The sequence below is a fragment of the Paenibacillus qinlingensis genome (assembly GCF_013204845.1).
Lineage (GTDB): Bacteria > Bacillota > Bacilli > Paenibacillales > NBRC-103111 > Paenibacillus_E > Paenibacillus_E qinlingensis.
Window position 1 is genome coordinate 173,014 of the sequence record NZ_JABMKY010000002.1, and the last position, 57,671, is coordinate 230,684.

Below are 57,671 nucleotides of genomic sequence, written 5' to 3' on the forward strand. Positions count from 1 at the left end.
CGCGAGAGTCCCCTCTCTTGTAATATAGGTATTACTAGTTCGACGAATTCCTCCAACGCTCTCGGCGTAACCGATTGAATAAAGAAACCGTCCGCCGCCTCTTCCTCTATCCAAAGTTGGATCAGATCTGCAATATGCTCTGGAGTACCTACGAACTCTCCAGGCGGCATGACGGTACGAAGGGCAACCTGGCGAAGCGTTAAATTTTCTTTTAAAGCGATACGTTTGATTCGTTCAGTGCTGCTTTTGTAGCTGTTGCTACCCAGATCGCCAAGATCTGGAAACGGTTCATCCAGCGGATACTGCGAGAAGTCATGGTGCTCATAAAATCTTCCGAGATGGGCAATGGCACTTTCGATGGTAACCAAATTGGCAATCTCATCATACTTAGCCTTGGCTTCCTCCTCGGTTCGGCCAATAATTACCCCGATGCCATGCATAATCACAAGCTCATCCTCCGAACGTCCATGCGCTTTGACACGGTTTTTGACATCTCGATAGAACGCTTTCGCTTGCTCGATGTTCTCATGCTCCGTCAAGACTGCATCTGCCGATTTGGCTGCCAAATCCCTGCCCGATTCAGACGAACCAGCCTGGAAGATGACGGGCTGGCCTTGCTTCGAGCGTGCGATATTGAGCGGCCCTTGGACGTCGAAGAACTCGCCTTTGTGATGAAGGGTGTGCATCTTCGATTTGTCAAAGAATACACCGGTTTTCTTGTTACGAATAAACGCATCATCTTCCCATGAATCCCACAATCCTCTTACGACTTCAATGTACTCCTCCGCCATGCGGTATCGCTCGGAATGGGAAGGGTGTGCATCCTTACTGAAGTTACGGGCCGAACCTTCAAGTGGAGAAGTAACCACATTCCATCCAGCTCTCCCAGAGCTGATATGATCCAACGAAGCAAACTGCCTAGCTGCATTGAAAGGCTCACTGTAAGAGGTAGAAAGTGTGCCGACCAATCCGATGTTACTTGTCACAGCAGCCAAGGCAGAGAGAATAGTGATTGGCTCAAATCGATTCAAAAAGTGCGGAAGCGACTGTTCGGTTATATATAATCCATCAGCGATGAAGACGAGATCAAATTTCCCTGCTTCAGCAACTTGAGCCTGACGCTTATAGAAATCGAGGTTGACGCTAGCATCAACGGGAAGGTCGGGATGCCTCCATAAACCGGTATGGGCACCGACACCTTGAATAATCGCACCGAATTTGATTTCTTTTTTCTTGGACATTGGTAAACACGCTCCTAGTGGATATTCCAGTATGATGAAGTTCAAAGCGGGTAATGACATGCTGCCAAATGATGGGTGCCGACCACTTTCAATTTGGGCACCTCTTCCCGTTCATCGCCCACGGCCTCAATATAGTCAAGCACATATCCTCGCGGATTGGGGTCATGTATTTGGGGAGCCTGGTGGAGGTTGCGCCTGCACCGACACGTCCAGCGCAGATACGGCTTTATCCGCCAGCACGAAGCGCGGGTTTAGAGCAATTGCCGAGCTATGCCGATCCGCTGGCGCTGCCCGCCAGAAAATTCGTGCGGATACCTGTTGTACCATGTCGGATTCAATCCGACCATTTGCAGCAGCTCTTCCACTCGTTCACTACTTCCAACTTTGCATCGGTTGTTGGGGGATTCTTTCAGTAGAGCATCCGACCAGCATCGTCGTAAGAGCGACAGACAGGAGCATGCACCGTCCCCAGGATAGAATGATTATTTTGTTCAAATTACTCCTCTCCTTTTTACCCTTGATACTATAATTTGCACTTATCCCATTGAATTAATAGGAAATTACTTTGCTATCTTATCACCGCTACTTTACAGGAATCTATACGATTCTAAAGGAAAATATCGTGTTTAAAATTTAAAATTACGGATTAATAATGCTTTTCCCTTAAATAAAGTATGTTCATTGGATTTGTAATTTGGTAAATTAAAGGATTAACTTTTTTTAAGAGCAATAGGAAATGTTAGCACGGCTCAAATGAATAACGGCATAAAAAAAAGAGATGGCATCCCATCTCTTAGCTTCAAGTAACGATATATCTCACCATTATGTTTAACCCCTAATTGAATCGAAGGCGGTTGACATGTTAGTTCACCCTCAGCACTTCAGACTTCTTTATGTAACGATTCAATGGAACGTTTAAACCAAGATTGCCACGTAGTGTATCACTTTCATACTCTTTGCGGAAAACTCCTCGTTCCTGCAGCACTGGTACAACCAGGTCGACAAAATCGGAAAGTCCGTTCGGTACGACTGTCCTAATGTTGAAGCCGTCCGCTGCACCGCCCTCGAACCATTGCTGGATGAGATCAGCCACCTTCTCCGGCGTCCCGATGAAATTACTTCTCGGTGTGGATGCTCGCAGCGCAACCTGACGAAGTGTGAGTCCTTGCTCCCTCGCCTCTTGTTTAATGCTGTCTGTCGTACTCCGGAAGCTGTTGCTGCCAAAGTTGCCGAGATCAGGAAACGGGTCATCCAGAGCATGCTGCGAGAAGTCATAATGCTCAAAATAACGACCCAAATAATTCAGTGCGTGTTCAATTGTAACAAGTTCCACAATTTCCTGATATTTGCGCTCTGCTTCGGCTTCTGTTCTGCCAACAATCGGGCCGATTCCTGGGAAAATCAGAATTTCATCCGGTTGACGACCGTAAGCTGCAGCTCTACTTTTCACATCTTGATAAAAAGCACGCGCTTGCTCGAATGTCTCATGTCCTGTATATATCGCATCCGCCGACTTAGCAGCAAGATCTTTGCCAGAATCCGATGACCCTGCCTGGAACACAACGGGGTACCCTTGTTTGGAACGAGCAACATTCAGAGGCCCTTGAACTGCAAAATGTTTGCCCTTATGGTGAAGAGTGTGAAGCTTGGCGGGATCAAAGAATACACCGGTAGTTTTATCTCGGACAAAAGCATCATCCTCCCATGAGTCCCAAAGCCCTTTTACAACCTCAAGGTGTTCCTCGGCTATTTCGTAACGCAGCGAGTGATGTGGATGCTCGCCTTTATCAAAGTTAAGAGCAGAGCCCTCCAAGGGAGAGGTGACGACATTCCAGCCCGCTCTTCCACCGCTGAGAAGATCAATGGAAGCAAACTGTCTAGCCACTGTGAACGGCTCGCTGTAGGAAGTTGATAAGGTTGCAACCAGGCCAATATGAGTTGTTGCTTCACTTAAGGCTGATAACAATGTCAGCGGCTCAAATCGATTTAGAAAATGTGGATTGGACTTTTCATTAATATACAAGCCATCAGCGATAAACAAGAGATCGAATTTGCCTTGCTCGGCCTTACGAGCCTGCTCTTTATAGAACGCTAAACTAACACTTGCATTAGTTGGCACTTCGGGATGTCTCCAAAAGGAGATACTATTTCCGACCCCGTTTAAATTAGCTCCCAGCTTTAGTTGTCTTTTGGACATGGTAGTCACTCCTTATTAACCACTTATACCAATAGGCATAATCGGATTTTATAAGTTAACTATATATCAACAGTTAGGCACTATGCAGTTTATATCGAATTCTTCTATTCAACTATTAAAAAGTTCTATCGTAGAATCGACTACTTATTTAGCCACCTTTGTGTTATTGGTCTATTTGATGACGCAAAGTTGTTCAGATAAATAAAAAATCCGCATTTCTGCGGATTCTTAACGGACTATATGTTGCTATGCTTCAGTATTATTAAGCTAAACCATAATCTTTCGCTAAACCACCAAGTCCGTCTCTATATCCACTGCCAACGGCTGAGAACTTCCACTCACCTGAATTCCTATATAATTCCCCTACGACAACAGCAGTTTCAATAGAGAAATCTTCACCCAGGTCATAACGAATTAGTTCTTGGCCATCCGTTTCATTAACAATACGAACATAAGCATTTGAAACTTGTCCGAAGTTTTGATTACGTTCAGCAGCTTCGTGAATGGTAATTGCAAAAGCAATTTTCTCGATACTTGCAGGAACCGTCGATAAATCAACTTTAATTTGCTCGTCATCGCCATCGCCAGCACCTGTACGGTTGTCACCGGTATGTATCACAGATCCATTTTCATTTTCCTTGTTGTTATAAAAGACAAAGTTTTTTTCGTTATCTACTTTACCTGCAGCGTTTGTACAAAATACAGAAGAATCCAGATCGAAAGAGCCGCCGCCATCGTATTTATTCGTGTCCCAACCAAGACCTACAAAGATTTTTGCAAGTCCTGGATTTGTTTTAGTAAGATCTACTTTCTGACCTTTAGATAGATTGATTGGCATAGGATAATTACCTCGCTTTATTTTATTTTTTATTGGTAACGTGCTGCTAAGTAATCGATATGAGCTGCATGTGCTCCTTCTCCAATTGCGTTAAATTTCCACTCGCCATTATGTCGATATAATTCTCCTGTAAGCAGCGCCGTCATCGTAGAATAATTATCTGTTAAATTAAACCGAATCAACTCTTGATTATTAGCTGCGTTCACAACTCGGATATAAGCAGAATTAATCATGCCAAAATGTTGGTTTCTGTCATCCGCTTCATAAATGTTGACTACAACAAGAATCTTATGTACATCTGATGGAACTTTGGCAAGATCAATTGTGATTTGTTCATCATCGCCATGCCCATCGCCTGTCAAATTATCTCCAGAATGCAGGACAGATTCGCAGTCACTTGCTAGGTTATGAAAACATACAACATTCTCATCTTTCACTAGCTTGTTAAATTCATTAAGAAGAAGTGCAGAAGAATCACAATCAATTTCTGGCGTAGTTTGCTTTTTTTGACCAAAGAATCCTTTGGATTCAGTAGTGGCTGGATCCCATCCAAGCCCAACTACCAGTTTAGAAAGGCCAGTATTGCCTTTAGTTAAGTCAATTTTTTGACCTTTTACGAGATTAATACTCATTGTCTAGGTCACCTCCTTTCAAAGCAATTCATCACTTCATGTAAACAGTAGATCTGCTTGGTAAGTTAACCCTGCATAATTTCGACAGTGAATTTCTCTCTGCATGATACATACGACGTCAATTCACAAATAGTTCCAAAAAAGAAAGAATGATCAATACTAATTTTATAAGGCTGTTTAAGCTCTCAAATATCGGACCTTCGAATTGTGCTTATTTTGTACTTGCATATCCGACTTCAATTTCAAAGCTGACACATATAAATTTTACGGATTCATACATTAGACTAGTGTCCTTTATTAGAAAGGAGCTCTTTCATGTATATGTATCCGCCATTTTACAGGTCCGCTTCTCTTCCTCAATTGAACCAATCATCCACCGTCGAAGTTGTGGGCGAGGGAACAGTGTCTGCTGCTCCCGATCGTGCCGAAATTGTGCTTGGGGCTGTAACAGAGGGGCCCGATTTAACTAAAATTCAAACCGAGAATTCTAGAATCATATCGAATGTCATCCACTCCCTTATTCAATTATCCATTCCGCGTGAGAAAATACAAACGACTGATTATCGCATTGATATTCAGTACGACTATAAGGATGGAAAACAAATCTTTCGCGGCTACAAAGTAACTCATTTGTTGCAGATCCTTAATGACCAAATAGCGCAAACAAGAACAATCGTTGACACTTCGGTTGCTAATGGTGCCAATGAGGTTACCAGCATCCAATTTTCAATGATTCAACCGGAAACCTATGAACTTCAGGCATTATCGCAGGCCATTCATAACGCACGGCAGAAAGCTTTGACGATAACGCATACACTGGGGACAACGCTTGCTTCTACCCCATACCAAGTCAAGGAGCTTTATCGAACTTCGGAGCCCGTCCCCTATATGGCTTCCAAACTTGTTGCCAACGCAGCCACCCCAATCCAACCTGGTCAGATTGTGTTCCAAGCCAAAGTTCAAACGTGGTTTCACTTCGCTTAAATAAACGCCAGAAAACACAAAAGACTGCTTGCGGCAGCCTTCATAAAGTGGATTATTCAACTATGCGTTTCCATTCTCATCTATCCTTGAGTCCCCTCGACGGCGACCAATAGCACCGCAGCCGCTATGCCCAAACGCCGATCAAGCTTATTGTTGTTGTCAGCGGAGAAATCAAGGTTTAGTTTTTGAACGAAAGGGTTGAAATTTTGTTTGAACTCTGCGACCTTGGTCCCGTTCATCTCTATGTTGTAGTGCTGAGGAATCAAATTCGTCAGGAACCTTCGCAATAGAGCAAGCAGCGCGTTATCTTCCTTAATTAATCCGATCTCCGATTCATCTGGGCTCAAAATGGCCCATTCATCTTTGAAGATCGACTTCATCCCTTTACGTCGCAAAGAACCCACCTTGTGCCCTGTTTCTACATCAACTACGTCGAAAATGGAGGAGAAATCAATGACACTTCGCGCTTGAATGCTGATCAACTCTGTTTGCATAGTTTCATCCCCGTATATTCGGATGTCTTCCTTCAACTTGAAGGCTTTCATCTTGGAGAACAAAATTGCCCTTTCATCCTTGTCGAAAATATCGATTTTAGCTCCAACTAATGAAAGGATCTGTTTTCTAACAATGAATCTTTGTTGATTGAATTTCGAATTCAAATCTTTACCCCCTGCATTACGTATTGATAAATATATACTTGTATAACTTCAACGTCTCCTTCAACATTCCTGCCCGTTTCGCACAACGCGGCTGCCGTTTAAATGCCGGCAGCCGCGTTGTTAGTAGGATTGATTAAAAAGTAACAGGGACTTCAACCAAATCTTGAATGCTGCCATCGCGGGCACTGCGTGTGTACACCATCAACGAACCGTTTGGTGTAGCGGGAGATTGATCAAACTGGAGTTGTACGTCGAACACGCCAAATGCTGGTGCGCCCTGTGAAGCCGTTGCAGCCCGCTCTGTCGTAATAGAACGCCCCATCGCGTCACGAATCTGATAATTTATCGTCGCTTCGAACGCTCTGGCGCTCCCTCTTAAATACTGTCCAGGAGCAATCCTCGTACTGGGCAAAGGTTCAAATACTACGATATTCGTCGAGGACGGAAGCGGGACAACCAAACGAAAACCGGGATAAATGATATCAGGTGATAAACCCTGGCGATTACGGTTGGCTCGAATCAGTTCACTCATCGGAGTTCCGAATCTGCGGGAAATCCTATACAGAGAGTCTCCCTGCTCTACTTCGTATACGAAGGCAGCAACAAACAGCATTTGAGCGACTCGAATAACGTCTGGTTGCTGTATTTGGTTGAGTCCTGCCAACATATCAACGCTTACAGAGAAACGTTCGGCGATCCTAAATAATGTATCTCCCTGCTGAACTTGATATAAAACAGCGCTTTGCTCCGCCATACCTGGCAATCTCGCTATAAGTACTTGACCAGGATAGATTCGGTCGGGGTCTGCAACAGATGGATATAACGCATTAATTTGCACAAGTGACGGTACGTTAGTGCCCAATTGTTCTGCAATCGTATACAGGGTGTCACCGGGGCGAACAGTATACAGCAAGTGGGTCCCTGATGAAATCGGCATCGAAATACAACTCCTCTTTAAGTAGGTTAATACCCATCATATGCCGTATTCCTCCGCTAACGTGATTATCGTTGTATCAAGTACATATTAATAAAAAAAATCCCCGATTGACGGGGATTAAATCACACAACGATATGTACTGCCTTATGACAGCCTTCGTAAATTAAAAATATACCAAGTCCGTGCTAGATTTTAGCACCAACCTCTTTCAGGCCAATCCGCCCCATAAATCGTTGGAAAAAGAGCCAGCATGATAACACCACTATAAAATAATTTCAAACCAGCAGCGACTGCCTTTTTTCTTAGATTAGTTTCGACATCCTTCATACGTATCCCATCCTTTTGGTTATTATAGTGGAGATATGACATTCTTGTAAATTTTACCAAATGAATGGATGCAAAGGTATAGTACAAAAGATGCAATTATTCATTCATAGTAGTCATGAAATCGTATGTTACATAGGTCTATTGACGGCATCTGATGCATATTGCCTGTGCCTAACCCTCATCTAGTAAGGAAGTTCCAATCGCTTCAAGATGAGCATCTAGCGTAATCGGATTATAATTGGCCAACGACAAATCGATAAAACGAACCCGCCCAGCTTGAACAGCGGGAAGTGCCAACCAGGCTTCGTCTTCCAATAACTGCCGAACCCGCGCAGCATCGGGGCCAAATGCGGGTACAGCCATAAAGATGCGATCAGCGGAATACGCATGGATGGATTCAAGCGAAATGCGTTTCCATTTCATTTGTGAATCGTTAGCTATTAATTCACGAACTCGATCTGGCGGTTCGAACCCTAAGCCGCTATAAAGCGTATGACCAAAATGATGCCCTGTATAAACAAACAGCCCATGGTGATAGACGAACGCGACTGCCGTCTCCTTGTGCCCAATACGATTTTTAAGGATTCGCTGCCAATACTCAGATCGGTTCGCATACCCGGTAATCCATTCAACTGCTGCATGCTCTTTTCCAAATAAAGCACCCATTTTGCGCATTCGGACAATGATATTGTCCTTCCAATTGATATCCAGCGATGTGGCGATCCGCCGAAACTCGCTTACTAGCGCTGGAGGCGTATAACTCGGGTAGAGAATTAAATCAGGCTTAAGAGCCATTACTTCCTCGATATTAATAGGTTCATTTAAGGAATGAATGCCCTCTGAATGAGTTTCAAGCAATTGATGTATGCTGCTATTTGCGGCAACAGGACGTATACCAAGTGATAACAATTCGCCCAGATACTGAATGCATACGATTCGCGGCGGCTTGGCCCCCTGCTCTTTGAATTGATTTGGCGAAATTCCCGTCAATTTTTTAAACCGTCGACTATAATAAAACTCATCATGAAATCCAACTCTTCCCGCGATATCACGAAGACGTGCAGCTGGATTCACAGCTAGCAGTTGTTTGGAAAGCACAATGCGCAGGGTAGTCAAGTAGTCCATTGGGGTTTGTCCGGTAAGGGTTTTAAATACTTGGCCATAGTGCCATCGGGTCATATGCGCATCGAGAGCCAATGAGCCGATTAAAATAGGTTCGTTATAATGCTCATGAATGTAGGAGATGGAATGTTCAACGGAGGCTTCATCCTCATACCGCTCCTCGCGGCTCCACTGGTTCTGAATATCCTCGATCTTCCAGCGTTCTTCTGTTTCCATAGAAGAATGTTCTTTCCATAATTGCAGCATCAATTGCTGAAATAAAATATGACTTTGCAGCGCTTGCATGCCATCCTCCGCATTATGTTCCATCAATCGCTTCAGTTTTCTTTGCAAGGAATCCAGTCCATCGAAGCTGAATTCTATCGTTTCTTGGGGACAACCCCAGGAATCATTTTTGGACTGATAATGCAGAAGGAATAATTCAAAACTAGGCCCCCCTTGAATGTCTACTTGCACGTTATAACCTGGTGGCAGCATCAGACAACTTCCTGCGAAACCGTCATAGATCCGACCTTGGATTTGAAAGCTGGCTTTGCCTTGTGTAACCACTATAAGTACACAGAATTCCAGCTCAAATGAAAAGCTTGCTAGGCTATCAGGCAGCGTGTCATCCTCATCCACTTTCCACTTTCGAATTTCCTGCAATATATACATAGGCGGCGGAGTAAAGTTCTTGGAATGTTTAGAATGCAGCTTCAACGCCTCCGTAATTGAGAATGAATATCATTTATATGCTAGTATAAAAGATTTCAGCCAAAAAAAGAAGCCATCTTTGCGTCTATAACGCTAAAGTTGACTTCTTTTTCACGATTATTCTTTTAACGCTTTAGGCATTTCATCCAACAGCCAATTTAATGTTAGCGGATCGTTCAGTGCCCATCGCGTACCGACGATATGGGCTTTTCCGTTTTTTACCGCGGGAACGTTCTTCCAAATTGGGCTGCTGAGGAGTTCATCCATTTCTGGGACTGTTTTTCCATCCATCTTCGCAGATACAATAAAAATATGATCAGCAGCATATTCAGGCAGTACTTCCAGCGAGATTTCCTTCCATAAGACATTCGGATCATTAGCAAATAATTGCTTAACCTTGTCAGGCTGTTTAAATCCTAGTGCATCGTACATCGTTGGCCCCAATCGCTGAGTTCCATAGACATACAGTTTCTTATCAGAGTGAAGGACGAATGCAGTCGCTGTCACACCATCTTTCACGAATGCTCCAACCTCTTCCTTCTTCTGTTTTACCTTCGCATCATAGGCACTTACCCATTTGCTCGCTGCATCTTGCACCCCTGCTACATCCCCTAATTTCTTTAAACGAGTGAAGGCATCTTCGCTATAATTCATGACTACCGTAGGTGCGATTTTGGAAACAGCATCGACGACTTTTTGATCCAGAAAATTCGGTAAAATAATAAGATCAGGATCCAAGGATACGAGCTTTTCCGCATTCGGATTGACGCCATCTCCACCGATATCGGAGATCCCCGACAGCTGCTCCAGAGATAATGAAAGCTTGGCATTTTGGAAGTTCGTGCCAATAAGTGGTACGTTGAGAGCAACCATTTCCGCAGCAAAATAATGTGCTACGATCCGAGTAGGATGTGCAGGGATTTCAACCTCTCTGGAAACTGCATCTTTATAAACCCTGATGGAACTCTTTGAAGCTTTATCCGCTGGAGCTGCAGATGTTGTTGACGCGGGTGTTGCCGATACGGTTTCATTCGATAGCGTAGTCCCTGCATTTCCACAACCTGAAAGGATTGACAACATAAGGACTAGCAATAATGAAGAACAGGCAGATTTGTAAAAAATTCGTTTTAACATAAAGACCTCCGTTTGATAATCATTCTCAATCACGTTTTCATTCTAATCCCTCCTCAAAAGTAAATCCATGGACATTTGTTGTTAATTTTCAGACAGATTTTGCGCATGACAGTCGTCTCGTTTGATCATTTAATAATTGGTACAAAGTGACTGCTTATATTGCTCCATATATGCGTACACTATTTTTGTTTGCAACTTCTTCAGATAGGTGGCTTAGATGATGACAACAACTGACCAACAACAAGAAAACCACGCCAAAGACCAACGAGATAACAAACCTAATCATGGTAAAAGCAGGAAAAAGAAGAAATAGTGAGTGTATATGTTGAAACTAACAGGCCCGGGGGATCCTCGGGCTTTCGCTTTTGTCCAATCCATTATTCTTTAAATGCCAACTGGATTAATGGGATTAATTCGATCACAATTGCGTAAATTAATGCAAGAGGTGATATCGTGCGTTTCATATGGCAAGGTCTAGGTACAAGATTTTGAAAACAAATAAGTGGAGTCTGCTTTCAATTGCGTCTATTCCATTGATTATGACGTTAGGAAATTCTATGCTTATTCCCGTTTTACCATCTATTCGTAACAAATTACAAATAACTTCTTTCCAAGTGAGCTTATTAATTACCGTTTACTCTGCCGTGGCTATCATTCTTATACCGATTGCGGGATACTTGTCGGATCGCTTCGGCAGGAAGATCATTATTATCCCCAGTTTACTCATAACTGGCATTGGTGGTTTGATTTCTGGATTAGCCGCTTGGTGGCTGGAACACCCCTATATAGTTATTATACTTGGTCGAGCTTTACAAGGTGTAGGAGCGGCGGGAGCTTTCCCTATTGTGTTGCCACTGGTTGGTGACATTTATAACAATGAAAGCGAAGTTAGTAAAAGCTTGGGGATTGTAGAAACGGCGAACACGCTAGGCAAGGTTCTGAGTCCTATTCTAGGGTCCGTTTTGGCTTTCGTGGTGTGGTTTCTCCCCTTTCTCACCATTCCCGTGTTGTGTGTGGCGTCTACCCTATTAGTTGCCTTTCTGGTTAAATCACCCACGAAGAAAGATATGAAAGAAGAGAAGATTACGTTCAAGGGGTTTCTTCAAAATTTAAAGCAAATATTTGCGAACAATGGCCGCTGGTTAACAGCTATTTTTGCTATTGGTTGCATCTGTATGTTTGTTATTTTTGGAACGCTGTTTTATTTATCAGACACACTCGAAGACAAATATCAGATTAAAGGCATATGGAAAGGTTGTGTGATTGCCATCCCTTCGGCAGCGCTATGCCTTGCATCCTTTCTAACAGGTAAAAAAATTGGTGAAAACAAAAAATTAATGAAGTGGATCACGCTTAGTGGAGTTGCCATGGTAACAGCAGCGCTTGTTGTTTCTGGCATGGTTCAATCCTTATATGGGTTGATTACTTTAGTTAGTGTTGCCGGTATAGGTATTGGTGTCACACTCCCGTGCTTAGATGCCATGATAACGGAAGGAATTGATAAAGCAGAACGAGGCACAATAACTTCCATCTATAGCTCAATGAGATTCATAGGCGTTGCAGTGGGCCCTCCACTGGCTTCCGTTCTAATGAAAATATCACCACAAAGTATGTTCTATACCATCTCAAGTACTTGTGTAGTTGCTGCGCTTCTTGCTTTATTCGCTATTAAGCCTAGTAAAGAAGATAAACCAACAAAGTAAAAAAAAGCGATCCTAATAAATAAAGCCCAGTAAATGGGCTTTATTTTGAGTTCAACTTGTCAATCAATTGCGCTTAAGTCGTTGTACCTCCTCTTCGATTCGGCTAACATCAATCCGTTGGAATAAGACTTCAACAGGGGTTAACTCTCTTCCAGCGGGACACTCAACATATGCCCAAGTAGGAGCAGACAGGCCTAGAAAGCCCCTAATCTTTTTACAGGAAAAAGGTACAAATGGTTCTAAAAGATTAGCCAGATTTGCAATAATTTGAACACATGTATGAAGCGTAACGTGACAGGAGTCCGCATTTTCTTTAATTTGATTCCAAGGTTTTTGTTCATCCACATATTTATTACAGCTACGAACGAACGCAAATATGTTCTCCAACGCTTCTTTTAGCTTCCCTACTTCAATAAGTTCCCCACAACGAATATACAGTTCTTCAATTTGTTGTTTAATGTTACTATCAATCACACCATGGGGGATTTTACCTTCATAAAATTTTCCAATAAATACTAAACTCCGATTGACAAAATTCCCAAATGCCCCAAGTAATTCGCCATTATGACTATAAATAAATTCCCTCCAAGAGAAATCCGTATCCCGGTTTTCTGGTCCATTAGCAATAAGGAAATATCGTATTGAATCCGCCTCATACCTTTGTAAAAGATAGGGAACCCATACTGCCCAGTCTCGACTTGTTGAGAACTTTCTACCTTCTAGGTTGAGAAATTCGCTAGAAACGATATGATCTGGCAGGTGTAAATTTTTCAAACCCAGTAGAATAGCTGGCCATATTAAAGTATGAAAAGGGATATTATCCTTCCCATGAATATAGTAGGCTTTTACACCATCTTTGGACCAAAACTTCTCCCACGCTTCTCCGCGCTGATTGGCCCACTGCTGACTGGCAGACAGATATCCGGTGACCGCCTCAACCCACACATATATTTTTTTCCCATCAAAACCTTCCAGGGGTACATCAACTCCCCAATCTAAATCTCGAGTAGCAGCTCGATCTTGCAACCCTTCTCTTAAATAACGCCTTGATAGTCCAATGGCGTTTTCCCTCCACCCATCTGCTTGATCAACAAAGTTTTCTAGCTCATTTTGAAATTTCGACAGCGCCAGGAAATAATGATCAGAAAGCTTTGACGTAGGACAACCTCTACATAACTTACATGAACGATTATGCAATTCCAACGGATCCAATAATGCGGAACAAACGTCACATTGATCACCTCTAGCTGCACTGCCACAGCGCGGGCAGTTCCCTTCAACATAACGATCTGGCAGAAAACGATCGCAATCGTTACAGTACGTTTGTTCAACTGCTTTTTGATACAGAACACCATTATCCAGTAGTTGCTTAAAAACCTCTTGCACAACTTCGTGATGAAATGGATGATCCGTTCGCGTATAAAGGTCGTAGGAAAACCCCATTTGATGGAAACAATCTACAAACTCATTATGATATTTGTCGGTAATTATTTTAGGGGAAACCCCTTCTGTGTTAGCTTGAATTGAAATAGGTGTTCCATGACAATCACTTCCTGATACATAAAGTACCTCATCTCCCTTTAGCCGATAATACCGCGCAATCACGTCACCTGGTAGTAAACTTGCTAACCTTCCTAAGTGTAGTGATCCATTTGCGTAGGGCCACGCTCCGCCAATAAATATGCTCATTTTCAAACTCCTCCCTTGTTTATAATTCTAGAAAAACAAAAAAAGCCTTCGTCCTCAAAAGGACGAAAGCTGTCGCTCACGTGTTTCCACCTCAATTTACCGATCCCTCACGGAAGCCGGCCTCTACAAGTACGTCACCCTATGAGGTGATTATACCCTGGCACGTTAACGGGTGCACCCGGTGGGGCCTACTACCTCACTAAGAGGGTTTGATGCACAGCTCTGAGACCATGTTCGTCAGACGTCTCTTTACTCCTTTTCACCTACCGGAGCTCTCTGTTAAAAGAACGGGGTCCAACTACTCTTTCTCGTCATCGCCTTATTCATATTCCTTATATAGCCAATTATAAATAGATATATTCCCAAAAATCAAACTAATGTTCAATTATAAAAAGATTTTACTTTTCTCGGAAGGCTATTTGAACCATCCCTTCTCTTTGAAACGCATAATAGCCTCAATTCGATTACTGACATTGAGCTTATCAAGAATAACGGAAATATAGTTGCGAACGGTGCCCCTTGTTATATACATATGATCCGCGATTTCTTTCGTATTTTTACCGTCGGCAATCAGGTTCAATACTTCTTTCTCTCGCTCGGTCAGAGGATTTTCTTCATTATATGTCTCATCTACCAGCTCTGAGGCATAGATTCGTCTGCCAGCCATCACACTCCGGATCGAGGTAGCTAGTTCCTCGCTGGGGCTATCTTTCAACAAATAACCGTTGGCACCTGCCTTCACGGCCCTTTCAAAATAACCGTAACGGGCAAATGTGGTCAAAATAATGACTTTGCAACCCAATCCCTTGAGTTCCTCTGCGGCATCTAAACCGTTCATGATGGGCATCTCGATATCCATAACACAAATATCTGGCTTATGCAGTTTAACCAGTTTCACAGCATCCTCGCCATTGCTTGCTTTACCAACGACCTGCATATCCTCCTCCAAATCAAGTAAGGAAGCAAGCGCACCCAGCAGCATCCGTTGGTCCTCGGCAATCACAATTCGGATCATATCCTCACCTCCCTTTCTGGTGGTATGATGGCATTCGGCACTTTAATTACAATGGTTGTTCCATTGTCGGAGACAATTTCCATACACCCGTTTACAAACTCAAGTCGCTCTTTCATGCCCCGCAATCCGTTTCCAAGTAATACAAGACATTCCTTCGACATGCCGACTCCATTATCCCCGACCTTGATCACGAGGTCGCTTGGTGATGGCTGAATGGATATCGCACACGTAGTAGCACTGCTATGTTTGATAATGTTCGTAATCGATTCCTTTAAACACATGCTCAACACATTTTCGTTTATAAGAGACGTGTTAGTTAACTTCGGATCTCCCTCCACAATGAGGTCGATCTCAGCAGCTTTCAAAATCTGCTTGATTCGAAACATTTCTTCAACTAGTCTCGTCCCGCGCATTTGCGTTACGATTTCCCGAACTTCCTTTAACGCAATCCTAGCAGTCTGACGAACATCATTGATTTCAATTTGTGCTTGCGCTGGATTTTTGCTAATTAATTTCCCTGCCAAATCACTCTTCAAACCAATTAATGAGAGCTTCTGACCAAGTGTATCGTGTAAGTCACGGGCGATTCTTTGACGCTCTTCTAGCTTTACCAACTCGGAAATCCGCTTATTTGCATCCTCTAGCTGCCCTTGTAGTTTTTCACTTCTATTCTTGTTGAACGTCGTGACAGGAATGAGGATAATGGCAATTACACAAATGATGATAAAGGGCAATTGGGTAAAATACACCGGATTTTGCGATACCAATCCATAGTTAACCGTTGCAATCGTGGTAACTAGATGTATGCAGTACAACGTAATAAATCCTGCTCGACTTTTCATGGTACCAATAAAAAAAGCTAAAAACAGCGAGAAATACACATAGCTGAAGGCGATACCCATGATAATCGAAATAACAATTTGTACGCTAGTCCAGAAGTACACAATCCAACCTTTAGATACGAAGGACAGTACATAGCAACTAAAGAATACCATAATCATGATTGTGCCTAATACAATGTGGTAGGTCGTTGAAGAACGAAATATGAAATAAAAAGGTAGGATATAAAAGACAACCCACACATACGGACTAATGCCGGTGTTTTTATGAAAAATTTGATACCACTTTTGCATAGTCCGTTTAGCCTCTTTTTCTCCAACATAGATTTAATTATATTCTAGCATAAACATGAAACGATGTATTTATTGCCCTTGAAAACTTGACTTACGAACTTCTACCTTTATTTTGGCAGCTGCAGAATCATTCTCATTTTCCTTAAGGTTTACCTGTTTATTATTTTTATAACCGACAAATGTTTTGTTACGCTCATCCCATAGTTTAAAACTTAGCGACTTCAAACTAGTACCGATTGTAATCGTCGTTGCTTTTTGAAGGGGAGGTGTTGCATTATGTGCTTTTTCCAGATTATAATTTGGTACTTTCGGACTCAAATGGTGAACATGGTGAAACCCAATATTGCCAGTAATCCATTGCAAGAGTTTAGGCAACTTATAATAGGAGCTTCCTTCTACCGCGGCTTTCACATAACTCCACTCATCTTCCTTCTCGAAGTAGGAGTCTTCAAACTGATGTTGCACATAAAATAACCAGATTCCCATCAAGCCTGCTACGAACATGATTGGTGCTTGGATAAGAACAAACGACTGCCATCCAACCATCCAGATCAGCAACCCATACAGAGCAAGAATGGAGACATTTGTCATATACGTACTAATACGTTCCTTGCGTCTTGCGCCTTTCGTATTAAAGCGATTCGTAAATAGAAACAAAAAGATTGGACCAAGTCCGAACATAATGAATGGATTCCGATATAACCGATAAGCCATTCGAACCCAAATGGAAGATGCCGCATACTCGTCTACGGTAAGTACCCACATATCACCTATCCCACGTTTCTCAAGGTTAGAGCTCGTTGCATGATGGATAGAATGACTATTCTTCCATTGCTGATAGGGAAAAAGTGTAAGAATACCCGTAATCGTTCCTACGATTTCATTGGCTCTACGGCTTTTGAAGAACGATTGATGACAACAATCATGGAAAATGATAAAAGTTCGTATAACAAATCCGGAAGCGATAATCGTAATGGGCAATGTCATCCAATAGGATATCGATAGGCTTAGATACGCAGCTACCCATAGAAGGAATAAAGGTCCTAAGGTATTTAGCAGCTGTTTGGTACTAGCCCTCGTATTTGATTTTTCGTAAGGGGCAACCTGTTTTTTTAAGTTAGTTAGCGTGGATTGTGTCATCGTATAGTTCCTCCTCGATATGGTGCGCCGAACATGTAAGCGAGTATCAGTGGTAATATCCTATCTTCATTATAGATATCGCTTTCAATTCGTTGCAGTCATAAACATCATGTAGACGGTATGATAAATGTCATATAGGGAATGGAAAACTTTACAAATTTGCTTATCACACGGTTGTGTGCTAGTATTACGTTATAAACAGCTTTGACATAAACTCACATATTGAAAAAGTGATCATTTGTGTAATGGTACCTTTTTCAATGTGTGATTTTTTTTGTTTAAAAAAGCATGTTAATAACAATTTGGAGGTAATTATATTATGGAAACAGGAACAGTGAAATGGTTTAACGCAGAGAAAGGCTTTGGATTTATTGAAATGGAAGGCGGAAATGACGTATTCGTTCATTTCTCCGCTATTCAAGGAGATGGATTCAAATCGTTGGACGAAGGACAACGCGTAGAATTTAATGTAGCTCAAGGCAACCGCGGTCCTCAAGCTGAAAATGTTGTAAAACTGTAATTCACAGTGAACGAACTGTCCTTAACTAGTGTTAAGGGCAGTTTTTTTAATCTAAGGAGGAGAAAACGATGTATTTTCAAAGAAAATCACTAGAAGATCTCATTCAGGAAAACACGAAAGTCTGGGCATGTAATAATGAAGATTGCAAAGGGTGGATTCGGGACAATTTTTCTTTTGAATACGTACCCACTTGCCACCAGTGCCTTTCTCCCATGATTAGTAGCTTGAAAATGCTCCCGGTAATTGCTAACTCCAATAAAAATATGAAATCTCTTCATAAAGGCAGATTGATCTCCTGATCAACCAGTACGAAATAACAAAAAAAGAGAAGATCCTACTGGACCTTCTCCCTTGGCATTAATCTGTAAACCTATACAGTTGTTCTCTTGTAAATGTCCATTCTGGGGAATTCAATTTTCCTTCAAACGCAGTTGTATACCACGGATTCCCCTCCCCGTTATTCATATTCTCCAGGATATGTATGTCTTGCGCTGGCGTGTAGCCTTGAGCTAATAGAAAGAGCTTTTCACCAGTTTTGGGGTTCTGAGCCATATCCAATACCACAATTGCATGTCCAGGCGAGCCCCCTTCCAGAAACACATCTCCAGCCTGCATCTCTGAAATCGGCACGTGCTTCATTTCCTTCGACAAGGACAACGTTCCCGCATACGCAAAAACCATGTAAAGATAACTGCGAAACACATCGTAACTGTTAGAGGCCGATCCCCGCTTGGTCCATGAGACCTTGTTACCGGAAACTTCAATTCGATTGCCTTTCCTCCACGTTGCGTAATCAGCTTTAAAGCCATTTGTAAAATTGAAGTGAATCTTATCATAGTTGCCACTGCCATACAGGTATTCCGCTCGCAGTCTCATAACCGCATCGGCGCACTGCTGCAGATCCCGCTCACCTACATCCACATCGAGCACAGCTTCGTAAACCTCTTTAGCTTTTAGCTCCCCATTAAACAAATGAACCTTAGAGCCATGGGGCTTCAATGGTAGATTTCGCAAGTAATGCCCATATGAGCCATCCGCTACAGGAACCCTTTCATAACCTTTCGGAACGGCTATTCGGTCTATGACATTTGTTCCTTCGGCATGAATCAGTTGTTGTTTGTGGGATTTGGTTCCAGAAACAGCATCCGCGATTGTCGACCGCCCCTCCCCTGCGGCTGAGCAAGAACTAAGCAGCAGCGCTGAAAGAGCAGTAACTGTTAGCCATTTACTCATAATACGAATCCTACAACTTCACCATCCTGTATCTCTTGTATAATTATTTTACACATATCTTCAGCTCCCCTTCTCCGTTTAGCTCTTCTAAACTTTGTTAGGTAATAATACATCAGCCGGCAAATAGTTCTAACCTATTTCCCAATATACATTTAAATTTATCAACGTATGACAGGGATACCCGGTGGGAAGCTTTCGGTCCATTCCCCGTTCTCATATCGGAGTTGAATCGTTCCAGTTGGAACGTTCAGCTGCAGTGTAAATGACGTCCAGCTTGCAGGAAGCTTCGGACAAAACGCAATCTCTTGCCACCCCGGCTTCGCTGGCTTTAGACCTATAATATCCTCGATCAGCAGAGGAACAGGACCGCTTGCCCATGGATGACATAAGCTTGTGTTCCATTTCTGGTCTTTCCCCCATGCTTCAAAGCACGTAGTTGCGCCTTCTTTGATCATATTCCCCCAAGAGTGTTCATCGTCAGCGGAGAGCAAATCATAAATCAACTCATGTTCTTCCACCAACGCAAGTGCCTTCATGACAAAGTAAGAAAAATAAACCCCGCATGCGAAACGCTTGGTGCGAATCATGTCAACAATCGTGGAGACAGCTTGCTGCGGTGCAATATGGAATAGCATAGGAAGTACATTGGCATGCAGGGCATGATGCGTACTCTGCTCCGAATCTCTAAACAAGCCGTTCTTTTCATCATAGAATGCTTCTAAGAAGCTCTTTTTTAATCGCGGCAGCTGATCTTCATAAGTAATCTCGAGCAATTCGCGAATCTCGTTTACCGTACTTACGCAGCCGATATAAAGCGCATTAATGACATTATGGCAGCCAGGACCGACTGGCCTACTTAGTTCAAAATCATAATTGTCGCGCAATCCTTGTGGCCAATCGACCAGATTCCATTTGTCTGTAACACCTTCAAGCAACCCATCCTCACGCTCAAATTGCTCAAAATGTTTCAATAAACCTGCCGCATACGGGTACATCTCTTGAAGGAATGCCATATCACCACTATAACGGTAGTACTGCATCACTTGCATCGGCCACTGTAATGAGAAATCAGCTATTTCCTGCATAAAATGCCCTGGTACAACAGCCATTAGCCCTTCGCATACGAATGAACTACGACCAAATTGTTCAATGGCCTTGCGATAGAGACGCAAATCCCCACTGAGCAGCATGTGGGAGTGACCAATAATCGTGTTGTCACCCAGATATTGCCCCTTCTCTCGGCTTGGACAATCCACGAAATTTTCTTGGGATCCGTATCGCACGCCATTTTTGCAAATGTCAAAAATTTGATTCATCAATTCATCCGAGCTGTGAAGCACGCAGCTTTGCTCATCGAACGGGTAATGCCTAACTACGGCGTGAAAAGAGTCCGGTCTTAGTGCTTCCTCGGGGCCTTTTACTTCTACATAGCGAAACGCCTTGTAATCATACGTTTCAAAAACGTCTAGGTCACCTGATAATGTCCACTGGTCATGATAAAGGCAATTGCAGCGCATGTCGTAACGAACGGCGTTATCTCCAGGCAACAGCTCTTCTCCCGAGAAAATATGTACTTGATCACCTGCAATTCCATGTGCATTCATGGCGAATTGGCCGGTCAACTCGCCCCCGAAGTCGATTAGATAATGACCCGGTGCAAGCCGTTCGACGTGTGTTGGCTGTTTCTTATAAACGGCGAGCAGCGGAGTTGGCTGCTGAACAAATGTATAATCCGTATGCTCCGCAGCTTCTGCCTGTTCCCAATCCGAATCGTCGTAGCCAACTTCTGTCCAACCTCGTTCCGTCTGCCTTGCATCCACATGTTCTGTAAATTGCGTATCATAACCAAATGTCACACCAGGCCGATTGTCATTAATCCTTTTTACTTTCCATGTCCGATCTGTCTTAACCAGTAGATTTTCGCCTGCCCAAAGCTCCGCTATGAGGCCTTGCCGATTGTCGGCGCTATTATAAACGCGATTTAACAGTCCCTGATAATAAACATGAACAGCTATTACATTTTTCCCGACTTTTAAAAACGAACGCACATCTATCCGGTTATAATAATAATGATTCGCATCACTCTGTGCAGGGCCTTGGGCAACGAACTCACCATTGATATACAGTTTGTAGTAATCATCAGCCGTTAATTGAAGCCAGATTTGGTCCTCATTCATCATCTTGTCATCTAACATACATACATTTCTTACATACCAATGGTGATGCTGTAAATCGGGAATATACGGTTCAATGACAACCGTTTCAAGCTCTTTATGGTAGAGATAGGATTTGTCCAAATTTATAAATGCACGATCTGTCAGCCAATCTGCTTGCCACGCTTGTGTCAACTTGACCCTCTCCTCTTCGTGTACACAATACCATCAGAAACCATTATACATGATTTACTTAGAATAAAATTCACAATTGGCAAATTACAGCTACCCTTACAGCTCTACATTTTCATTTAAAAATCTATTGTTTCTAACGATTTTTCGTACGTTCTTCATTGTATCCGGGTATTTGGGCACACCTGCGATTCGATCGAGCAGCAGCCACCTCAGGCAAGCAATCGCTTCGAAGATTTCCAACTCACCAGCATCTACATGAATTTCCTCTTGATATTTGTACAAAAACGTAAGGCTTTTGCTGTCACTTACATAGATGCGCAGAAGCAAACAAGCCCATGACAGATCAAATCTTGGATCTCCTAGTTGCCCGTTCGTCCAGTCAATAACTGTGTATTGTCCATCTTCTTCAAGAATATTGCCTAGATTGAAATCTCCGTGTATGATCCGGTCCATTTTCATATCGGCTGTGTGGACTAGGTAGATTAGATTCTCTTTCATTGCTGGATACGCTTCGATACCGGAGAAAAAATAGTTAATAAAATCATACTTAGGTACTTCCTTCATCATCAATCCATCCGCAGGCAAACGGTGAACGTCAGCTAAAACAGACGTGATCTTCTTAAAAATACTTGGACTCACTTTCGTTACTGGAGTGCCATGATGGCGGGTTAGTAATACTGCATGCCCGTCTTCGGTTTTCCCATAACCAATCGGTTCAGATACACGAATTTTCTGACGTTGAAGTGTTTCCAATAGGCGATATTGACGCTGGACGTCAGGTTTCGAACGTTTGTTCCACACCTTCAGTACATATTGATTCTCTCCGTGTGTGATCTTCGCCACTTCCGCCTCAAGCCCAGGTGAAAGTGGACTAAACGTCAGTTCAGCCATTGAAGTAATCAAGAGATTCAGAGTAGAGGTGCTTTCATGCCACTCTATGCTCGTCCATATATCACTCAATGCTTGCCCCGCTGCTTTATCTTCAAATTGTTTCATATCTCACCTCTGGTGATTTCACTTCTTCCAGATAATTCAACATGTTGCCGAGTAATCCTGCCTGCTACAGAAATGTGATTTTAGAGTTCCTTTCCATACGAAGCAGCATATTCTTTCATTCTATCTGTCAGTTTCTTTCTCATTGAGGTAATGAGAAGTAAACTTCTTATGAACGATACTGGGCTCATCTCTGAAAATTCTTAACCCTTAACAACTACATTAATATAGAGAATAGCTGCAAATAAAGTTGACGTCGTGAATATGAGAATATCACTTTTATCTTTGTTAAGTATCGCTCGAAGAGTACTTAAGAATAACAACATAAAGAAAAAGGATAATAAAGCTAAGGCAATGTCCACTTTATTTCAACCCTCCGTTCCACGTATATGGCATACGAAATAGGACTTATTATCTTGCTATAATAAAATAGGTTCTTCTAGAAAATTGTCGGTTCTTGCCATTTTTCATCGCGTATTTACCAATGTTCAATATTCGATCACAATGTAGGATCCATTCTTCCCGTCAGCGTTCTCTTATACAGAATTGGTATTGCCGCGGCTATAAGGATCATACCCATAAAAGCAGGTGCTGCATGACCAAGTGATACATAGATTTGACCTCCAACGATTGGCCCAATCATCCTTGCTAAAGCCTGAATAGATTGGCTGCCTCCTTGAATTCTTCCTTGCTCACTGGCATTGACAGACTTGGAGAGCATCCCATTGAAGGAAGGCCCAAAGATCGAATCACCAAAACCAAATATAAACATGCCGGCAATTAATAGCGGATAGTATGTGAACAAAGATGATAGTGCAATAAGACTGTAGCCTGCAATTTCCGAAACCATGCCAAGAATGGTAATCTGTTTATCGCTACGTATTTTCAATAACTTTGGCATGATAAAACTTTGGGAAATGATGTCTTGAACGCCCATAATTGAAAACATAAGTCCGATTAGTGCAGGCTTCCAACTGAACGTATCCACCGTAAATTGTGAAAACACAGCCTGTAAGGATCCGTTGGGTATCCAAAGTAAGAACGCTGAGACCAGCAGCCTGTTTAAGTTTTTCGTGGAAAGTATGTTTGCAAGCTGGGTAAATGGATTCAATCTTATAAAGGTAATTTCTTTCAGTCTATTCTTCTTGACAAGGCTTTCTGGCATATAGAAAAATCCATAAACAACATTTAATAACGTTATGAGTGCTCCAACATACATGGGTGCTGCATAACCAAATTTAGCAAGTAATCCGCCTAATGTTGGGCCAATAACGGTGCCAACACCGACCACCGCACTCACCCATCCAAAGTACTTGGTTCTCTGTTCAGGAGGGATGATATCAGCAAAATAGGCGAAAATTGTGCTTATGCTCCCACCAGTTATTCCTTCGATGATGCGCCCAACAAATAATACCCATAGTGCTCCTCCAATACCAAAAATGAAGTAACCGATTGCTGATCCCAAAAGGCAAACTAAGAGTAAAGGACGACGGCCATATTTGTCGCTTAAAGCTCCAAGCACGGGGGCTGCAAAAAACACGCAGAGGGCATATACAGAAGTCAATAGCGTAACAACGATTGCTTGTTCTGCAGGACTACTTGTATAAGGTTTCACTAAGAATGGGACAATAGGTGCTATGATACTGAAGCCTATCCCACAAAGAAACACAGCGATAAGGCCGAATAATAAAGCGTGTTTATTTACGATGGGTTCCTTTTGTTCTTTGTTCTGAGTATTGTGTATTCTAAACATGGACATGGTAGTTCTCTCCTCAAATAGCTACAGTTTTGATTCCTTGGAAACAAACATATCCTACCGCGAATTTGTTTCCTTGTCAACAAAAATTAACTGATAAAAAAGCAGCCCGTTCTCAAAAGAGCCCGGCTGCCTGATCTTTCATTTTTATTAAAAATTATTCCGACTTCAACTCTAACCCCTGTTTCTTTATTTCTGCATCTAAATGACTGCTATACTTTTCCACGAAGTTAAGTATACTGTCAAATTGTTTCTCGGTTACATGCTCAAATACGGCTTTATCCCGCTCTTGAAACTCTTTATGCAGATCGTCATGAATTTTATTTATGGCTTTGCCCTGCTCAGTAAGCTTAAAATAGATTTCTTTCTTATTGTCCGTCTTCTGGTAGCTTTCAATTAGACCTTTTTCTATAAGTTTCTTAGTTAATTTACTTAGAGCACCGCGCGTCATGTAAAAGGACTCTGCAAGCTGCGTCACGTTGGAATCTGGATTTTTTTCAATGTACTCGATGCAATGGACTTCAGAAGATGTATACCCCTTCAGACTGTATTCCATCTTATCCTTGTTAAGCCAAACTAACTTGTGATATAAATCTCTGAAACCCATCATGACTTGATCTTCTTTGCTCATCGCTACTCCTCCCATCCGCACTTACATTACCCTATTATAATAATTTTTGTTTCTGTTTCAACAATAGTAAGGGATTTCGTTGATAAACGCAAAAAAGAGCTTACCGCGAAGCAAGCCCTTCTGCAATCGATCCCCTATTCCTTCACTGCTCCCAACATGATGCCGGATACGAAATATTTTTGCAAAAATGGATACACGATCAGCATCGGCACCATCGCTATGAAGACCTTGGCAGCATTGAGCGTCCTGTTCGATAGTTCAGAAAGCTTCTTGTATTGTTCCGGCGTAAGGTTTGTGCCGACTGGGATGTTGACAACCAACTGCTGGATATAGGTTTGCAGCGGATATTTATCAGAAGTATTCATGAGTACCAAACCATTAAAGAATTCGTTCCAGTGATATACACTGATAAACAGCGCTACTGCCGCTAGTACAGGGATGGAACAAGGTATATAGATCCGAAACAACGTTGCCCAAGGGCCAGCGCCATCTACAATTGCCGCTTCACTGAGGTCTTTAGGAAGATTACGAAAAAAATTCATGATCAAAATAACATTAAAGATCGGGACACCACCACCAAGAACCAGTGCCCAGATGGAGTTGATCAAACCGTAATGTTGAATTGTTAGATACCATGGAATCAGACCGCCATTAAAGACCATGCAAAAAACCAGAATCCACATGAACGTATTGCGTGCTCTAAAATCTTTCTTGGGTCTCGCCAGTGGATAGGCCATCAGCACACTTACAATCATAGAGAATCCAGTTCCTAACACGGTTCGTTGGATCGAAATCCAGAATGAATTCAAGAATAAACTGTCATTGATGATCTCTTTGTAAGAAGCTAATGAGAACCCAATTGGATACAGCGTAACCAATCCTGCGTTTGCAGCTGATTTATCAGATATGGATACACAGAACGTATACCAGAGCGGATAAATGCAGCTAATTAGTAACAAGCCCAGGAGAATCACATTGACAATTTCAAAAGTACGTGATCCTAAAGTCGTATTTCTTACCATGTCAACGCCTCCTTTTTAAAAGACTGTATAGTCGGCATATCTGTACGCCAGACGGTATGAGATAACAATGAGCACAAAGCTGATGACAGACTTGAACAATCCTGCCGTTGTGGCTAATGAGAATTGCAGATTCTGCAAACCCAGTCGATAAACCCAAGTGTCTAAAATATCGCCCGTTGAGTACACTAGCGGATTATAGAGATTGTATACCTGATCGAAACCCGCGTTGAGCACATTGCCGAGACTTAGAACGCCCAACAGCACGACCGTTGTCGTTAGCGCTGGAAGTGTAATATTCCTTATCATTTGCCAACGATTGGCTCCATCGATTGCCGCTGCTTCGTACAGATTCATATTGACCCCTGTCAGTGCTGCGAGATAAATAATGGCATTGTAACCGAACTCTTTCCACACATCCGTGCCGATAACCAACTGACGAAATATACTGGCATCCGCCATAAAAAGTTTGGGATCTCCACCGAACATCTCAATGACTGTATTAACAACGCCATAATAGCCAAAAATGCCGATAACAATCGTCGCCATAATAACCCAAGATAAAAAGTGCGGTAAATAAACGACCGTCTGAACAAACTTTTTGTAACGTAAGTTGGTAAGCTCATTCAACAAAATCGCAAATATCAATGGGATTAGCAAATTGAATACAATTTTGCCCACAGCGATAATAACTGTATTCGTGATGACCGATTTGCTGTCATTCAGTTGAAACATGTATTTGAAATTTTCCAATCCAACCCACTCGGAACCGAAAATGCCCATGCCAGGATTATAATTCTGAAATGCCATCACGATGCCGAACATCGGCACAATACTAAACAAAATAAGCCAAATCATACCTGGAAGCAGCATCAAATAATAATGCTTCTGAAAGCCCATTTTCCTCATAATGGTTGTCCCCCCATCTCAACTGGCATTTTGAGAATTTGCAAAAGGCGTTGAGTCCGCCAACGCCTTTTGCAAGTTTATTTCAGTTATTTTTTGAGGAGATCCGCTACTTCCGCTGTGATTTGATCTCCGCCTTGTGCTTTCCAATCTTTAACAAACTTATCAAAAGAATCGATTGACGCTTGGCCAAGGATGATTTTGAGAACAGTTTCATCCTCCATCTTTTTCAAGTTAGCCCATTTGGTCTCCATTGTCGGTGTTTGGTTATAGGTCACGCTAAACACTTTTTTATTAATCGGGATTGTCGAGAATGAACGGTCACCAATCATGAGTGAGTAGAGACGCTGGAAATCACCGAAGTTTGTCTTATCGAAATTGCTGACATTTAGGTTATCGTATGGCGGTTTAATGACATTTTGTACTTTCTTGGCATCGGCATACATCAGCTTATACAAGCTGTTAGGTACATTGTAATCTTCCGGTTTCTTCTGCCCGTTCAGTACTTTGAGTAGCTCGGTATACTCGTACTCAGTCTCATTGGCAGCCGCCATCACGTTACGCAGCGGATACCAACCCACTGCGACGGATAAATTGAACGTAGCCTCATCGCGAACAAGCGCGTTATTCATAATGAGAATAGCTTTGACGACATCTGGTTTTGCATTTTTACTGATGAGCGTATACGTACTGCCCGTTGTCTTCATGTGGGTGTTCCATTTGCCATCATCCGTATAGACAGGATAGGCTTGCCAATTGGCATTGGGGTCGTTTTTGAAGGAATCGCCATTTCCGTATCCCCCATTCCACCACGGACCAAAGAATATACCCGCCTTGTTCGCATTGATCGGATCCCCTACGTTGTCACGAGTACCAACCTCAGGGTCAATGAGTCCCTTCTTATACCAGTCGGCAAGTAGAGCAAGTGTCTTCTTCGTATTGTCCGTAGTTGTGCCGTAAGTGACCGAGCCATTTCCATTATCCAGCCAATAGCCCGGATATGCATCTAAAGCGCCGAATAACGGATCGAATCCACCCATGTTGTTGGAAGAAACGAGGAACGTCGCGTATGGAAACGTATTCTTGGACGGGCCTGCAATGCCGATTGTCTTATCCCCGCCAAACTTGTTATCAATGAACGCTTTAGCCGTTTTCTCAACGTCTGCAACTGTCTTAGGCACCGGCATATTCAGTTTATCGAGCCAGTCTTTGCGAATCCACATGATGTGAACCCCATCGGTATCAACAGTGATATTGGGAAGCGATGTCATTTTGCCCTTGAAGCTAGCGTTTTCCAACGCGCGTCCTTGTGTACTGGCCATGATTTCTTTTACTTGAGAAGAAGCATACTGATTGAACGAATCGGTGATATCATACAATAATCCCGAACTGGCGGCTTTCGTCATAAAGGAGCGGTCGTCAACGACCATGCCGTCTGGAAGTTTACCCGATGCAATGGATAAGCTAACCTTCTGCTTATAGTCATTACCAGTTGCTGCAGTCCAATCAACAATAATGTTGATGTTGTACTTCTCCTTCAGATAACGGGTGTATTGATTATTACCTACACTGTCACCTTGCGGTAACGTTTTATCTGTCGGATCCACAACCATGCCGATATGAACATCGACGGGAGATGGGAATTTGGCAAATGCAACATCGTCACCAGTTGTTTGTGTAGAACTTGTCGTTGAAGGCGCTTTCACTTCAGGAGTTGAAGAAGCTTTCACATCTGATGTTGATGGCGTGTTCGTTTCCTTTGTTTCATTTGGAGACGTACAAGCAGTCATGCTTGAAACAAGAAATGTCGTCAGGAGTACGCTTACAAGTTTTCTTTTCAACTTAATCCCTCCCTTGTATCTTTTCATCATAATTATACAGGTAAGGATGAAATAAAAAGTCTGAAGGATGTCTCGTGTTTAGGATGAACTCCTGTAATCAGGTGGGGTATTTGTTCGATCTTTCGTGATCAATTCTCCCTATGGTTTGGAATTGTGCTCGAAATTCGGATGGGAGCAACCGCGTTTGCTCGTAAAAAATTTGCGAAAAATACTTAGAGTCGCCATATCCAACAGCATTGGCAATCCAAGTTACAGGCCGATTTGTTTCGCATAAGAGCCGTTCAGCTGCACGGATTCGTTCTTGCCGGAGATAATCGTTGAAGGTTGACCCTGTTGACTTTTTAAAGCATTGGCTAAAATAGCTCCGACTCATATTCACATGTTCGGCAACATCTTCAGCATGCAGCGTTTCAGCTGTATGCTGGTGAATGAATACAACCGCCTTGAGCATGCAAATCATCGTTTTCGATAAATCTGTTGACTTGGTTACCTGCGAATAGATTAAAATCCGGTAGCGACGAATCCATTCCACTGCAGAACGGATGTCATCGATTTCAGACCAGAACCCTGTATCAAGCTGAGCGGCGATCTCGACTTGAGAGATCACACGCATGAATAACCCCTCTAGACGACGAATAGAACGATTTGATTCTATTGTTTGCGTGCATAAATGCTGAAATACAGCATCATTATACAACCAATAAAGTGAGCGCCAATCTTGTTCGAGCTTACGCCATTGCTCATCATCTCGAAGTATATTCTCATCTTCAACCATATCATTCTGAACAGACTGCGTTGTCGTAGAGCCAGTCTTACCTATGTGCTGAGGAAAATCATCAGCCAGTTTATGCCGAATTCGATTGAGAATTTGCTCGTCATCTTCCAACTCTAGCCGAACTTTCGAAATATAATCGAGAACACCCAAGCGGTAAGCAGTCTGCACAGTTTCAAAATCTTCATGAAACGTAAGCATCACGGAACGCAAACTCGGATGCTTAATTCGTGCCGCCTGAATCAATTCTAACCCTGACATCACAGGCATGGAGATGTCGACAAACATGAGATCTACATCGTGCTGCTCCAGAAATTCCAAAGCTTTAGCACCATTGGCAGCTTCTCCAGCTACCTGCATACCATGTTTAGACCATGGCATGATGGATATGAGTCCTTTGCGCGCGAGTTTATCATCATCGACTATTAAAACACTGATCATATCTGTTTCTCCTTTCAATAGGGGAGATACATGATAACCGTTGTGCCTTGATTCGGAGTGCTATCAATCTGCAGCCGAGCTTTATCGCCGTAAAACGCTTCCAACATGGATCGCACATAGCGTAGTCCAATCCCTCTGCCCCCCTGCTGTTGATCTGGTGATTCGCGCTGTAGCAGTGCAAGCGTCTCCTCGCTAAGTCCTTTGCCATCATCGCGAATTGTAATCGTGATGATACCAGCTGCTTCGTCTGGCGTAATACGCACCTCCAGCTTGCCGTGTTCATCAAGGCCATGACAGACGGCATTCTCTACAACAGGTTGTAGAATAAACCGGGCGACAGGAGTGTCGAGATAGGTTCCTTCAGGAATATCCAAAGTGACTTGGAAATCATAGCGCTTTTGCTGTAGATCAAGGTAAGCGTGCATAACTTTCGTTTCTGTTCGGAGCGTTGCGGTTTCCTTGGTTTTCCCTAAATTGTAACTAAGCAAAAAAATTAATGTGGATACGAACTTGTCGATTTCAGGCTGTCGATGCATAACCGCAAGCCAACGCACGGAATTAAGCGTATTCATTAAAAAATGAGGGTTAATTTGATAAGCGAGCTTCTCTATTTCTAACTGATGCCGCCGTTTTTCCTTATATTCAACATCTATAATTAATTGCTGAATTTGTTGTTTCATTTTATTAAATTGATCAAATAGCTTGTCAAATTCGGAAATGCCTGTACGATATTGCATTGCGCCCATGTGGCCTCTACCCAGTGCCACCATTTCTGATTCGAATACCCGTAAGGGTCTGTTAATCAGTCGCAGCAGCAGCAAAGCGATCGATAAAAGAATAATAAGAGCGATTCCCAATATTAACAGCATATGATTTTTCCAAGTGTAAAATTCGTGGTTATAGCTCTCTACAGGCAGCATCAATGCGATATGATAACCGTAATCACTAATTAACTGATCCCAAATGTATCCTTTGGTTATACCGGAATTCCCTCCCAGAATTAAGTTCTGGCCGATTGAAAAAACATTAGGATCGCTACTGTACTTAACCTGCTCCTCTTGATCGCTCAACACAAGGACATACGGTAAATTTAAGCTGGATGAAAGTTTACTAATGTCCGTCGCGAGATCAGATTTGGCCTCGACATAAATCACTTGCTTCGTTCCGTCAGAAAAAGTGATTTCTCGTGTCACCGAGACAACTTGATTATCACTGAACCTACAAAGTGACAAATGTGGCGATTGATAAGTAATGCTCTCGTTGCCTGCCACATTGGGCAAAGATTGCATAGTGAAATCTTCACGCAAAGGCAGATTTGAATATAGAGGATGCTTCTCCTCGGGGTTATAATACATCACCAGCTCCATAGCCGGGTTAGAAAATGAGATGAGTCCGATGTTATTGGAAACGCTTAGCGAAAGTTGAAGTCTCTTATATAGATCGTCTGTGGAGAAATAGGTATCCATGAGGTTGCCGACATTGCCTTGAGGGGTCATTTGTTGTGTTACCTGGAGCAAATTATAATAAACTTGCGTAAGCTTCATCGATTGTTGGTACAAATCAAAGGCCATGTTGGTTTTAATTTTGTTTTGCTGCATCGTGTTTATCGCATTGTACGAGACAGCAGCCATTAAGATGGAACAACCCAAGAAACTCGATATCAGCGTTACGAGAATTCGTTTTCTAAGCGAAGTGCTGCGCACGTTCACCACCCCATAGTTGAAATACCTTTAGTATGTTAATTGTCCAAATACTTCCTTCTATTTCATCGCTATGAGTATTCGATAAGGATTGTATATCTCCTTCTTGTATTTGTGAAACACCAATAAGAGCTGCCTATCAACGTGCGTTCTACCCATAATCAAAAACAGCGAAAGCTTAGGACCTTATTTTCTCGTCCAAAGCTTCCGCTGTATTGTAATTAGATTGAGCGTATTTCCCTAATTTCGATTCATCAATGCTTGAACATCCAAATCGATCAAAGCGCTGTTGTACACGGTGACATCATCAATATCACCTGAAAAATTCGTCGAACCGAATATCGCCTTACCGATTTGGATAGCAGAACTACCCGTATTCAGTGTCGTGGTTCGTGACCCTTTCAGAACACCATCTAAGTACAGCTTCATCGTAGCACCATCAAAGGTCACAGCGACATGATGCCATTTGCCATCTGTATATGGATAGACCTGAGTCACCAAATTATTTCCGTTGCCGAAGAAGCCGATCTGTCCGCTGCTCACAGCGAGTTGTGACAATGCACTGCCGCTATTCGTTCCCCAGCTGAGCATGTAACCATTCGCTACGCTCTTCGTGCGGAACCAAAGTGCGAGTGTACGCGAGGCATTCACCGTAATTTGCCCCCAAGCGGAAGTCACATAATCGTCAGTGCCGTCAAAGTGCAACGCGGGATTATGCATCCCATTTACCCATGTCGGCCCATTTGTAAGCGTGCCCGTATATCCGTTGCCCGATGCATCCGCCGCCGATGTCCCGGTATTTTCGTTAAATGACCACTGTGCGAGCGGTGTTGGATTTGCCAAGCTTTTCACTTCGGCCGCTGTCAACGCGCGGTTAACCGCCATCGCTTGGTCTAGCGAGCCGCTGAAGTATCCTGTTCCACTGATAGAACGGCCTAAATTTAGATCGCTGACACCCGAGTTCAGCGTCGTGCTCTTGTTGTTTTTCAGCACGCCATCGAGATACAACTTCATTGACGCACCGTCGAACGTAACCGCCACATGGTGCCAATTACCATCTGCATAGCCAGTTAGTGATGTGGTCAAATCGTTGCTGCTGCCCAAGTAGCCAATCGTACTGCTGCTCACTCCCAACTGAGAAAGCTGATTGCTCGCATTCGTCCCCCAACTCAATAGCGTTGCGTTGGCGCTGCTGCTTGTTTTAAACCAAGTCGCCATCGTACGTGCACTATTTCCGCTAAGCTGCCCCCAACCCACTTGGACGTAATCATTGATTCCATCCAGCTGAATCGCACCACTAACCTTACCACTTCCCCGTGTTGGACCACTGACCAATGTTCCAATCCGGCCATTGCCAGACGCATCAAGCGTCGAGGTACCACTAGCCTCATCGAACTTCCAGTAACCATTAGTCGTGCTGGTAAACGTAGGACCTGGCTGCGATGCGGTCGATACGACATCCGTAAAATTATCGGTTGTACGGATGTAATAAGTATGACTGCCCAGAGGTAGCTTCATCGTATAATTGTAGAGCTTGCCGTCCGTGTAGCTCACATCGCTTGCATCCGTTTCCGTCATGTTGTGAATGACACCGTCAACGACGACTTGCACGGCAAACGGTTTTTGATTATTCGCATCCGAATATGTGACAGCGAACGTGTAATCCGTCGTCTCATCCCCTGTCATAGGGCTCAAGCTGACAGCCGTTAAGGTAGGCGCTGTTCCACTAGCAGTATTCAATGCAGTGATATCATCAATGAGTATTTCACCGTATGCTCCACCTGTTTGGTTCAACCATACTTCAAAATGAGCTTTCTTCTTATCTAGCGCGGGGAATGCATTTATATCAAACGTATACGTGGTCCACGTTGATGCAACATTCACCCATCCTGCGGATAAGGCATAGGTGGATACGCCATCATTTAGATTAATTTTGATTCGACTGCCAGCATAACCTGGATTTTTCATCACCACATTGACATAACGATAGCCAGACAAATCAATCGTGTCGTGCCAAGGTTCAAACTTGGCTTGCGAAGCTGAAGTTGAAGGTGTTTGCGTAAATTGCATCACGGTTCGGCTATCTACCGTCGTTAGGGCAGATGTGCCTGTGCCTCCAGATTGGTTATACCAGTTCGGCCAACCGAGACCAGATGAGCCCCATGTACCGCCACCACCAAAATTATCATAGAGCAGCGGATGTGAAGGATCTGGTAAAGGAGGCGCTACCGTAACGTGTGTGCTAGAGAATGACGTATTTCCCCATGTGTCTGTGCCCCGGATGTCATACCGTTTTATCGTATACGGCGCCAGTGTACTGACGTCCACAGTTGTGCTGTAGGCACCATTCGATTGCGTCATCGGCAAGTAACTTGTGCCTGATTTTAAATCAACGGCACTCATCTGGCGAGTAGGTTGTGCGAACAAGGTGACATTTCCTGTAACATAATCACCAATCGTCGGCGATGTAATCGGCATGGCCGCTGGATAGTTACCATTGTCTGAAGAGGAGCCGTTTAATTGAATCAGTCCCATAATGCTATACAACAGACCAACTTGAATAGAAACGCTATATTCATTGTATCGCCACTGATTCGTGTCGTCTGACCATAGCGGCCGATCTTGGTACCAAGGACTAACACTCGATTTATCCTTCGTATCTTTCATATTCGGACCACTGACCATCGCTCCAGGAATGACAACACCTGTAGACGCATGATTATAAATGTCTTCATCCAATCGTGTATGCAGATAGTCCACGTAGTCGGTTCCTATGCCTGAAACCCAAGAAATATTCCATGGATTGTTACCGAACACCCAGTACATCCCCTTCTGAATCGCCTGCAGTACAGCTGGATCGTGAAACAACTCATAATAGCGAACCATATCGCCCAAGAAGGACACATGCGGCTCGTTCACCCCAAAATTGCTGAACTGATCCAAGACACCATAGGGTGTGTCATCTGTGGAAGACAAGAAATAATCCGCCTGCTGCTTCAAAATGCCCTGAATGATCGTCTGTGTTGATGCATCCGCAACCGGATAAAATTCGTTCAGCGCCATTGGACGCATATCCCAGTAATTCGTTGAGGCAATATCGCTAAATGTTAATGTGCTAACGCGAGAAGCAGCTGAGGTTTTGTAGGAAGCCGTCCCTGTTAACAGATACATTTCCACTTCCGCCAGAAGCAATGGATTCGACAAACCACCGTTATTGCTGGTCGCATAGGAGCCTTGTGGTCCTGTGAGGTTTGCATTCGCATAATTATAAAATGTTACTGCCGCCGTCGCACAGTTTGCTGCGAAGGTTGTGAACTCCGCGACCTTTGAAGCATCGATGTACCCACCCGCCAGCGCGCTGTTAACCGCTCGTGCGGTCGCTGCGAGGGATGCTGCGGCTTTGGCTGACCCGCCAATGCCCAGATTGGCAAGCACGCGATCATCGCTCGTATTATTGATGTTATCCGTTGATTTCTCCGGATGCTTGAAGCCGGAGTTCGTCTTCTTATCATAGATTGCGCCGCCTAGCTGGTTTGCGAATTTGAGCAAATATTCACTGCCGAACCTCGCTTCATCAATCAAATCCGGCACGCCGTTCGCGTCGTTGTCGAACCTGACATTTGGCGCACTTGCGTTCCTAACGTACGCCAAAGCAATTTCCGCCGTCACCCACTGGTTACCGGCATATATGCCATAATCGCCGGCATCATACCAACCGCCAACAAGATCGTAATGTGTTGTGCCATCCGCAGACTTGGCATCATCCAAATGGCCAGCGTCATGGAACACTTTGGCGGATGGTGCTGTTGAGCTGTACCCTGTCGGATAAACATCTGCCGTCGCCACACCAGCGCGTTGAATGCGATAAAACGCCGTCATCTCATCCTTGTAGTTATCCCAGACGTTCGATTGAATCGGAAAAGCATAAGAAGAAATGGCGTTGCTTTTTACTGTGAAATTGGTGCCGGTCGTCTGTACCCCAGAGAAATCGATCGTATACACATGCTGATTCCATACAACACCTTTATCTACCATCGTACCACTGGCAACGACAGTTGTGCCATTCAGTACTTGATAAGTCGTGTCTGTTAAATCGCTTGTTGCGAGAACGGTCGCCGTCTTAAAGTCAGCGGAACTGTATCCTGCCTGACTTACTACGACTTGTGTGACGGTTCCCGCTGCATAACCAGTACTGGGGAAAGCGCCTCCAGAGAAGATGAGCGTTAATCCTAGAATTGTGGAAAGACAGCGTTTGCCGAACTGATGCGTAATAGCCCTTGTCAGTTTCATTACAAACCTCCTCAAAAATGATTAACATCATTAATTATTAGCATGGTAAATTACAATCATAAATTATGAGATGATCACGTTCAGCCACGCATCCGCGAGCAATGCATGCCCGGCTGGAGTTAAATGTACGCCGTCTTTAGACCAATAGGATGCGTCTGCTCGCGTACAAGCTGACATTAATAAACCATCCATCGGTATGTAACTTGTGGAGAATTCGCTCGAACTCATCCATCGACTGCGATTTATTTTCAGTGCCCGCCATCCTATTATCGTTTATTCCGACAAGGATGGAGACGACGCTTGGCTTCAGATTAAGGCAATCCGCTTCCCAGCGATCGCGCAATGCTTTCACTGTATGGCCTCCAAGTCCACGATTTAAAAAAGTTATCTGATGTTCGGGATGACGTGACGCATATTGGCTGGAAGCAAGATATACGTAGCCTTTGCCTGTATCCGTGTCTACCTCACGATTGCGCCCGGCATCCGTGATGCTGTCTCCTTGGAAAAGGACAGTATCTCCTTGTTTGAGGGTGGGCATTAACCTGACACCTCCTCTATCCGTCTGCGAAGCGTAACAGCAACTTGCTTCTTCGGTCCCATTAACTGGAGGCGGAACATGGCCACTTGATTTTCAATCAATTTGGCTGAAATTACATCATCACTTGCTTCGATCTCATAATCCTCTAAATTGTCCCAGTACGCAAGCCCGAATGGCATCGGCGGCCACGGCCCGATCTCGTAGACTAACTCAATTACTTCTTCAGTCTTCACGTAATGTGTCACAAATACGGGTGGCACAGGCTCTGAGAATTCCTCTTGCATATTCCATTTCCCAACATAGTTCCGCATCATCCGAGGCTTATTCTCACCTTTCAGAAAGGCCATTTGGCAGTCTTTGTCATAATAAAACAGCGTATCCGGCCAAGGTCCCTGTCCGACGCCTCCGAGCGTCATTGTATATTCGTTAATCTCCGGCTTAACCGGCGAATCACTCGTCAACATGTACGCTGGTGCAGTCTCTTCTTGCGAGTCGTGATACATACGTACAGCTTCCGGCAGCGTTGCTAGTGTAACTGGGAATTCACGCACGTACTGAAAAAACAACTCCTGCATGGCATCGCACGCTTCGACATGTGAGAACGGATATACCGCAAACGCCTCACTAACTTCCATCTCATGCGCCTCCTGATGCTGGAGGAAAAAGACGAGGTCATTCACAGCCGTTCCCCGCAAATAATCATCAAACAGATGTTTCCAGTAGTCAATATTTTCACCAGTGCATAGACCCGCTCTCAACACATCGTTGGGATCCGTAGAATACACACATGGACTAGTGGTATGATAGGACAAATTCAAATCTCGCGCGGTCCATTCGCAGGCAACAATTTGGCCGCGACCTTGATGAGGAATTTTATATCGTTCACGGTCGACGTACCAGAATCCCCAGGGCACTCCTTGGTTCGTTATACCATCCCACCACACCTGCTCCCAGCAATATCCCCACAAGCCTTGAAATCCTGCATCCTCGAGTACACTGATGACATCGCTGTCTACAACGCCAGATCCAGCAATTTTGGTCGTTGCCCATGGGAATGCTTCCTGGAGGCACTCCCACTCTGAATCCAGCAGCTCTCTCAGTTTTACCTTAGATTTGCTTGCATCTCTGTAATAATTCGGGCATTTCAGGATCACATCATCCCCATATAGGTCATGCCAAGCGCGAATGCGGTCCCCGAGTAATGGAATTGAACCGCTGTTCACAATCCAAGTAACGGGTATGCCGTACTTATGAGCCGTTCGGGCCGTACGATCAACACCTTCATCTGGGCTGCCATGGCCCCAATCCGTATCATAATGCGAAGCCATACTTACGTACGTATAAATCAGATTTTGTGGTTTCATAACGATTCCTTTCTTATATAGCGGTTTGTTGCCAGTCAAGTGTCGGTTATTGTGCCGCGTTTCGAGTTCGAAGTCGATACTCATTTGGCGTTATTCCCTGATATTTTTTAAACACCTTGCCAAAATAACTGTTGCTAGCAAAGCCAGTCTCCTCCGCAATAACGACGATCAACTTGTCGGTCTCGCGCAGCAGCTCTTGCGCTTTTTCCATGCGATACTCGTTAATAAAATCTGTCAATGTCTTTGAGGTATATTTCTTGATCAGCCGGCCCAAATAAACAGGGGACATATTCAACGCTTCAGCGATCGTGTCGAGGCTTAGATCCTCACGCATATATTGTGCAGCGATCATTTGAGTGATAATGCGAATCAGTTCGTCGTATTTGGCATTTTTCTTCTCGCCAAGCTTATCTTCGATTCGATCAAACAAGGCTGCAAATGCCTCCTTCATATCTGCAAGCCTTTCCTGCTCAGACAAATGGGCAAATAGATCATGAAACGGAATATCAAATTCATAACCAGAAGCCTTTTCAAGCGTATCAACGACCATATGAATCGCAAAAAACAACCGGAACACAGTGAGATGAAAGCTCTTATAAGAGTAGCCCTCCATCGTGTCCAACATCGTCATACAGATACTTCGAACGTCCTCCATATGACCCAACATTAAAGCGTCTGTGAGCTGCTCCTCTTTGTGCAGAGGGTACCGCAGTTGACGGACGTCCAGATCCTTCGCTTCAGCAAAATCGATGACAGAGCCCCAACCTGCAAATAGCCGATATTGCGATGCTGCCAGAGTCTCCATATACAAATCCCTAACACCGGCGATACGCGCAGTTAACGGTGATGACAGTACGGTCGTCACACTAAATTTGAGATGCGTGCGGATATTATGCTGAATCTCACGGACAATACCGGCTAGATTACCTGCTCCAAAACCTTGTAGAATAAGCACGATATGATCGTCACCAGCATCCACAGCTTCACATGCATCGTAGGGAGACAGCAGCTCTGTCGCTATGTTCATCATTGCAAAACGGAGCAAGCTCCGATCTTTAAAGCTGTACTGTGACGTAAATGCTTTAAATCCATCAATACGGAAAAGCATCAGTTGAATCGGCTCTGAGCGGTTTAACGCGATTCGTAAATTCGCATAAAGCGGCGTGCTATCTTGCAGTGACAGATGCTGCTCAGAGTTCAGCCATTTGCGTAAAAATTCTTGTTTTATCGTATTGGAGCTCTCATTAATCGCTTTATGCTGTTGCACAAGGAGCTTAGACATATCTGCTATCGGGCGGTTCAATATCCGCGAAGAGCCGTAGGACAATGAGAGCCCTATCAGCAATAGAATGATTGAAATGGCGATCGTGCGTTTCTTCATCGCTTCAACTTCATGCACCGCATCGTTATACGGTGTATAACGCACAAATTTCCAACCTAGTGAATTTGATGAATTAAAGGTCACCAGTGATTTCACACCGTCTACATCCCCAATAAAATGATCGGATGATTTCTGGGATTGCAGAATACGCTGCGCAAATGCTTGGCGGGATACGTCGCTTAGAATCTGATCATGGTAAACGCTGCTCACGAGTACGCCATTATTGTCCATAATAATAATGCTGCCGTTTTTCTTTTTATCCATAGACGTAATTGCCTTCTTCATCCACGAATCGGAAATGTTCAGAACAATTGCGTAACTGCTGCCTGGGCCAAGACGCTCGAAGTAAATAAATGTGTACACATTATGATCCATGTTGGCAAATTCCGTCGTATGCGGGATAACGCGCGTGTAGGGTTTCAAATTGTTCGCGGGATCAAAATTTTTGAGCAGCTGCGTAATGCCAGGATCACTGAAAAAGGATCCCGGCAGCAGTCCAGTTGTGTTGGTATAAAACATATCCAGCTTCTCATTATACAAGTAGACAGAATGCAAGAAAGGCATGGAAGCGATGAGACTGATTCGGTCGGAAACCGTTTTCATTTCAACAGCATCGAGTTGATTTTGATAAAAAATTTTAGGGATATCCTTATCCAACAGCACCTGCGATATGGCCATCTTGGCATTTTCCAACATCGCATCAGCTGTTGTGCTGATTTGAGAAAGTGATTCTTCCGCATAATCGAAGGTACGTTTTTCTTCAATCCCGACGAATTGCACGTAGAGGATGTAGGATACCGCAAGAATGACAATGGAAATCAAGGTAGACAGGAAAAACAAAAGTCTAGAAAAGTATCGACTTCCTTGCAAACGCTTACGGATATCCATGTACAGCCTCCCTGGAAGGTCCTACTTTTTCTTTGCTGCCTTCCACTCGTTATATTGCTTATTCATTTCTTGCATGACCTTATCAATTCCTGCCGCCTTTAACTTCTCTTTAAACTTCGGCACGAACTCTTCCGGATTGACAGAGCCTGTTTCGAGGATCGGACGGAACTCTGTCTCCACGTTTTTAATCGCTGCGACTTCTGTTTTCAATTGTGAACTATCAAAGTTAAAGCCTAAATTAGGAACAGCTTCTGACTCTGCGTTAAACTTTTTGAACTGCTCCCAAATATCGTCTGGCTCACCTGGCATTAAGTAGGTCAAGTATTGATTCCCGTATGCCCATGTTGTGTTCGGGTTATAACCGGATTTCTTGCCGCCTTCTGTGCTAGGTGCGAAGTCTATACGTTTATCACCTGTTTTCACGTAGTGCTTGCCTTCCATTCCACGACCAATCAGATTAATGAGCTTCTCATCCGTATACATCATGTTATAGAACATTAGAACGCGATCTGGGTTTTTAGAATTCGTCGGAATGCCCATCATGGAGCCTACGAGGTCATTCGTTGTCGTAATCGGTTTACCGAAGTTATGATAAACGAATGGCACGCCTAACTGATTTGAGACTTGTACGTCGACGTATGGCTTCAATTGACCAAAGCTGAACATCGATTTCGCTTTATCATCGTTGGTTGCTTTCAATACGGGAGCATCCTTACGGAGATAGCCAGCCTGGTAGTATTTATATAATGTTTTGAGCGTTTGCATGTAAGGCGCTTCATCCAGCTCTAATGTGTAAGCGGTTCCTTCTTTGTTCAAAATGACCGATTGCACCGGTGAAGCGTTCCATAAGTACCGTGTATTCACGTTTGGTATTTTGGAAGCACCTGCGGCGAATAATGGAGTTATGCCTGGCTCATTGTCTTTGATTTGCTTCAAATATGGCTCCATGTCTTCCAAACTATTGATTGTATTCAAATCGATCTTGTATTTGTCGACGAGCGCTTTATTCGCTGTGAATCCGAGCCAGGAGCCCTTCTCTTTGTACGCTGCAAGCGTATACACTTTACCGTTGATCGTGCTCGCTTCAAGGAATCCTTCGGAAAGCAGCTTTTTCGCATCCGGTGCAAGTTTATCCAGCTTATCAGTCAGATCCACTAAACCGCCTTTGCCCACGAGGGAGCTATAATTCATATTTCCATTCGAGGTGAACATCATATCGACCTTTTCCCCAGTAGCAAGCAACGCTGTCATTTTCGTATCATAATCGGCAAAAGGAATGATGTGCATTTTCAGCGTTGCATTAATTTTTGGCTGAATAATTTTGTTGATTTCGGCCTCAACTAGCTCGTTGTCCGGTTGTGGCCCTGTTCCAATGATGTACCAATCAATTACGTATGGCGAAAGCTCTTGTTTAGCGGGGGGCGTTGCTGCTGTACTTGTGCTCGTGCTTGTGTTGGATGAACTCACAGGTGTTGTTGTGTTCGAGCTGCTGCAGCCTGCAACAGTTACTGCGAGTGCCACGCTTAGTAATCCAAACCATGTGCGATTTCGTTGTACCAATGAAAACCCTCCTCATTTATCGTTTATATGCTAACCGGTATTCTGGGTTTAGCCTTTGACAGCGCCAATCGTAAGCCCTTTTACAAAGTATTTCTGGAAAAATGGATACGCCAGTACGATTGGCCCGATGCCAATTACCGCCAGCGCCATACGCAGTGTCAGTGAAGGCGGCGCTACTTGCATCACGGTACCGAAATGCTCACCGCTTGCACTCGATAAGTAATTGGCCATGCTTTGCGCTTTATACATCAGATACTGCATGTTAAGCAGTTTGTCATCGGTAATGAGCATAAGCGGCAGCCACCAGTCATTCCAATACACGATGGCATTGAATAGCCCAATTGTTGCCAGTCCCGGTAAAGATAACCTTAGAACGATTGAGAAAAAGGTGCGGAATTCTCCTGCTCCGTCAATTTTCGCTGATTCAAGAACAGCATCCGGAATCGTCGTCTGAAAATAAGTGCGCATAATCATGACATACCAACCATTGAACAAGTGCGGGATGATCAATGCCCAAATATTATTTTTCAAATGCAATATTTGTGTCGTAACCATGTACCAAGAAACTAAACCGCCTTGAAATAGCAGTGTAAAAACAACAAGAAATGTAAACAGCTTGCGGTAAGCAAAGTCGCGCCGAGATAATGGATAGGAGAATAAAGCAATGATAAGCAAGCTTGTAACAGTACCTACAAGGGTTGTAAAAATCGTCACGCCATATGCGTTCAAGATCATACGATTTTCCTGCCATAAATAGCGGTAAGCATCCATGGATAGTTTAGCGGGAATGAAACGATAGCCTTCTGCGACGATACTCTGTTCATTCGATATGGATACCGCAATAACGAGTAACAAAGGTATGATGCAAGTTAGGCTCATGGCAATAAACACAAGATGAATGACCGCATTCGTGGAAGGCGAAATGGCATTCATGCTGCTTTCGGCTTTCATGCTGATTCCTCCTAGAAAATCGCTTTCTCTTTATCGATTCTGCGTACGATCCAGTTCGAGAGGACCACTAGCACAAAGCCAACAAATGATTGAAATGTACTTGCAGCCGATGACATGCTGATATCACCGCTGTTCATTAATGCGCGATATACGTAGGTGTCGATCACATTCGTCGTATTGAAAATCGCGCCAGAATTAAGCGGCACTTGATAGAACAGTCCAAAATCCGCGAAAAACATACGTCCGATCGCAAGCAGCACCATTAAGATGATAACAGGTGATATGGATGGAATCGTAATGAAGCGGACTTGCTGCCACTTCGATGCGCCGTCAAGCGCAGCTGCTTCATAGTAATCATGGTCGATTCCGATAATAGCTGCCAAGTACACGATGCAGTTATAGCCGGCATACTTCCAAATGTTCACGAACACCAAAATGAACGGCCACAGGTTGGCTTCGCTGTACCAAGCGATAGGTGCAATGCCTAAAGGCTTTAAGATGGAATTGTTAAGGATGCCCATATCCACACTTAGGAAACCATAGAACAAGTAACTAACTGCAATCCAAGATAAAAAATAAGGAAGTAACAGCGTGGTTTGATACAATTTGGCTAGTTTCCGGTTCCTCAATTCATTAAAAGCAATGGCCATGAGTACCGCGGTACCCGTCCCTAATACGATAAACGCTAAATTATACAGAATCGTGTTCCGTGTAATTATGAACGCATCTGGTGTTTGGATGAAGAAAGAGAAATTCTTCAATCCCACCCAAGGACTATTAGCAAAGTTCTTTAGTAAGCTTCCGCCGGCATAGCTGAAATCCTTAAATGCAATCAAGATGCCTCCGATCGGCAAGTAATGGAATGCCAGCAGTAGTAACAATCCCGGTAGTGTCATAATGAGCAACGGTACGTTTCGGATAAGTACTCTTCCCCGTCTTCCCACATCGTCTCCTCCTTTTGTCGTGTTGGTCCCTTTGGGTTGATCTCAGATTACCATCGCATCAGGAACAGCGTAAATCGAAAATTAGCGTAGAAAACCACACTTTTGCGAATGTTGCCTGTAGTAAAAACGATACTTTATATGAATTTCTATACATTGAAGGGCTGACAAACAAAAAACGATACCTCATAAGAGGTATCATTTATTTGTCGCCTATACTATTTCAATATACCCTTCAGTTCCATGAACACGAATTCGTTGTCCATCTTTAATCAGTTTAGTCGCATTTTCCACCCCAACAACGGCTGGCAAACCATATTCACGAGCGATAACGGCGCCATGGGTCATCAGTCCACCAACTTCCGTGACTAGTCCCTTAATGGATACAAACAAGGGAGTCCAGCCCGGGTCGGTAAAAGATGTGACTAAGATGTCCCCCTCTTCTAAATTCGCATCTTCCATGTGTAAAATGACACGAGCACGTCCTTCTATGATGCCAGAAGAAACGGGCAGCCCCACAAGAGCATCAGCGGGGATATTCTCTCGGTTGTATGTACCCGAAATAATTTCACCATCAGACGTAATCACACGCGGCGGAGTTAGTTTCTCGAAAAATTTGTAATCCTCTTTCCGCTTGTTGATTAACTGAACATCAAGCTTGTTCGTACGTACGACTTCGTGAAGTTCTTCAAAAGAGAGATAGAAGATGTCTTCTTTTTCAAGAATGACACGCGATTGTACGAGCTGTTCAGCTTCCTTCAGTAAAGCCTGCTTATACACGAAATAACGGTTTACCCAACCATATTTGGGATATTCACGATAACCAATGAAATTTCGAATTCGGCGAATCATTCGTTTTGTCTCTTCCGCTTTTTGTTCACCGTCTGGCAATTGGATTAACCGGGCTACTAACTCTTGTTCTTTCTCCAAAGCTTCTTGGCGCCCTTGCTCAAATTTTCGCTGGCCTTCATTCGGCTCAAAGGCTTTGATGTTACCCAGAATCATGGGAACCAGTATAATTGGTTTTTCACTCCAGCGCGTTTTAGAAATATCGATTTCTCCTGCGCATCGCATTCCGTATTTATCGAGATACGCATAGATTGCGTCATGAGCTTCCTGTCCACCCTCGAACTTAAGCAGTTCATCCAAGAAGTTATCCTCTTTCACATGTTGTAAATAATCAATAACTTCCGGATAAGGACGAATCCTATCTGCGACATCCATTAATGCCAGACCCATTTCTGAAGTAATATTGTAGGGTACCGATTGAGAAAGCGTATCTGCTGCGTTTTTTTCGCCTAACCACTCGTTCATTTTTTCATTGATCCATAATGAAGCATTGATGGCAGTCATAAACACAGCCGTGCTTTGAGGGTCGAATAAAATCTTCCTTAATTGCTGGATATCATCCAGAATAAAATCAATTAAATCCGCTCCTGATTTCGTCTGGATGTTATGTTGTAACTCTTTTACTGATGCGCGATTACTCTGAATCAAATCAGAAACGATGTTCGGATTGTTTTCAATTTGTTCCAGCATATCTGTATGATTTCTGCTCGGAATCGGTGCTGGTTGATCATTTGGTAACAATTTAATAAAATCTCGATCTATGATGGTCATGAGTGCGCCTTTTATGAGTGGATCGGATCCGATGGTAGTTAATAAAGCTTCGCGGCCGACAGGTGTAGCTAGCCTTGGTGCAACATCGATAAACAACCTCCCACCAGCTTTACGCATAGGCGCGGGAGTAATTAACAGGTAAAAAGACAATCCCAGTGGTTTGATGGGATCTGTCATCATTTGTTGATGACCAACAGATAGATAGACGTGATTTTCATGATCATTGGCTTCAGGAATCGGGAATAAAGTCGTGATTGGGCGGCTCTGGACGATATAAAACGTATCCTGGGCCAAACACCATTCAATATCTTGCGGGCTGCCAAAATAAGCTTCAATCTGTTTTCCGATACTTGCCAATTGTAAAATTTGTTGTTCTGTCAGCGTTTGAGACTTTTGCTGATTAGGATCAAGCTGCTTGGTCTCTGTACCACCTTCTTTGCGTCCATAGATAGCCAATTCTTTGGTTGCTATCCGCTTGTTCACGATTTCTCCTTCGCGTACGGTATAATTATCGGCAGATACCAAGCCAGAGACAATTGCTTCTCCAAGTCCAAAACTAGCATCAATGGAGAGCAGCTTGCGGTTGGAGGTCATGGGATCTGCCGTAAATAAAATCCCCGAAGCCTGTGGGAAAACCATCCTTTGAACGATCACAGACAAATAAACTTGTCTGTGATCGAACCCATTTTGCATACGGTAAATGACCGCGCGATCCGTAAATAGGGAAGCCCAACATAGGCTGATATGCTGCAAGATGCTATCTCTGCCGATGATGTTTAAATAGGTGTCTTGTTGACCAGCAAAAGAAGCCTGTGGTAAATCTTCCGCGGTCGCACTAGAACGCACGGCATACGCATGTTCATCACCAAACCGGGAGAGATAATGAGTAACTGCTTTGATAACTTCGGAAGGAATTTCTACGTCCATAATGAGTTGTCGAATCTGTTTACTGAGTTCAGTAATTTGATCTCGATCTTCTATTTTTAGTGTTGTAAGACGATCTAACAAATCATGAAATGATTCGTTTTGATTGACAGCTCTTTGATACGCTAGTGTTGTGATAGAGAATCCTTCTGGTACGTGTATGCCCTCAATTTTTGATAATTCCCCTAAATTCAATCCTTTTCCACCAACGAGCGAGAACTGTGTCTTTTCCATTTCCTGAAATCCGAGAACCAAAGAACTCATAGAAGATCTCTCCTAACCATGAAGTAATAAAAACCATTTGACAAGTGTTTCACCCACATGCTACAATTAAATTGTAAGATGCATAAATTATGATATTTTTATAATTAGAGTCGTAAACCGATTATATCATCGCCTTTATTTATATGCAATATGAAAGAACCTGATTAAGCATCAGGTTCTTTTTTTTGATTCCCTACTACATCACTTCCGTAACTAGGCATGCATAGAATATTGCTTAGGAGGCGAAATGAATGCCAAACTATCGAATTATCGTCGATTTATCCGACCGTAATTTGTATCTGCTTGATGGGAATACCGTTACTCGGCAATTTCCGGTTGGAATCGGCAAAATGGTTACGAAAACCCCTAAAGGCGAATATACAATCATAAATAAACAAGCTAACCCCGGAGGCCCATTCGGCGCCTTCTGGCTTGGGCTCTCTAAACCACATTATGGCATCCACGGAACTAATGATCCTTCTTCAATCGGAAGGGAAGTTAGTCACGGTTGTATTCGAATGTATAACGAAGATGTACTGCAGCTCGCGCAGCTCGTTCCCATTCATACGCGGGTTACGATACGGCGATAATCCCAATAGTACTCCTCATCTTCTTCCCCACCCCATTATGCGAATACGGTAAGCCCTTATGGTTCAACCACGGACCCTACAAAAAGCCATAGGCCAGTCTGACGGTCTTCAATCGCGAAGAAAAACGGCCGATTTATCGTCATCTGGAACGGTTCGTCGATTGGTGCGGAAGCACCTGCCATTTGTACGGAAGTGATTGCAGCTGCCTCTGTTCCTTTTTCATTAACCTCGATGAATGTTTTGTGTGTTACCGAACTGATGAAAAGGTTGGGTGGAACAGGTGCTATACCAGAAAAATCTGCATGGTCTGCATCAAAGGGCAATGTCATGCCCATCGCCTTGAGCGGTTCGTTTAACATATCGCTGTATTCAATCTTAAACCGGGGAAGCTTAATTTCACCCCGACTCGAGTGAAACGACTTGTTCCAATAATCGGGATCTGCCCAAAGCTTGTCGTGAAGAGCACCAAGTGAAGAAGATTCCCCTGGAAGTATGACAAGCATATCCATTTGTCCCTCTCCGTACGGCAATCGAATGGCTTGAAATCCCCCTTCTTGCAAATATTCGTAAGAACCTGTCTGCGCCATCATCTTCACTTGCTTGGTGGAACCATCTTGCAGTTTGAAGCTCTCTTCTTTCGTTCCTGAAAGTTGGAATTCCTTTTTCCAGCCGCCATTGAAGTAGATCGCATTCATCAGGATCAATACTTCATTGGGATTGATGGATTCGAGCATCTTAGAAATTTTCCCGTTGGTATTCTTGTTTACCCACTCGTTGATTGTGTCAGGAGCTTTGGGACTGTTGAAGTCGAGCTCCGTTACTTTGGCGTCGTAAAACGACTCATTAGTTCTCATGAATTCTTTGCGAATTGAAGTTCCTTTTCGTGACCAAAGCGAGTTGGCAATCTGAACTTTGACGCCGCTGCCAGGCTGCTGCAGCAGATAGCTAAGCGTTTCATTGCCTTGATTGATTTCATCCAGGGACATGCCCTGCCATCCCAACGTTTTGGCCATGGATGCTTGCGTTTCCCCCCTACTTCCGTTGTAAGTCATGGCGAACGCCAAAGAAACACTTGTTGGTGAAATGACTATGTTTTTCTTTTTATCCTGTTCTGACTTAACGAGTTGCCGATGAAGCTGCATGCCGAAACTATTGTTTGCTAGGATGATACGTTCATCCATTTTGGCAGCCGCATCTTGACGTTTTTCTAATGGAATTGAAGTTCCACTAGGCTTTGAACAGGCAGTAGCAATCAGTACAAACACCAGACTAATCGAGATAAGTTTACTTTTCCTGAAAATTATCATTCTTCTAAGGCCCCCTATCAGTCACATGCTTATTAGACGAGGAATCTTTACATAATGTTCCAAATAACAAATTTATAGATTCTTCTAGAATAATTTAAGGTTTGCCCTTCCAATTTTCTTATAATGAAAAGTATATCGATTCGTCAACCTAAGAGGAGGATGCAAGTATGCAGGGTCAGCAAGTAAATTTCGATTTGGCGCTTGTCCAATCGTATGCGCCACAGCTGTTATTTGATCGCTTAGAGCCATTTTATCCAGTTCGTGTTGGGGTCACGATTTTCGATCAAGACGGTCCATCCCCTTCCTTTCGTCGCGTAATCAGTTTCGAGTCGGATACCAGAATTGAAAAAGTCATTGAATATGCTATCTACTGGGATTATGATATCGAACATTTGTACGAGCTGGAACATGTATGGATTTATGTTGGGTATGACGGAAGTGTTATTAATTGTGAGTGCAGCTTCCATGGTAAATATTTTAAAGGTCTACTTAAGGATCGAAGCAATTTATCTGAAAATAATCCAACTCAAGTAGTACTGTACTCTCAGCCAGGAAAGCACGCTTTTTCCCCACTTCTCACTATGCTTGAACTCGTCCCGAATTTGAATACGTGTACGTATGAGACAGCGGGCAGCGCAGGTTTGCTAGTCCCGGACATGCTACGAGATCACATGATGACGGATAAGGAAACGGATCAATTAGTGGAACGCTATCTACAGACATTGCGGTTTCGGCCTACGATGGAATTTATTGAATTTACATGGGATGAATCGGTTTTCGTACCGTGGTCTGAGCTTCTACAGGAGATTCCAAAGCGTGTTAACCAAGAGTTAACTGTAATAAGAAAATATTTCGGCAACCACGATTAGTGGAACTGCTTTAGCCACGAGTTCAAGGCCAGGGAAGATTTGCTTCCCTGGCCTCCTTTCATTTAGAAGAGCGACTGATTACTTATCGTATTTGTACAAGTTAGTTTCGTACTTAACATAATATAGATCACCACTCGCATCCGCTGTTAGCAATGACACACCCGTAGAGACCAACATAACGGCATCTTTAGTGGCCGAACTGGCGTCAACGGCATACAATTTGCCACCGATACTCACGTATACATTCCCATCAGTGCCGACAACCATCTTCCCACCTTGCCAAGACACATTGCCACTTGAAGCGAATTTATTTGCATAGATCGTTGTATGGGCAGCATCAGGATTGTTCGGATCAAAAATAAATAAATCGGCCGTCAGATTACGCGATGGATCCGTGGATGAGTTCCCTTCCGCGACCCCCCCAAATGTTGCCGTCCGGACCGACGATGAGATCAGAAATAACTTTCCTTCCTGAGACTGGAACATACTGAGGAACCGGAAGTGTATTCGAGCTGGTCGTTTGCCAAGTGAACACTTTGCCTTCCGTTACACTAGGATTTGCTGTACTCCCAATCCCCCCATACACGGATGAGCCTCCATAAACTTTATTATTCTTGTATGCTAGGGATATGATGCTTTGATCTTCAACGATGTCGGGCACAGTCGTAATTCTTGTGGACGTCGCCAAGTCATACACAGTGAAGGAGCCGCTTAGTTTACCAGAGCTCGCGACTGAACCGACATACAACCGATTCAATGCAGAATCGGCCAACATGCCAAAGGGGCGATCCTGGAAGTTAGGTGAAGCAGCGATATCTTGAAAAAGTAGTGACGGATTCGTAGTATCGTTCCACGAGGAATTCGTGTCATATTTTTTTATCCATGCACCAGGGTAGATGCCTAGATATAAATTAGTACCAATCGTGGTCATGTTCTCGGCCTGCCCCGCTCCTCTATTCCGCGTTAGCAAACCGGTATCCGGATGGTAGACGCTTAATCCTCCACGTAGATAACCGCTTGTATAAATGTGATCACCAGGACCCTTTACGAGTGAGCGGATCTTCGTTGGAGAATCCGGAATTGTGAATGAAGTCGAAACGTCAATTGTTGGGGTAGCTGCAAGTTTGTATTTCAGAATTTTACCCGAGGAAAGTGGGGCGTACAGATACGTATTGCCTGCGTCTGTTAAAAAGGTGTAACCAGCTGCTTTACCTCCTACGTCACCAAGGTCCGTTTGTGTCTTCGCAGAAATATCGTAGACATATAGATGAGTTCCTTTGGTGTAGTACACCTTATCATCGGTAGGATGCTTCTTTGATACGCCGATTGAATCTACATTGCCAAGTGAGGCATCGACGACGCCTGTAGCCGGATTGATGACGATCAGTGGCTCACTTGACAATTTGGCGAACAACTTCGAATCTATACCATTCGTAATGTAATCGAGTCCTAGGACATAGGTACTTCCATAGCCGCTGGGAGATATGGTGGATTGTAAGCCTGTTGTAGGATCAAAGCGAATAATAGTCGCATTAGAAGTTGGTCCCATCCCCATAAATACTTCCGTATCACTCGCATAAGTGATTGATCTAACATGCGCCAAACCGTCGACAATCGCGAGATTGCTGTTTAAAACAGTAACTCCACTCGTCGGATTGAAACGGAATGCTTTGCCGTCAGTGGCTGTGCCACCGTAAATATTCCCGCTGCTTCCCGCCGTCACATCCCAAATGACATTCATACCCGAGTCCAATGTTGTTTTCACCAATGAACTACCTGTAATGAATTTGGTTCCTCCGGACATGCTGACCGTTCCTGGCACATAGCGATAAAGTGCTCTCTTGTTAGCCGTTCCTAAATAAACAGATTGATCTGATGCGACCGTCATGCCCCAGACGGCTTCTATTTGGTCAAGATTCTGGTCATCCACAATTTCACCAGTTCGAGCATCGAAAACCACAAATTTGGATGGATAGCCGCTGGAGCCGACGTACATGAGATCATAGCTGCCGCTTGCATCCTTCCCAAATACCGCTCCGTCAAGCGGATTGTTCACAATCTGTGTGCCCAGGTTGTATTCAATCGGAGTATCTAGCGTAACATCGTCAACATAGGCAACCGTTGTTGCCGTAGTCTTCGTCGTGAAATAGACAGACACGGTTTTGGCTCCTGTAACGTTTGGTGTAGTCGCCGAAATCGTGAGCGGAGTCCATTGGGACGCAGAACCACTGAATTCATTTTCGACCTCTTTTATTACCGTGCCCGCAGCATTCTTGAAAAGAAGGTGCATGCTTACACCAGTATCCCCGCTCGATACGTATACTTTCGCTGCTGCGGATACTCTTGCGCCTGAAACTACGGGAACACCTCTGCTTTCGGCGTAACTTGCTGCCACCGAACTTGCATCATCCAGCTTGAGACTAGATGCTCCTCCCGTTTTTAACGTCGTCGAAATCGCCGCTCCAGATACCGTCCAAGCATCGCTTAATGGCGTTGTTTCAAAGCCCGAATTTTTCACCGTCTTTCCAATCGATACATCGTCGATATACGCCGTTGTAATGCTGCCCAATCCACTATAGATCATTACAGCCACTTCTGTTGCGCCGGGTGGTGCTTCTGCGGTAATCGAGCGTTTGTTCCACTGGTTTACCGTAGGCGAAACATTTGCGGGAATCGCACGAAATTCTGTGGTGCCGGTGTAAAAGATCAAATACACATCGATCGAGCCTTGCTCAATATAAGCGTAGGCAGTTGCGGTATACGCCACTTGCTCCGTCGACGAAATACTGATTTTATCGCTCACGCGAGCAAGCGAGCTTGAAGAACTGGCATCGACCATTTTCATACTTTTTAATCCCGTGTAAGCCCTTACATCCAAAACGGTTGCCGTAGCTGTACCAAATGTTGGATGCGTGTTCCAATTTGGAATACCAGTACCTGCCTCTTCGAACGAAGCATTAGGGAGAGTCATTGTAATGCCAGCTGCATGTGCTTCTCGGTTACCAAACATACATCCAATTATCACAACGCTAACAACCGTACAGATAAATCGAACCCACAATCGGTGATACTTCCCTAGACTCATTCTTACCACTCCTCACATCAAGTTTAGTTGCGGTTTTTCGTGAGACTTAATCGGGATTTCATCAAACTCACCTCCTTTCCCCGAGAATACAAAGAATCGTCCTACTGATTCGAAAGTCATGACCAGTAAGGACGATTTATGAATACATAAAGGTGTGGGTTTTCAACATACACTTGGATTCATTATAGAAGCTTCACAATGTCATTACTAGCATACGCATTCAAGAAATAGTGTCTCTTTTCAAGAAATTTTACGTAATAATTGGTACTTATTCCCTATTTATGACGTTATTTTTTTCGTGTTGACAGCCGAATTTGATTCGCATAACATTTACATTGTGAACCAGATATATACCAATAAATCAGTGTCTCTTGAAATAGAAAGGAGTTGATCAGCGCGTACTGATCTTTCTAAATGCCTACGATGTAAGCGGTCACAAAGCAAGCATAGTGCATCAGCAAGAATGACATCAACCTGTCTATGGGCAGAAAATTGAAAGAAGGTGATGTTGATGGATACGTACAAAAGCAAAATATTCAGATGGCAGCATGGAATAGTTGGACTCATCGCTATACTTTTCTTAGCTTTCCTTCTTCCTTCTCAAACACGGGCAGCAAGTCCGATAGAGATGATTCCGGTGCCAAACAGCGGATTCGAACAAAATTTGATAGCAGGAAAAATTCCTAGTTGGAGCGCTTTCGGTGTAGCCTCAAGTCTTTCCTTGTCGGACACGACTGTGTTTGCGGGTTCCAGAAGTCTGAAGATGAGCAAACCCAGTACCGGTGGACTCGGTGCCGAAAGCACGAAGCTAGCTGTCACGGCTGGCCAATCCTATGAAGCGAATATCAAGCTGTATCTGGAAAATTATAGCGGTGGTACACCTGGTCTATGGATACGCTGGTATAATGCAGCAGGTCAATTTATGAACAAACAGGCAACGTTTTACCTTACCAATCCTGCCTTAAACACTTGGCTAGATGTTCGTGTATCTGGGACCGCACCGGACGGGGCCGCTTATGCAACGATCTTCCCATATGCTGCTTCCAGTGTCCTTATGACAGCTTATGTGGATGAAGTGCAATTCTATCGAATCGATCCAAATGAAGTCAGCGTGAATAACCCAGGCTTCGAAGAAGCAGCTTCAGGTGCTCTCATTCCTGGTTGGGAATTATATCCAGGTACACCAACTAGTGCTGTCTCCATCACCAGTGCTCAGAAGAAAAGCGGCATCTCTAGTTTACGTCTGGATGATACTTTCGTAGATAAACCTGTCGGACTTAGTACCCAAGCCATCGGGATTCATCCGAATGGCAGATATGAAGCCAAAGCGAGTGTTTACTTAGTGTCGGGGGGAGCCGTCAACCTGTACATTAAATTTTACGATGGAGCGGACAAAGAAGTCGGCACGACATCCCGTTCCTTTAGTACTCCGCTAAATACTTGGAGCGATGTGCTCAAAGTAGAAGGCATTGCCCCTGAATCAGCAGTCAAAGCAAAGGTGTTATTGTATTCAGGCGTTGGAACTTTAAGCAATGTGTATTGGGACGATATCTCATTTACCTATAAAGGTGAAGCACTCGTGATGCCATTTGCTTTCGAGAATGCGATTAATCTCGGCAAAGCAACGCTGACAACCACAACGCTTGGTGGCGCGATCGGGAATGGTGAGTTGTATTTCGTTACCAATGGCAATCCAGGAACGTTCTATGCCATTGATGCTGCGACCGGTGAAATCAACTCCCAAATCTCAGTCCCTGGGACAACGGAAACATGGGCTGTGACAGTCGGAGCCGACAACAATGTCTACTTTGCTGCAACAGCCAACCGCAACTTTTGGAAATTTGATACTCGGCCTGGATATCGGAACATCACATTAATCGGTAGTAACCCTGTTGACAATTTTGTATGGGATCTGGATGCTAGTACAGACGGTATCATCTATGGCTCAACCAGCCCTAATGCCAAAGTGTTTGCATACGATACGAATACACAGAAATTTACGGATCTTGGCCGTATGTATGACACGGAGCAGTATGCCCGGGGTGCTGGCGTGACGGACCAATACTTATATGTCGGTATCGGCTCCAAGAAACATCTAATCCGAATGGATCGAAGTACAGGCGTCAAAACAGAAATCACAATGCCATTCACGGGTATGGACGATTTTGTTCATAACATAACCCCTTATAACGGACTGCTTTATGTCACACACGGTACTTCATTAGTTGTTGTTAACGAGCAAACGCAAAGCGTCTTAAAAAGCGTACCTTTCGACTCGCCTGAAGCATATGACGGCAAAATTTCACCTCCGTCCCCTTATAATGCGAATCTGCTTTATTACCGCAACAAAGTTTCAAACAACCTATGGTCCTATCAAGTATCGACGAATACCGTTCAACAAGTAACACTGCCTAATACATTGCCTGAGAAAGGAACAAAGGCTTTCGGCTGGGTGACACTTTCAAGTGGTGAGCAGGCATTAGCCACCCTTTACGAGGACGGCAAATATACCCTTTATAACCCTAACGACAACTCGATTCAATTGATCCAAGTTCCCTTAGCCAGGGAAGGCGTCAATATTCAAAGTATGGCAGCAGGTCCTGACAAGAAGCTTTATCTTGGAGGCTTTATTGATGGTTTGAGCGTGTTTAATCAAGAAACACAATCCTATGACTTGCAGGTCTCTTCCCCATATTCACCACATCAAGTGGAAGAAATCGGCTTTCTGAATGGCAAAACTTATTTCGGTGCTTACGGTGGTGCAAGAATTTATGCCTATGATGCCACCCAACCCTATCAATACGGAAGCACACCCACATCTAATCCTAAACTTGTTTACACGATTCCGAATATTCAAGATCGGCCTTATGCCTTCACCTCTGGCGACAACCGGCTATTTATCGGAACCGTACCTGGTTATGGCAATTTAGGCGGCAGTCTAACGATCTACAACGAGACAACAGGATCGTGGCAATCCACTCGTAATGTGGTAACCGATCAATCCATCATCTCGCTTGCTTATAAGAATGGCATTCTCTTTGGCGGAACATCCATAGAAGGCGGTCTCGGTTCCATACCAACCACCTCACATGCTAAATTATTTAAATGGGATGTCAATACGAACACCAAATTGAACGAATTTGAACCCACAATACCAGGTTTGTCTTCTCCTCGCTTGTTTGGTGGCTTATCTTTTGGACCTGACGGGCTGTTATGGGGAATTGCTTGGGGAACTGGTGTGGACGGCACCAACATTTATGCGATATATGCATTGAACCCGAGCACCCTTGAGGTTGTAAAAAGCCAACTGATGTTCTCAAACGCTAACGGTGGTAGCACATGGAGAGGCTTCTATTTACGCTGGGGGCAAGACGGCTTACTCTATACAACTATCGCAAGGAATATAACAGTCTTCGATCCTAACACATTGAACTATCGTACCCTTTCCGATACTCAAACGAATTTAATGGACATCGGCATAGATGGCAGCATCTACTATACATCGGGGCCAAATTTATACAAGCTGCCCGTTCGGATCGCACAAGCGTCTATTACGATGGACCATATTACTCTCACTGAAGGAACAAGTGAACCTATCCTTGCTTCTGGTCTTCTAGAGAACGGATTGCCAGCGATTTTGGCGGGAAGCACCCTCACATATACCAGCAGTGACCCAACCGTGCTAACCATCGTAAATGGTCAGGTAAAAGCGATTAAAGAAGGAACGGCAAGTGTATATGCGGACATTACATTAAACGGGAAAACCAAACGATCGAATACGATCAGCCTTACAGTCCAAGCTATCCCTCCTTCGGCAGATTTGAGTTCCATTAGCTTAAGTAGCGGCCCGCTGAATGAATCTTTTTCTCGTGAAGCGACTAGCTATACACAAAGCGTGGCGGCAGGCGTATCGGCAATATCGGTGACGGCATCCGTTTATGATACAGCTTACGCTACGGTAACTGCGAGCGTGTACAACAGCAGCAACTCGCTAGTGCTGGGTCCGCTCAGCTTAACGAGCGGGTTGGCAAGTTCTTCTCTCCCTTTGAACACTGGGGACAATACGATTAAACTCATCGTCACAGCAAGAGACGGATCGACGAAAGCATATACTGTCCTAGTAAAGCGCGCATTGTCGGGGAATGAGACCCCTCCGGCAACCTCCGTTAAGGTTGAGTTGAAGGACAGCACGGGCCAACCGCTTAGCGGTGGCGTCGTTAGTTATTATGACGGTGGCTGGAAAGAGTTTGGCGTCACCGACACATCTGGTGCGGTCAGTAAACCCTTATCAAACAAAAGCTATACCTTCGCTATCATTTACGAGGGTACGCGCAATGAGTTGACACAAAATACGGGCACAAGCTCTACTATTACGTTTCAAACTGTGAACACCCAAGTTCAGTTTACGAACAGCCAAGGCCTTCCACAAGCAGAGGGAACCGTTTCCTATTATGGCGGAGGATGGCGAACGTTCGGTTCAATAAGTGCTGGCGCAGCCAACAAAGAATTGTTGGCTGGCTCCTACACATTTGCCATCAATTATGATGGAGCTGTCAATCAAAAAGTTCAGCACATTGGAACAGATCCCCTGCTAGTATTCCAAACTGTTCAGGTTAAGGTCAACCTTAAGAATAGCCTTGGCACCCCGCTAAGCGGCGGGAGTATTAGTTATTACGCGGGAAGCTGGAAGTCCTTAGGCATGACGGATATCGCTGGGGAAGCCGGCAAAGAAATGCTCGCGAATTCGTATACCTTTGCAATGAATTATGAAGGAACCTTGAACCAGAGAGTACAGCAAGTGGGGACAGATCCCACTGTTGCCTTCCAAACCATTCGTGTTAACGCACAATTAAAGGATGCACAAGGTAATCCGCTCGACGGCGCTATCTCGTATTACGGGGGAAGCTGGCGTGCTTTCGGAGCGACAACCAGCGGTGAAGCAAATAAGGAATTATTAGCTGGTACGTACGCCTTAAGTGCCATTACCGGAGGAATTAGAAAGGAAATTATCGCTAACACGGTCACAGATCCAACTGTAGTTTTTCAATATTAATGAGTAAAGGGGTAGTGGATCCCCGGATCCACTACCCCTTTTTCTATTTTTTTTACCCTAACTCGTCTTGCTGCAGTGCTTCTTTCAGCCTCCGGAAAACGGTTTCAAAATCATCAAGTCTCGCCCAATATAGCTTGAATATCCGCCTCATCGTTTCCAACTCACGAAAGGTGACATTCATGTCAGAATAAAGACGGAATGTCGGTATGATGTCCCGATACATCATAAATCTGCTAGGGCGGGACATCTCCTCCTGCCCACGCCATTCCGCGAACGCTTTAACACTCGGAAGACTAAGTGTATGACTGCGTATTTGAAGCTGCGTTTCGTCTGATAATAGAAAATCAATGAGTACCTGAGCAGCTTGTTTATGGTTGCTATGCCTATTAAGAGCAAGTCCGATCATCACCAATTGCGTTCTTGCTTCTTCCGAATAAGGAAG

General features: G+C 43.8%; 42 protein-coding genes and 1 pseudogene (2 of these 43 only partly in view). 7 read left to right on the top strand and 36 right to left on the bottom strand.

Going from position 1 to position 57,671, the window contains the following annotated elements:
* The 5 genes and pseudogenes from HQN88_RS04295 to HQN88_RS04315 form a co-directional block, all read right to left on the bottom strand.
* A protein-coding gene (locus HQN88_RS04295; RefSeq protein WP_173109009.1) for an LLM class flavin-dependent oxidoreductase crosses the window boundary here: on the bottom strand, positions 1 to 1,241 show its 5' portion. It extends 106 nt beyond the left edge of the window; only the first 1,241 of its 1,347 coding nucleotides appear in the window; the start codon lies at positions 1,239 to 1,241; the stop codon falls past the left edge of the window.
* A 189-nt stretch (positions 1,242 to 1,430) separates the two neighbouring features.
* Positions 1,431 to 1,615, bottom strand: a pseudogene (locus HQN88_RS04300) (ATP-binding cassette domain-containing protein); the annotation flags it as partial.
* A 488-nt stretch (positions 1,616 to 2,103) separates the two neighbouring features.
* Complete coding sequence (locus HQN88_RS04305) at positions 2,104 to 3,438, bottom strand: LLM class flavin-dependent oxidoreductase (protein WP_173109010.1); 1,335 nt, start codon at positions 3,436 to 3,438, stop codon at positions 2,104 to 2,106.
* 262 nt (positions 3,439 to 3,700) lie between these two features.
* The gene (locus HQN88_RS04310) at positions 3,701 to 4,276 is read right to left on the bottom strand and encodes a TerD family protein (RefSeq protein WP_173109011.1); all 576 of its coding nucleotides are present in this window, start codon (positions 4,274 to 4,276) and stop codon (positions 3,701 to 3,703) included.
* 29 nt (positions 4,277 to 4,305) lie between these two features.
* Positions 4,306 to 4,908 carry a TerD family protein gene (locus tag HQN88_RS04315; RefSeq protein WP_173109012.1) on the bottom strand — a complete coding sequence of 201 codons (603 nt, stop codon included), beginning with the start codon at positions 4,906 to 4,908 and terminating at the stop codon, positions 4,306 to 4,308.
* A gap of 315 nt (positions 4,909 to 5,223) precedes the next feature.
* Here HQN88_RS04315 and HQN88_RS04320 point away from each other — a divergent pair, with 315 nt between their 5' ends.
* On the top strand, positions 5,224 to 5,892 hold the full coding sequence (locus tag HQN88_RS04320; protein ID WP_173109013.1) for an SIMPL domain-containing protein: 669 nt from the start codon (positions 5,224 to 5,226) through the stop codon (positions 5,890 to 5,892).
* Between the two features lie 80 nt (positions 5,893 to 5,972).
* On the opposite strand, the gene HQN88_RS04325 is transcribed toward HQN88_RS04320, so the two are convergent.
* From HQN88_RS04325 to HQN88_RS04340, 5 genes are all read right to left on the bottom strand, one after another.
* Positions 5,973 to 6,551 (bottom strand): LURP-one-related family protein, encoded by a 579-nt coding sequence (locus tag HQN88_RS04325; protein ID WP_173109014.1) that lies wholly within the window; start codon positions 6,549 to 6,551, stop codon positions 5,973 to 5,975.
* Positions 6,552 to 6,684: 133 nt separating this feature from the next.
* Entirely contained in the window at positions 6,685 to 7,488 is an 804-nt protein-coding gene (locus tag HQN88_RS04330; protein ID WP_173109015.1) for a LysM peptidoglycan-binding domain-containing protein, read from the bottom strand.
* A 192-nt stretch (positions 7,489 to 7,680) separates the two neighbouring features.
* On the bottom strand, positions 7,681 to 7,815 hold the full coding sequence (locus tag HQN88_RS38010; RefSeq protein WP_274320529.1) for a hypothetical protein: 135 nt from the start codon (positions 7,813 to 7,815) through the stop codon (positions 7,681 to 7,683).
* A gap of 171 nt (positions 7,816 to 7,986) precedes the next feature.
* Positions 7,987 to 9,636 carry an AraC family transcriptional regulator gene (locus HQN88_RS04335; protein ID WP_173109016.1) on the bottom strand — a complete coding sequence of 550 codons (1,650 nt, stop codon included), beginning with the start codon at positions 9,634 to 9,636 and terminating at the stop codon, positions 7,987 to 7,989.
* Between the two features lie 111 nt (positions 9,637 to 9,747).
* The gene (locus HQN88_RS04340) at positions 9,748 to 10,764 is read right to left on the bottom strand and encodes an ABC transporter substrate-binding protein (protein WP_173109017.1); all 1,017 of its coding nucleotides are present in this window, start codon (positions 10,762 to 10,764) and stop codon (positions 9,748 to 9,750) included.
* A 488-nt stretch (positions 10,765 to 11,252) separates the two neighbouring features.
* Here HQN88_RS04340 and HQN88_RS04345 point away from each other — a divergent pair, with 488 nt between their 5' ends.
* Positions 11,253 to 12,467: a bacillibactin exporter BcbE gene (locus tag HQN88_RS04345; protein WP_337995221.1), complete on the top strand. Its 1,215-nt coding sequence runs from the start codon at positions 11,253 to 11,255 to the stop codon at positions 12,465 to 12,467.
* Positions 12,468 to 12,530: 63 nt separating this feature from the next.
* Here the strand turns inward: HQN88_RS04345 and metG are convergent, their stop codons facing one another.
* The 4 genes from metG to desA all read right to left on the bottom strand — a co-directional run bounded on the left by metG (position 12,531) and on the right by desA (position 17,444).
* A complete protein-coding gene (metG, locus tag HQN88_RS04350) occupies positions 12,531 to 14,156 on the bottom strand; it encodes a methionine--tRNA ligase (RefSeq protein ID WP_173109019.1) in 1,626 nt (541 codons plus the stop codon).
* A gap of 415 nt (positions 14,157 to 14,571) precedes the next feature.
* A complete protein-coding gene (locus HQN88_RS04355; RefSeq protein ID WP_056625596.1) occupies positions 14,572 to 15,171 on the bottom strand; it encodes a response regulator transcription factor in 600 nt (199 codons plus the stop codon).
* Positions 15,168 to 16,304 (bottom strand): sensor histidine kinase, encoded by a 1,137-nt coding sequence (locus HQN88_RS04360; RefSeq protein WP_173109020.1) that lies wholly within the window; start codon positions 16,302 to 16,304, stop codon positions 15,168 to 15,170. Before HQN88_RS04360 ends, HQN88_RS04355 begins: the two co-directional genes overlap by 4 nt.
* Before the next feature lie 69 nt (positions 16,305 to 16,373).
* Complete coding sequence (desA, locus tag HQN88_RS04365; protein ID WP_173109021.1) at positions 16,374 to 17,444, bottom strand: Delta(5) desaturase DesA; 1,071 nt, start codon at positions 17,442 to 17,444, stop codon at positions 16,374 to 16,376.
* Positions 17,445 to 17,763: 319 nt separating this feature from the next.
* Between desA and HQN88_RS04370 the strand changes: the two genes are divergently transcribed.
* Entirely contained in the window at positions 17,764 to 17,964 is a 201-nt protein-coding gene (locus HQN88_RS04370) for a cold-shock protein (RefSeq protein ID WP_056625586.1), read from the top strand.
* A gap of 68 nt (positions 17,965 to 18,032) precedes the next feature.
* Positions 18,033 to 18,263 carry a cold-shock protein gene (locus tag HQN88_RS04375; protein WP_173109022.1) on the top strand — a complete coding sequence of 77 codons (231 nt, stop codon included), beginning with the start codon at positions 18,033 to 18,035 and terminating at the stop codon, positions 18,261 to 18,263.
* A gap of 58 nt (positions 18,264 to 18,321) precedes the next feature.
* Here HQN88_RS04375 and HQN88_RS04380 read toward each other — a convergent pair whose 3' ends face one another.
* The 18 genes from HQN88_RS04380 to ppsA form a co-directional block, all read right to left on the bottom strand.
* Positions 18,322 to 19,197 carry a DUF4846 domain-containing protein gene (locus HQN88_RS04380; RefSeq protein ID WP_173109023.1) on the bottom strand — a complete coding sequence of 292 codons (876 nt, stop codon included), beginning with the start codon at positions 19,195 to 19,197 and terminating at the stop codon, positions 18,322 to 18,324.
* Positions 19,198 to 19,358: 161 nt separating this feature from the next.
* Positions 19,359 to 21,545: a family 78 glycoside hydrolase catalytic domain gene (locus HQN88_RS38735; protein WP_173109024.1), complete on the bottom strand. Its 2,187-nt coding sequence runs from the start codon at positions 21,543 to 21,545 to the stop codon at positions 19,359 to 19,361.
* Positions 21,546 to 21,641: 96 nt separating this feature from the next.
* Positions 21,642 to 22,541, bottom strand: a complete 900-nt coding sequence (locus tag HQN88_RS04390) for an aminoglycoside phosphotransferase family protein (protein ID WP_173109025.1) — start codon at positions 22,539 to 22,541, stop codon at positions 21,642 to 21,644.
* A 496-nt stretch (positions 22,542 to 23,037) separates the two neighbouring features.
* A complete protein-coding gene (locus HQN88_RS04395; RefSeq protein WP_173109026.1) occupies positions 23,038 to 24,297 on the bottom strand; it encodes an MFS transporter in 1,260 nt (419 codons plus the stop codon).
* Between the two features lie 154 nt (positions 24,298 to 24,451).
* Complete coding sequence (locus tag HQN88_RS04400) at positions 24,452 to 24,925, bottom strand: MarR family transcriptional regulator (protein ID WP_173109027.1); 474 nt, start codon at positions 24,923 to 24,925, stop codon at positions 24,452 to 24,454.
* A gap of 134 nt (positions 24,926 to 25,059) precedes the next feature.
* Positions 25,060 to 25,947 (bottom strand): carbohydrate ABC transporter permease, encoded by an 888-nt coding sequence (locus HQN88_RS04405; protein ID WP_173109028.1) that lies wholly within the window; start codon positions 25,945 to 25,947, stop codon positions 25,060 to 25,062.
* Positions 25,948 to 25,962: 15 nt separating this feature from the next.
* A complete protein-coding gene (locus HQN88_RS04410; protein ID WP_173109029.1) occupies positions 25,963 to 26,853 on the bottom strand; it encodes an ABC transporter permease in 891 nt (296 codons plus the stop codon).
* Positions 26,854 to 26,939: 86 nt separating this feature from the next.
* Positions 26,940 to 28,691: an extracellular solute-binding protein gene (locus tag HQN88_RS04415; protein WP_246320042.1), complete on the bottom strand. Its 1,752-nt coding sequence runs from the start codon at positions 28,689 to 28,691 to the stop codon at positions 26,940 to 26,942.
* 97 nt (positions 28,692 to 28,788) lie between these two features.
* Positions 28,789 to 29,904 carry a response regulator gene (locus HQN88_RS04420; RefSeq protein ID WP_173109030.1) on the bottom strand — a complete coding sequence of 372 codons (1,116 nt, stop codon included), beginning with the start codon at positions 29,902 to 29,904 and terminating at the stop codon, positions 28,789 to 28,791.
* A gap of 14 nt (positions 29,905 to 29,918) precedes the next feature.
* A complete protein-coding gene (locus HQN88_RS38275; RefSeq protein WP_173109031.1) occupies positions 29,919 to 31,607 on the bottom strand; it encodes a sensor histidine kinase in 1,689 nt (562 codons plus the stop codon).
* 237 nt (positions 31,608 to 31,844) lie between these two features.
* On the bottom strand, positions 31,845 to 35,894 hold the full coding sequence (locus HQN88_RS04430) for a glycoside hydrolase family 9 protein (protein ID WP_173109032.1): 4,050 nt from the start codon (positions 35,892 to 35,894) through the stop codon (positions 31,845 to 31,847).
* A 136-nt stretch (positions 35,895 to 36,030) separates the two neighbouring features.
* Positions 36,031 to 36,432: a GDSL-type esterase/lipase family protein gene (locus tag HQN88_RS04435; RefSeq protein ID WP_173109033.1), complete on the bottom strand. Its 402-nt coding sequence runs from the start codon at positions 36,430 to 36,432 to the stop codon at positions 36,031 to 36,033.
* Positions 36,432 to 37,880 (bottom strand): hypothetical protein, encoded by a 1,449-nt coding sequence (locus HQN88_RS04440; RefSeq protein ID WP_173109034.1) that lies wholly within the window; start codon positions 37,878 to 37,880, stop codon positions 36,432 to 36,434. The genes HQN88_RS04435 and HQN88_RS04440 overlap by 1 nt, the downstream gene beginning before the upstream one ends.
* Positions 37,843 to 40,065, bottom strand: a complete 2,223-nt coding sequence (locus HQN88_RS04445; protein WP_173109035.1) for an AraC family transcriptional regulator — start codon at positions 40,063 to 40,065, stop codon at positions 37,843 to 37,845. The genes HQN88_RS04440 and HQN88_RS04445 overlap by 38 nt, the downstream gene beginning before the upstream one ends.
* Positions 40,066 to 40,086: 21 nt before the next feature.
* Positions 40,087 to 41,625, bottom strand: coding sequence for an ABC transporter substrate-binding protein (locus HQN88_RS04450; protein ID WP_173109036.1), 1,539 nt, complete (start codon positions 41,623 to 41,625; stop codon positions 40,087 to 40,089).
* Positions 41,626 to 41,673: 48 nt separating this feature from the next.
* Complete coding sequence (locus HQN88_RS04455; RefSeq protein WP_173109037.1) at positions 41,674 to 42,576, bottom strand: carbohydrate ABC transporter permease; 903 nt, start codon at positions 42,574 to 42,576, stop codon at positions 41,674 to 41,676.
* 11 nt (positions 42,577 to 42,587) lie between these two features.
* Entirely contained in the window at positions 42,588 to 43,520 is a 933-nt protein-coding gene (locus tag HQN88_RS04460) for an ABC transporter permease (protein ID WP_274320549.1), read from the bottom strand.
* A 210-nt stretch (positions 43,521 to 43,730) separates the two neighbouring features.
* Positions 43,731 to 46,325 carry a phosphoenolpyruvate synthase gene (gene ppsA, locus HQN88_RS04465; protein WP_173109038.1) on the bottom strand — a complete coding sequence of 865 codons (2,595 nt, stop codon included), beginning with the start codon at positions 46,323 to 46,325 and terminating at the stop codon, positions 43,731 to 43,733.
* Positions 46,326 to 46,576: 251 nt separating this feature from the next.
* On the opposite strand from ppsA, the gene HQN88_RS04470 reads away from it, so the two are divergent.
* Complete coding sequence (locus HQN88_RS04470) at positions 46,577 to 46,915, top strand: L,D-transpeptidase (protein ID WP_173109039.1); 339 nt, start codon at positions 46,577 to 46,579, stop codon at positions 46,913 to 46,915.
* Positions 46,916 to 46,971: 56 nt separating this feature from the next.
* Here the strand turns inward: HQN88_RS04470 and HQN88_RS04475 are convergent, their stop codons facing one another.
* On the bottom strand, positions 46,972 to 48,222 hold the full coding sequence (locus HQN88_RS04475; RefSeq protein ID WP_173109040.1) for a serpin family protein: 1,251 nt from the start codon (positions 48,220 to 48,222) through the stop codon (positions 46,972 to 46,974).
* Positions 48,223 to 48,389: 167 nt separating this feature from the next.
* Between HQN88_RS04475 and HQN88_RS04480 the strand changes: the two genes are divergently transcribed.
* Positions 48,390 to 49,091: a hypothetical protein gene (locus tag HQN88_RS04480; protein WP_173109041.1), complete on the top strand. Its 702-nt coding sequence runs from the start codon at positions 48,390 to 48,392 to the stop codon at positions 49,089 to 49,091.
* Positions 49,092 to 49,169: 78 nt separating this feature from the next.
* Here HQN88_RS04480 and HQN88_RS04485 read toward each other — a convergent pair whose 3' ends face one another.
* Positions 49,170 to 49,358, bottom strand: a complete 189-nt coding sequence (locus HQN88_RS04485) for a hypothetical protein (protein ID WP_173109042.1) — start codon at positions 49,356 to 49,358, stop codon at positions 49,170 to 49,172.
* A gap of 112 nt (positions 49,359 to 49,470) precedes the next feature.
* A complete protein-coding gene (locus HQN88_RS04490) occupies positions 49,471 to 52,176 on the bottom strand; it encodes a ligand-binding sensor domain-containing protein (protein WP_173109043.1) in 2,706 nt (901 codons plus the stop codon).
* 511 nt (positions 52,177 to 52,687) lie between these two features.
* On the opposite strand from HQN88_RS04490, the gene HQN88_RS04495 reads away from it, so the two are divergent.
* The gene (locus HQN88_RS04495; protein WP_173109044.1) at positions 52,688 to 57,229 is read left to right on the top strand and encodes a cadherin-like beta sandwich domain-containing protein; all 4,542 of its coding nucleotides are present in this window, start codon (positions 52,688 to 52,690) and stop codon (positions 57,227 to 57,229) included.
* 52 nt (positions 57,230 to 57,281) lie between these two features.
* Here the strand turns inward: HQN88_RS04495 and HQN88_RS04500 are convergent, their stop codons facing one another.
* Positions 57,282 to 57,671, bottom strand: the end of a protein-coding gene (locus tag HQN88_RS04500; protein ID WP_173109045.1) for an extracellular solute-binding protein. The gene runs 1,005 nt beyond the window's last position; 390 of the gene's 1,395 nt are visible here — the last part of the coding sequence; the start codon falls outside the window, past its right edge; it ends in the stop codon at positions 57,282 to 57,284.

Bases quoted from the DNA above. Each gene is read 5' to 3' on its own strand.
- HQN88_RS04305 (WP_173109010.1), bottom strand. From the start codon at position 3,438: ATGTCCAAAAGACAACTAAAGCTGGGAGCTAATTTAAACGGGGTCGGA.
- HQN88_RS04310 (WP_173109011.1), bottom strand. From the start codon at position 4,276: ATGCCAATCAATCTATCTAAAGGTCAGAAAGTAGATCTTACTAAAACA.
- HQN88_RS04315 (WP_173109012.1), bottom strand. From the start codon at position 4,908: ATGAGTATTAATCTCGTAAAAGGTCAAAAAATTGACTTAACTAAAGGC.
- HQN88_RS04320 (WP_173109013.1), top strand. From the start codon at position 5,224: ATGTATATGTATCCGCCATTTTACAGGTCCGCTTCTCTTCCTCAATTG.
- HQN88_RS04330 (WP_173109015.1), bottom strand. From the start codon at position 7,488: ATGCCGATTTCATCAGGGACCCACTTGCTGTATACTGTTCGCCCCGGT.
- HQN88_RS38010 (WP_274320529.1), bottom strand. From the start codon at position 7,815: ATGAAGGATGTCGAAACTAATCTAAGAAAAAAGGCAGTCGCTGCTGGT.
- HQN88_RS04340 (WP_173109017.1), bottom strand. From the start codon at position 10,764: ATGTTAAAACGAATTTTTTACAAATCTGCCTGTTCTTCATTATTGCTA.
- metG (WP_173109019.1), bottom strand. From the start codon at position 14,156: ATGAGCATATTTATTGGCGGAGCGTGGCCCTACGCAAATGGATCACTA.
- HQN88_RS04355 (WP_056625596.1), bottom strand. From the start codon at position 15,171: ATGATCCGAATTGTGATTGCCGAGGACCAACGGATGCTGCTGGGTGCG.
- HQN88_RS04360 (WP_173109020.1), bottom strand. From the start codon at position 16,304: ATGCAAAAGTGGTATCAAATTTTTCATAAAAACACCGGCATTAGTCCG.
- desA (WP_173109021.1), bottom strand. From the start codon at position 17,444: ATGACACAATCCACGCTAACTAACTTAAAAAAACAGGTTGCCCCTTAC.
- HQN88_RS04370 (WP_056625586.1), top strand. From the start codon at position 17,764: ATGGAAACAGGAACAGTGAAATGGTTTAACGCAGAGAAAGGCTTTGGA.
- HQN88_RS04375 (WP_173109022.1), top strand. From the start codon at position 18,033: ATGTATTTTCAAAGAAAATCACTAGAAGATCTCATTCAGGAAAACACG.
- HQN88_RS04380 (WP_173109023.1), bottom strand. From the start codon at position 19,197: ATGAGTAAATGGCTAACAGTTACTGCTCTTTCAGCGCTGCTGCTTAGT.
- HQN88_RS04390 (WP_173109025.1), bottom strand. From the start codon at position 22,541: ATGAAACAATTTGAAGATAAAGCAGCGGGGCAAGCATTGAGTGATATA.
- HQN88_RS04395 (WP_173109026.1), bottom strand. From the start codon at position 24,297: ATGTCCATGTTTAGAATACACAATACTCAGAACAAAGAACAAAAGGAA.
- HQN88_RS04400 (WP_173109027.1), bottom strand. From the start codon at position 24,925: ATGAGCAAAGAAGATCAAGTCATGATGGGTTTCAGAGATTTATATCAC.
- HQN88_RS04405 (WP_173109028.1), bottom strand. From the start codon at position 25,947: ATGGTAAGAAATACGACTTTAGGATCACGTACTTTTGAAATTGTCAAT.
- HQN88_RS04410 (WP_173109029.1), bottom strand. From the start codon at position 26,853: ATGAGGAAAATGGGCTTTCAGAAGCATTATTATTTGATGCTGCTTCCA.
- HQN88_RS04420 (WP_173109030.1), bottom strand. From the start codon at position 29,904: ATGATCAGTGTTTTAATAGTCGATGATGATAAACTCGCGCGCAAAGGA.
- HQN88_RS04430 (WP_173109032.1), bottom strand. From the start codon at position 35,894: ATGAAACTGACAAGGGCTATTACGCATCAGTTCGGCAAACGCTGTCTT.
- HQN88_RS04435 (WP_173109033.1), bottom strand. From the start codon at position 36,432: ATGCCCACCCTCAAACAAGGAGATACTGTCCTTTTCCAAGGAGACAGC.
- HQN88_RS04440 (WP_173109034.1), bottom strand. From the start codon at position 37,880: ATGAGTATCGACTTCGAACTCGAAACGCGGCACAATAACCGACACTTG.
- HQN88_RS04445 (WP_173109035.1), bottom strand. From the start codon at position 40,065: ATGGATATCCGTAAGCGTTTGCAAGGAAGTCGATACTTTTCTAGACTT.
- HQN88_RS04455 (WP_173109037.1), bottom strand. From the start codon at position 42,576: ATGAAAGCCGAAAGCAGCATGAATGCCATTTCGCCTTCCACGAATGCG.
- ppsA (WP_173109038.1), bottom strand. From the start codon at position 46,325: ATGAGTTCTTTGGTTCTCGGATTTCAGGAAATGGAAAAGACACAGTTC.
- HQN88_RS04470 (WP_173109039.1), top strand. From the start codon at position 46,577: ATGCCAAACTATCGAATTATCGTCGATTTATCCGACCGTAATTTGTAT.
- HQN88_RS04475 (WP_173109040.1), bottom strand. From the start codon at position 48,222: ATGATAATTTTCAGGAAAAGTAAACTTATCTCGATTAGTCTGGTGTTT.
- HQN88_RS04480 (WP_173109041.1), top strand. From the start codon at position 48,390: ATGCAGGGTCAGCAAGTAAATTTCGATTTGGCGCTTGTCCAATCGTAT.
- HQN88_RS04485 (WP_173109042.1), bottom strand. From the start codon at position 49,358: ATGGTTGTCGGCACTGATGGGAATGTATACGTGAGTATCGGTGGCAAA.
- HQN88_RS04490 (WP_173109043.1), bottom strand. From the start codon at position 52,176: ATGAGTCTAGGGAAGTATCACCGATTGTGGGTTCGATTTATCTGTACG.
- HQN88_RS04495 (WP_173109044.1), top strand. From the start codon at position 52,688: ATGGATACGTACAAAAGCAAAATATTCAGATGGCAGCATGGAATAGTT.